45 protein-coding genes, 2 tRNA genes and 3 pseudogenes (2 of these 50 cut by a window edge) are annotated in these 57,671 nt (G+C 57.0%); 24 read left to right on the top strand and 26 right to left on the bottom strand.

Features of this window, described 5'->3' with window-relative positions; all coding sequences use genetic code 11:
* Positions 1–35 carry the final stretch of an ABC transporter ATP-binding protein gene (locus ACZ5K9_RS15170; protein WP_464272159.1) on the top strand. 670 nt of this gene lie to the left of the window's left edge, so only the last 35 of its 705 coding nucleotides appear in the window; its start codon lies beyond the left edge, outside the window; it ends in the stop codon at positions 33–35.
* A 323-nt stretch (positions 36–358) separates the two neighbouring features.
* Here ACZ5K9_RS15170 and ACZ5K9_RS15165 read toward each other — a convergent pair whose 3' ends face one another.
* The 4 genes and pseudogenes from ACZ5K9_RS15165 to ACZ5K9_RS15150 all read right to left on the bottom strand — a co-directional run bounded on the left by ACZ5K9_RS15165 (position 359) and on the right by ACZ5K9_RS15150 (position 3,056).
* Entirely contained in the window at positions 359–1,045 is a 687-nt protein-coding gene (locus ACZ5K9_RS15165; RefSeq protein WP_464272158.1) for a phosphoribosylanthranilate isomerase, read from the bottom strand.
* Between the two features lie 25 nt (positions 1,046–1,070).
* Positions 1,071–2,183, bottom strand: a complete 1,113-nt coding sequence (locus ACZ5K9_RS15160; protein ID WP_464272157.1) for a DegT/DnrJ/EryC1/StrS family aminotransferase — start codon at positions 2,181–2,183, stop codon at positions 1,071–1,073.
* Between the two features lie 23 nt (positions 2,184–2,206).
* A pseudogene (locus tag ACZ5K9_RS15155) lies at positions 2,207–2,619 on the bottom strand (sugar 3,4-ketoisomerase).
* Positions 2,616–3,056, bottom strand: coding sequence for a sugar 3,4-ketoisomerase (locus ACZ5K9_RS15150; RefSeq protein WP_464272156.1), 441 nt, complete (start codon positions 3,054–3,056; stop codon positions 2,616–2,618). Before ACZ5K9_RS15150 ends, ACZ5K9_RS15155 begins: the two are co-directional and overlap by 4 nt.
* A 176-nt stretch (positions 3,057–3,232) precedes the next feature.
* Between ACZ5K9_RS15150 and ACZ5K9_RS15145 the strand changes: the two genes are divergently transcribed.
* The 4 genes from ACZ5K9_RS15145 (at position 3,233) to ACZ5K9_RS15130 (ending at position 9,486) form a co-directional block, all read left to right on the top strand.
* Positions 3,233–4,573: a replication-associated recombination protein A gene (locus ACZ5K9_RS15145; RefSeq protein WP_464272155.1), complete on the top strand. Its 1,341-nt coding sequence runs from the start codon at positions 3,233–3,235 to the stop codon at positions 4,571–4,573.
* 105 nt (positions 4,574–4,678) lie between these two features.
* Entirely contained in the window at positions 4,679–6,184 is a 1,506-nt protein-coding gene (locus ACZ5K9_RS15140) for a two-component system sensor histidine kinase NtrB (protein ID WP_464272154.1), read from the top strand.
* Between the two features lie 91 nt (positions 6,185–6,275).
* Positions 6,276–7,757, top strand: coding sequence for a sigma-54-dependent transcriptional regulator (locus ACZ5K9_RS15135; RefSeq protein ID WP_464272153.1), 1,482 nt, complete (start codon positions 6,276–6,278; stop codon positions 7,755–7,757).
* 175 nt (positions 7,758–7,932) lie between these two features.
* The gene (locus tag ACZ5K9_RS15130; RefSeq protein WP_464272152.1) at positions 7,933–9,486 is read left to right on the top strand and encodes an acyl-CoA carboxylase subunit beta; all 1,554 of its coding nucleotides are present in this window, start codon (positions 7,933–7,935) and stop codon (positions 9,484–9,486) included.
* Between the two features lie 114 nt (positions 9,487–9,600).
* Here ACZ5K9_RS15130 and ACZ5K9_RS15125 read toward each other — a convergent pair whose 3' ends face one another.
* The 3 genes from ACZ5K9_RS15125 to selB form a co-directional block, all read right to left on the bottom strand.
* Positions 9,601–10,068 carry a hypothetical protein gene (locus ACZ5K9_RS15125; protein WP_464272151.1) on the bottom strand — a complete coding sequence of 156 codons (468 nt, stop codon included), beginning with the start codon at positions 10,066–10,068 and terminating at the stop codon, positions 9,601–9,603.
* A 32-nt stretch (positions 10,069–10,100) separates the two neighbouring features.
* On the bottom strand, positions 10,101–10,391 hold the full coding sequence (locus tag ACZ5K9_RS15120) for a Dabb family protein (RefSeq protein ID WP_464272150.1): 291 nt from the start codon (positions 10,389–10,391) through the stop codon (positions 10,101–10,103).
* A gap of 122 nt (positions 10,392–10,513) precedes the next feature.
* A complete protein-coding gene (gene selB, locus ACZ5K9_RS15115) occupies positions 10,514–12,442 on the bottom strand; it encodes a selenocysteine-specific translation elongation factor (RefSeq protein ID WP_464272149.1) in 1,929 nt (642 codons plus the stop codon).
* A gap of 184 nt (positions 12,443–12,626) precedes the next feature.
* On the opposite strand from selB, the gene mltG reads away from it, so the two are divergent.
* The 3 genes from mltG to ACZ5K9_RS15100 all read left to right on the top strand — a co-directional run bounded on the left by mltG (position 12,627) and on the right by ACZ5K9_RS15100 (position 16,303).
* Entirely contained in the window at positions 12,627–13,715 is a 1,089-nt protein-coding gene (mltG, locus tag ACZ5K9_RS15110) for an endolytic transglycosylase MltG (RefSeq protein WP_464272148.1), read from the top strand.
* The gene (locus ACZ5K9_RS15105) at positions 13,712–14,533 is read left to right on the top strand and encodes an NTP transferase domain-containing protein (protein WP_464272147.1); all 822 of its coding nucleotides are present in this window, start codon (positions 13,712–13,714) and stop codon (positions 14,531–14,533) included. The genes mltG and ACZ5K9_RS15105 overlap by 4 nt, the downstream gene beginning before the upstream one ends.
* A 123-nt stretch (positions 14,534–14,656) precedes the next feature.
* Entirely contained in the window at positions 14,657–16,303 is a 1,647-nt protein-coding gene (locus ACZ5K9_RS15100; RefSeq protein WP_464272146.1) for a fatty acid--CoA ligase, read from the top strand.
* 117 nt (positions 16,304–16,420) lie between these two features.
* Here ACZ5K9_RS15100 and ACZ5K9_RS15095 read toward each other — a convergent pair whose 3' ends face one another.
* On the bottom strand, positions 16,421–17,872 hold the full coding sequence (locus ACZ5K9_RS15095; protein WP_464272145.1) for a TrkH family potassium uptake protein: 1,452 nt from the start codon (positions 17,870–17,872) through the stop codon (positions 16,421–16,423).
* Positions 17,869–19,236 (bottom strand): Trk system potassium transporter TrkA, encoded by a 1,368-nt coding sequence (gene trkA, locus ACZ5K9_RS15090; protein WP_464272144.1) that lies wholly within the window; start codon positions 19,234–19,236, stop codon positions 17,869–17,871. Before trkA ends, ACZ5K9_RS15095 begins: the two co-directional genes overlap by 4 nt.
* A gap of 155 nt (positions 19,237–19,391) precedes the next feature.
* Between trkA and ACZ5K9_RS15085 the strand changes: the two genes are divergently transcribed.
* The 10 genes from ACZ5K9_RS15085 (at position 19,392) to ACZ5K9_RS15040 (ending at position 29,142) form a co-directional block, all read left to right on the top strand.
* Entirely contained in the window at positions 19,392–19,583 is a 192-nt protein-coding gene (locus ACZ5K9_RS15085; protein ID WP_464272143.1) for a hypothetical protein, read from the top strand.
* 22 nt (positions 19,584–19,605) lie between these two features.
* Complete coding sequence (locus ACZ5K9_RS15080; RefSeq protein ID WP_464272142.1) at positions 19,606–19,809, top strand: DUF6485 family protein; 204 nt, start codon at positions 19,606–19,608, stop codon at positions 19,807–19,809.
* 204 nt (positions 19,810–20,013) lie between these two features.
* The gene (locus ACZ5K9_RS15075; RefSeq protein ID WP_464272141.1) at positions 20,014–20,985 is read left to right on the top strand and encodes a hypothetical protein; all 972 of its coding nucleotides are present in this window, start codon (positions 20,014–20,016) and stop codon (positions 20,983–20,985) included.
* A gap of 51 nt (positions 20,986–21,036) precedes the next feature.
* Positions 21,037–22,038, top strand: coding sequence for a UDP-glucuronic acid decarboxylase family protein (locus tag ACZ5K9_RS15070; RefSeq protein WP_464272140.1), 1,002 nt, complete (start codon positions 21,037–21,039; stop codon positions 22,036–22,038).
* Positions 22,039–22,166: 128 nt separating this feature from the next.
* Positions 22,167–23,411 (top strand): lipopolysaccharide biosynthesis protein, encoded by a 1,245-nt coding sequence (locus ACZ5K9_RS15065; protein ID WP_464272139.1) that lies wholly within the window; start codon positions 22,167–22,169, stop codon positions 23,409–23,411.
* Positions 23,404–24,624, top strand: a complete 1,221-nt coding sequence (locus tag ACZ5K9_RS15060) for an O-antigen ligase family protein (protein ID WP_464272138.1) — start codon at positions 23,404–23,406, stop codon at positions 24,622–24,624. The genes ACZ5K9_RS15065 and ACZ5K9_RS15060 overlap by 8 nt, the downstream gene beginning before the upstream one ends.
* The gene (locus tag ACZ5K9_RS15055) at positions 24,621–25,781 is read left to right on the top strand and encodes a glycosyltransferase (protein WP_464272137.1); all 1,161 of its coding nucleotides are present in this window, start codon (positions 24,621–24,623) and stop codon (positions 25,779–25,781) included. Before ACZ5K9_RS15060 ends, ACZ5K9_RS15055 begins: the two co-directional genes overlap by 4 nt.
* Positions 25,778–26,971 carry a glycosyltransferase gene (locus tag ACZ5K9_RS15050; RefSeq protein ID WP_464272136.1) on the top strand — a complete coding sequence of 398 codons (1,194 nt, stop codon included), beginning with the start codon at positions 25,778–25,780 and terminating at the stop codon, positions 26,969–26,971. Before ACZ5K9_RS15055 ends, ACZ5K9_RS15050 begins: the two co-directional genes overlap by 4 nt.
* On the top strand, positions 26,971–27,744 hold the full coding sequence (locus ACZ5K9_RS15045; RefSeq protein WP_464272135.1) for a WecB/TagA/CpsF family glycosyltransferase: 774 nt from the start codon (positions 26,971–26,973) through the stop codon (positions 27,742–27,744). Before ACZ5K9_RS15050 ends, ACZ5K9_RS15045 begins: the two co-directional genes overlap by 1 nt.
* A gap of 6 nt (positions 27,745–27,750) precedes the next feature.
* A complete protein-coding gene (locus ACZ5K9_RS15040) occupies positions 27,751–29,142 on the top strand; it encodes an undecaprenyl-phosphate glucose phosphotransferase (RefSeq protein ID WP_464272134.1) in 1,392 nt (463 codons plus the stop codon).
* On the opposite strand, the gene ACZ5K9_RS15035 is transcribed toward ACZ5K9_RS15040, so the two are convergent.
* Positions 29,139–29,870 (bottom strand): hypothetical protein, encoded by a 732-nt coding sequence (locus ACZ5K9_RS15035; RefSeq protein ID WP_464272133.1) that lies wholly within the window; start codon positions 29,868–29,870, stop codon positions 29,139–29,141. The two genes, ACZ5K9_RS15040 and ACZ5K9_RS15035, sit on opposite strands and share 4 nt — an antisense overlap.
* Positions 29,871–29,921: 51 nt before the next feature.
* Here ACZ5K9_RS15035 and cutA point away from each other — a divergent pair, with 51 nt between their 5' ends.
* Positions 29,922–30,254, top strand: a complete 333-nt coding sequence (cutA, locus tag ACZ5K9_RS15030) for a divalent-cation tolerance protein CutA (RefSeq protein WP_464272132.1) — start codon at positions 29,922–29,924, stop codon at positions 30,252–30,254.
* A gap of 224 nt (positions 30,255–30,478) precedes the next feature.
* Here the strand turns inward: cutA and ACZ5K9_RS15025 are convergent, their stop codons facing one another.
* Complete coding sequence (locus tag ACZ5K9_RS15025) at positions 30,479–31,111, bottom strand: Ntn hydrolase family protein (RefSeq protein WP_464272131.1); 633 nt, start codon at positions 31,109–31,111, stop codon at positions 30,479–30,481.
* A 114-nt stretch (positions 31,112–31,225) separates the two neighbouring features.
* On the opposite strand from ACZ5K9_RS15025, the gene ACZ5K9_RS15020 reads away from it, so the two are divergent.
* Both ACZ5K9_RS15020 and ACZ5K9_RS15015 read left to right on the top strand, forming a co-directional pair.
* Positions 31,226–32,122 carry a transporter substrate-binding domain-containing protein gene (locus tag ACZ5K9_RS15020; RefSeq protein WP_464272130.1) on the top strand — a complete coding sequence of 299 codons (897 nt, stop codon included), beginning with the start codon at positions 31,226–31,228 and terminating at the stop codon, positions 32,120–32,122.
* Positions 32,094–34,130 carry a hybrid sensor histidine kinase/response regulator gene (locus ACZ5K9_RS15015; RefSeq protein WP_464272129.1) on the top strand — a complete coding sequence of 679 codons (2,037 nt, stop codon included), beginning with the start codon at positions 32,094–32,096 and terminating at the stop codon, positions 34,128–34,130. Before ACZ5K9_RS15020 ends, ACZ5K9_RS15015 begins: the two co-directional genes overlap by 29 nt.
* Positions 34,131–34,185: 55 nt before the next feature.
* On the opposite strand, the gene ACZ5K9_RS15010 is transcribed toward ACZ5K9_RS15015, so the two are convergent.
* Positions 34,186–34,262, bottom strand: a tRNA-Pro gene (locus tag ACZ5K9_RS15010).
* 414 nt (positions 34,263–34,676) lie between these two features.
* Here ACZ5K9_RS15010 and uvrC point away from each other — a divergent pair.
* On the top strand, positions 34,677–36,569 hold the full coding sequence (uvrC, locus tag ACZ5K9_RS15005; protein WP_464272128.1) for an excinuclease ABC subunit UvrC: 1,893 nt from the start codon (positions 34,677–34,679) through the stop codon (positions 36,567–36,569).
* Positions 36,570–36,639: 70 nt separating this feature from the next.
* Here the strand turns inward: uvrC and ACZ5K9_RS15000 are convergent, their stop codons facing one another.
* On the bottom strand, positions 36,640–37,161 hold the full coding sequence (locus tag ACZ5K9_RS15000) for a DciA family protein (RefSeq protein WP_464272127.1): 522 nt from the start codon (positions 37,159–37,161) through the stop codon (positions 36,640–36,642).
* Positions 37,162–37,211: 50 nt separating this feature from the next.
* On the opposite strand from ACZ5K9_RS15000, the gene ACZ5K9_RS14995 reads away from it, so the two are divergent.
* Positions 37,212–37,288: transfer RNA gene (locus ACZ5K9_RS14995), tRNA-Arg, on the top strand.
* A gap of 679 nt (positions 37,289–37,967) precedes the next feature.
* Here the strand turns inward: ACZ5K9_RS14995 and ACZ5K9_RS14990 are convergent.
* From ACZ5K9_RS14990 to ACZ5K9_RS14955, 8 genes and pseudogenes are all read right to left on the bottom strand, one after another.
* Entirely contained in the window at positions 37,968–38,861 is an 894-nt protein-coding gene (locus ACZ5K9_RS14990) for a chemotaxis protein CheW (protein WP_464272126.1), read from the bottom strand.
* A gap of 643 nt (positions 38,862–39,504) precedes the next feature.
* A pseudogene (locus ACZ5K9_RS14985) lies at positions 39,505–39,605 on the bottom strand (transposase); the annotation flags it as partial.
* 144 nt (positions 39,606–39,749) lie between these two features.
* Positions 39,750–39,902, bottom strand: a pseudogene (locus tag ACZ5K9_RS14980) (transposase); the annotation flags it as partial.
* Entirely contained in the window at positions 39,848–40,540 is a 693-nt protein-coding gene (locus ACZ5K9_RS14975; RefSeq protein ID WP_464272125.1) for a transposase zinc-binding domain-containing protein, read from the bottom strand. The gene ACZ5K9_RS14975 and the pseudogene ACZ5K9_RS14980, both read right to left, overlap by 55 nt.
* 614 nt (positions 40,541–41,154) lie before the next feature.
* Positions 41,155–41,445 carry an ATP-binding cassette domain-containing protein gene (locus ACZ5K9_RS14970; RefSeq protein ID WP_464272124.1) on the bottom strand — a complete coding sequence of 97 codons (291 nt, stop codon included), beginning with the start codon at positions 41,443–41,445 and terminating at the stop codon, positions 41,155–41,157.
* A 409-nt stretch (positions 41,446–41,854) separates the two neighbouring features.
* Positions 41,855–43,039 (bottom strand): ABC transporter ATP-binding protein, encoded by a 1,185-nt coding sequence (locus ACZ5K9_RS14965; RefSeq protein WP_464272123.1) that lies wholly within the window; start codon positions 43,037–43,039, stop codon positions 41,855–41,857.
* A gap of 124 nt (positions 43,040–43,163) precedes the next feature.
* The gene (locus ACZ5K9_RS14960) at positions 43,164–43,862 is read right to left on the bottom strand and encodes an ABC transporter permease (protein WP_464272122.1); all 699 of its coding nucleotides are present in this window, start codon (positions 43,860–43,862) and stop codon (positions 43,164–43,166) included.
* 58 nt (positions 43,863–43,920) lie between these two features.
* Entirely contained in the window at positions 43,921–44,781 is an 861-nt protein-coding gene (locus ACZ5K9_RS14955) for an ABC transporter substrate-binding protein (protein ID WP_464272121.1), read from the bottom strand.
* Positions 44,782–45,895: 1,114 nt separating this feature from the next.
* On the opposite strand from ACZ5K9_RS14955, the gene ltrA reads away from it, so the two are divergent.
* Positions 45,896–47,122, top strand: a complete 1,227-nt coding sequence (gene ltrA, locus ACZ5K9_RS14950) for a group II intron reverse transcriptase/maturase (protein ID WP_464272120.1) — start codon at positions 45,896–45,898, stop codon at positions 47,120–47,122.
* Between the two features lie 252 nt (positions 47,123–47,374).
* Here the strand turns inward: ltrA and ACZ5K9_RS14945 are convergent, their stop codons facing one another.
* The 5 genes from ACZ5K9_RS14945 to ACZ5K9_RS14925 form a co-directional block, all read right to left on the bottom strand.
* The gene (locus ACZ5K9_RS14945; RefSeq protein WP_464272119.1) at positions 47,375–49,432 is read right to left on the bottom strand and encodes a methyl-accepting chemotaxis protein; all 2,058 of its coding nucleotides are present in this window, start codon (positions 49,430–49,432) and stop codon (positions 47,375–47,377) included.
* Positions 49,433–50,245: 813 nt separating this feature from the next.
* Positions 50,246–53,419: a PAS domain S-box protein gene (locus ACZ5K9_RS14940; protein WP_464272118.1), complete on the bottom strand. Its 3,174-nt coding sequence runs from the start codon at positions 53,417–53,419 to the stop codon at positions 50,246–50,248.
* Positions 53,420–53,979: 560 nt separating this feature from the next.
* Entirely contained in the window at positions 53,980–56,034 is a 2,055-nt protein-coding gene (locus ACZ5K9_RS14935; RefSeq protein WP_464272117.1) for a methyl-accepting chemotaxis protein, read from the bottom strand.
* Between the two features lie 104 nt (positions 56,035–56,138).
* Positions 56,139–56,528: a hypothetical protein gene (locus ACZ5K9_RS14930; RefSeq protein ID WP_464272116.1), complete on the bottom strand. Its 390-nt coding sequence runs from the start codon at positions 56,526–56,528 to the stop codon at positions 56,139–56,141.
* A gap of 397 nt (positions 56,529–56,925) precedes the next feature.
* Positions 56,926–57,671: the 3' end of a sigma-54-dependent transcriptional regulator gene (locus ACZ5K9_RS14925; RefSeq protein ID WP_464272115.1), read on the bottom strand. It continues 790 nt past the right edge of the window; 746 of the gene's 1,536 nt are visible here — the last part of the coding sequence; the start codon falls outside the window, past its right edge; it ends in the stop codon at positions 56,926–56,928.

Genomic DNA, 57,671 nt, shown 5'->3' with positions numbered 1-57,671 from the left:
AACGGGTCCGAAAGGCCTATCTCGGAGAAGAGTAATCGACGTTTCCACGTCGTCTCGCGGGATGCACCGCGCCATCGCCTGGAAAGATTCCAAGGCCCCCATCCTCACGGGAAGGGACGCCTGAACGCTTGCCTCGGGGTCCGGATCTCTAATCTCCCGCTAAAGCTGGTATTGAAACGAAGGTCCACGGGATCAGCCGGCACGCATCCCCATGCGCTCCATCGCCGACAAGGGGGTTTTGCACGGCAGGGGCATGGCGGTCATGACGACCTGACGGCGAGTGCCTGGGAAGGGACGGCACATCAGGTCATCTTTCGCCAAAAGGCCGGCTTCGATCTTTTCGGGCACGCATCCCGGTTTATGTGCGGAGAGCAGCGAAGGCGGCGAACGCTTCTTTTAAGAAAGCGGCGACCTTGTGGAAATCTTTCCGTCCGGAAGAGTCTTCCAGGCCCGTATGGGCGTCCACTCCTTTCGGGCGGACTTTTCGGATCGCCTCAGCCACGTTATCCGGGTGAAGTCCCCCGGCTAGAATCACCGGTCTCGAAGATCTTTCGACCACCCATCGGCTCACCGTCCAATCGTGCGTTTTTCCCGTAGCCCCGCTGGCTCCCGTTTCCGGATCGAACGTATCCATGATCACGGCATCCACAAAAGGGGACACGATTCGGATCTCCTCAAGAAGACCTTCCGGGGGGATTCCGGGACGCACAATGACGCTTTTGATGACGAGCACATGAGGCTCTGCGGTTTTGAAACGGCGAATCTGGTCCACACCTACAGCCCCGTGCAGCTGTACGCCCCGAACCCCTAAGAACCGGCACAGATCGCGCACTTCTTTCCAGTGGGATGCGTACGTGATGAGCACGGATGTCACGTCGGATGGCAGCGACTGAATGATGCGGGCAGCCTCTTGTTCGCTCAAGTCTTCCCGATGGACGGCCAGACGCAATGGAAAGCCCAGCCAGCGGACGCCAAGATCCACCAACATCCTCGCCTCTTGGGCATCCCGCACTCCGGCGACCTGAACCACAGGCTTCTCGAACATGAAGGACATTCCACGCCTTTGCGCCTCAGGGCCGCGGTTCGGTCCCATCCCCCTTGCCGCACCGCACGGTGTCGAGGGAGCTCCGGAGGGCTGCAATCACCTGATCCACGTCGGACTCGTTCATGGCAGGCCCCATGGGAAGGCTCAACACCTCTGCGTGGAGTCGCTCGCTCAAGGGATACGACCGCCCCTGCATCTCCGCATAGGCTTTTTGCTGATGGAGCGGCACCGGGTAATGAATCAATGTCTCGATCCCTTGGTGCGACAACAGCTGCTGCACGCGATCTCTGTGTATCGTTCGGATCACGAAAAGGTGCCACACGGGCTCGGCCCAATCGGGCACAAAGGGTGTCACAATCCCCGGCACATCCCGCAACCCTGCAAGGTATCGCGCGGCAAGCAGCCGCCGGCGTTCGTTCCAGGCGTCCAGCTTCTGCAGCTTCACCCGGAGGAAAGCCGCTTGGAGTTCATCCAACCGCGAATTGAGTCCTTTGAGCTCATGGATGTATTTGATATGTGAACCGTAATTGCGCAACATTCGAAGGCGGTCCGCAAGGGCGTCGTCATTGGTCGTCACCGCCCCGCCGTCTCCAAAAGCGCCCAAATTCTTTCCGGGATAAAAACTAAACCCTGCAGCATCCCCAAGCCCGCCTGTTCTTTTTCCTTTATATCTGGCACCATGGGCTTGAGCGGCGTCTTCGATCACCCACATACCATGTCTTCGGGCGACATGGACGATAGGGTCCATATCGGCCGGTTGGCCGTAAAGGTGCACGGCGATCACGGCTCGAGTGCGCGGCGTCGCCACGGCGTCAATGCCGGCGGGGTTCATGTTATAGGTGGTTTCCAGGGGTTCGACGGGAACGGGAACGGCGCCCGCACAGGTAACGGCAAGCCATGTGGCAATGAAAGTATTGGTGGGCACAATGACTTCGTCGCCGGGTCCGATGCCCAGGGCACGAAGAATGAGATGGAGGGCGTCCAGCCCACTGCCTGTGCCGATGCAGTGCTTCACGCCGCAGTACGCGGCAAATTCTGCTTCAAATGCCTGGAGTTCCTCGCCCAGGATATACCGCCCGGAAGCCATCACTCGGTGATAGGCCGCGTCCAAGGCATCCTTCAGCTCGAGATATGTCATTTTGACGTCGACGAAAGGCAGCCTCACACCCTCTTTTCCCGGCAAAACTCCTCATAGTCTCGAATGTAATCCGCCTCATCATAAGGCAGCGAAGCCAGCACGAGACAGATGCCTCCCGAAGAAAAATTTTCCAGCCTCCTCCAGATCATCCTCGGCACATACAGCCCGTAATAAGCTCTGTCCAGATGGATCCGACGAGATTCGCACCCATCGTCCAGGATCACATCAAACGCGCCCATGACGGAAACGATCAGTTGCTGCAACTGCCGGTGAGCATGCCCCCCCGGCTTTCACCCCCGGGAACGTCGTAAAGATAATAGATCCTTTCGATGCTGAACGGCAAATGAACACCACCATAGATCGGCGTGATCGCTCCCTGTCGGTCACTGATCTTGGGAAGGTCGATGAGTCTGCAGTCATGAACCGTCGTTTTCACTTCTTCGCGTTCAACCTCTGGAATTCCTCATAGTCTCTCAAGTAGTCCTCCAGGTCATACGCTTTAGAGGCGAGAACCAATGCCACGGCATTGGTGGAAAAATACTGCATCCGGCGCCAAATGAGGTTGGGCACATAGAGCCCGTAGTAAGCGCGGTTGAGGGTGACGGTTTTCTGGGCCAGGCCGTCGTCTAGAAAAACCTCAAAACTGCCGGACAAGGCAATGATCACTTCGTGGAGCGTTCGATAAGCGTGGCTCCCTCTCGATTCCCCTCCGGGTACGTCGTAAATCCAGTACACTCGGGCAATCTCAAACGGGACGTGTCGGCGCGCTTCGATGAAGGTGAGGTTGCCTCGATCGTCTAAAATCTTGGGAAATTGGATGATGGCCGTATCGTACACGGACCGTGAAGCCAGTTGGGCCGCTTGGGAGACCACCCTCGCCTCCTTCGGATGGAATTTCCTATGTCTTTTTCGTGGCTTCCGGCGTCAGAAGCGCAGCCCATATTCCATGGCACGAAGCGTTTGTCAAGTGACAAACATGTGCTGTTGGAAACCCTCGGGAATTGCCGTATAAGTTATCTGCACGTCTTCCGACAGGAAAGGAAGGGACTTTGTCGAAAAACATTCAGAAGTTTTCCAATTCAGAGCCGGCGTCCCTCACGGCGCCTTTGGCGGAAAGACTTCGACCTCGGAAGCTCAACGAGTTCGTGGGGCAAAGGCATCTTTTGGGCGAAGGCAAAATCCTGCATCGGCTGCTCAGTCGTGGGCTTTTTCAGTCATTGATCTTGTGGGGTCCGCCGGGCTGTGGCAAAACCACACTCGCCCATCTCATTGCAACGCACACCGATGGGCACCTTATGGCTCTTTCGGCCGTCACGGCCGGCACCAAAGACATCCGCGACGCTGCGGAAGAAGCCCGCCGAGTGTTTGCGTCTGCGCGGAAGCGCTCGTGGCTTTTCATGGACGAAATCCACCGGCTGAACAAGGCGCAGCAGGATGTGCTTCTGCCTCACGTGGAAAAAGGGACTCTTTATCTCTTGGGCGCCACCACGGAGAACCCGTCTTTTGAGATCATCCGTCCCTTGTTGAGCCGCTGCCACGTCCTAGTGCTGGAACCCCTGTCACGGGAGGATCTTTCAGAGGTCATTCAAAGGGCATTGACCGATGCCGAGCGCGGCCTTGGGCTGCTCCGGCCCGTTGTGGGTGAAGATGCTTTAAGACTTCTTGTGGAGGCGGCCGGAGGCGACGCTCGGGTCGCTCTCAATGTTTTGGAGGCCGCCGTCCTCAGCACGCCTCCGGATGCAGACGGCCTCCGCCGTGTGGATGCGTCCGCAGTTGTGGATGTTTTGGAGCGACCTCCCCATTACGACAAAAGCGGGGAAGAACACTACAACCTCATTTCGGCTTTCCACAAAAGCCTCCGGGGCGGGGATCCCGACGCAGCACTCTATTGGTACACGAGGATGCTCCAGGCAGGCGAAGACCCTCTCTACATCGGCCGCAGGTTGGTTGTCGCCGCCTCAGAAGATGTGGGTCTTGCCGATCCGTTTGCTCTGGTGCTGGCCATGAACGCGGTTCGGGCATACGAGCTCCTGGGCAGCCCCGAGGGCGAACTGCACCTAGCGCAAGCCATCGTCTATGTGAGCCTTGCGCCGAAAAGCAACAGTGTCTACAAGGCCTTGCAGTCGGCCCGGGAAACAGCCCGAAAGACGCCATTCGAACCTGTTCCTTTCCATTTGAGGAACGCCCCGACGGCGCTTCTGAAAGAGCTGAAATACGGGAAAGCCTACCGATATCCCCATGATGATCCGGAAGGTTGGGTTCCTGAGGTGTATTTTCCTGAGAGGCTCACGGCGGCCGTTTTTTACGAACCCAGCGTGCGCGGCTGGGAAGGCAAATGGCGCGACACCCTTGCCCGACGTCGGGATTTGGTTAAAAAGTTAAAATCCTAGGAAGGCCCTTCGAGAACATGCCATGCGGACACGCTCGGCGGTGTCGAATCGACAGCGCCCCAAAAACTCCATAAGTGCGCAGAGGTCATCGAGGTCGTGTATCCGATGAAATCCTGGCGGCTGAAAACCGCCGCCCTCCCATTGAACACCCAGACCGAAGCCGCATCCTTGCCCCTGCCCGTTCCGAAAGGGAAACCCTTTCGACTGGTAAAGTATGTGGCGGCATCGAGCCTTGTGGTTATTTTGGTGAGCACCGTGTTTCTTTCAGGGTTCCTGTCCCACAAGGCAAAGGAGATTCTTGTCCAGAAGAGCGAAGAATACGCTTTTCTCACGGCGGAAAACTTGAACCACCAGGTTTTCTATGACTTTACGGCACCCACGTACAGGAGGGATGGGGAAATCCGGCTGAGCCGAAAGGAACAGTCCGAGCGGCTGGACAAAGTGGTGAAGAGCGCTATTCACGGCCTGGCCATCGAACGGGTGGACATTTACACGACGGATGGCATTTTGGCATACAGCACCGAGGATGTCCCCCTAGGCGAGCAGAGGGACCTCGGGGAGCCGTTTCAAAAGGCCTTGTCGGGGGATTTTTTTTCGGTCATGGATGGACATCGCTTCACACTTCTCGGGATCTCGTGGCCGATCGGACCGCAGAAGATGCGCACCTATCTGCCCATGTGGGTGGAACTGCCGCTCAGCTGGAAACGGGGGCATGTCATCGGGGTCTTCGAGATCACCCAAGACATCACGGCGGATCAGACGAACATCGCCAAATTCCAAACCATCATCTTCGCGAGCGTGGCGGCTTTTGTCGGAGTGCTCTTCGCCGCTCTGGTGGCAATCTTGCGCCGAGCCGAAAGCATTCTGGAAGCGCGTGCCCGCGAGCGTCAGAAACTGGAGGAGGAACTGAATCGGGCCGAGAGGCTGGCGGTGCTCGGAGAGATGATTGCAGGGGTGTCCCATGAGATCAAGAACCCTTTGGGGATTATCCGGAGCACGGCCGAGTTGTTGGAAAAACGTCTGGAAGAGCCGAAACAGAAAAAACTGGCGTCCATTTTGATTGAAGAAGCCACTCGGCTGAACAACATCGTCACCGAGTTTTTGGACTTTGCGCGGCCCAAGGAGCTGCGCCTGGCGCTCTGCCGGGTGGAAGACATCCTCGAGCGCAACCTGCGGGTCATCGAGGCGGAATGCCAAAAGCGGAACATACAGATCGAAAGAGACTATCAGACCGGGGATTACATCCTCGAAGCCGACGCCAATCTGCTCTATCGTGCCTTCATGAACCTTGTGGTCAATGCGGTCCAAGCGATGGACGGTGGAGGCACGCTTGCCGTGGAAACCTCTTTGCGCTGTTTGGACACGCGGAAAGACCCCACGGTGGAAGTGCGGATCAACGACACCGGAGTCGGGATTCCTGCAGAGGTCATGGGCAAGATCTTTAATCCTTTTTTTACGACCCGGGAGAAGGGAACAGGACTGGGATTGTCCATCGTGCAGACGATCGTTCAGAGTCACCGTGGCTCGGTGGAATTGGTCCCCCGGGAAGGAGGAGGCACAAGCGCTGTGGTGCGCTTGCCCCTGCGTCAGGTGCCCCCTCCCGAAAAGTAAGTCCATCCGAACGCAGAGGGCGCACGGTGCGGGCGCAACGGCCGAAGCTTTTTGACGGGTCCCTGGGAAGCCAAAAGCAGGACTGGGTGTTATGGGCAACATTCTCATCATCGACGACGAGAAAAACTATCTCATCGTCCTCGAAGATCTTCTTTCCGAGGAAGGCCATCACGTGCTGACGGCGGAAAGCGGCGCGGAAGGCCTGGATCTGGTCAAGAACAACGACCTGGACGTGGTGATTACCGACATGAAAATGCCGGGCATGGACGGGATGGAGGTTTTGGAGCAGGTGCGGGCCTGGGATCCGGACCTTCCGGTGATCATGATGACGGCTTTCGGCACAGTGGGAAAGGCCGTGGAGGCCATGAAAAAAGGGGCTTTTCACTACATCCTCAAACCTTTCGAAAATGAAGAACTCAAGGTCTTGGTGCAGAAGGCCGTGGAGCACCACCAGATCGTGCGCCAGAACCGACAAATGAAAGGCATCTTGGAGGAACGCCACCATTTTCATAACATTATCGGGAAAAGCGCACCGATGCGCCGGGTCTACGATCTGATCCGCAAAGTCGCCCCCACCAAAGCCACGGTCCTCATCACAGGTGAATCGGGCACCGGAAAGGAACTCGTTGCCCGGGCAATTCACTTCAACAGCCCCCGAAAGTCCGGACCTTTCATTTCTGTCAACTGCGGGGCACTCCCTGAAAATCTCTTGGAAAGCGAGCTGTTCGGCCATGAGCGGGGGGCTTTTACCGGAGCCGTGGGGTTACGCAAGGGCCGATTCGAATTAGCCCACGGAGGAACCCTCTTTCTGGACGAAATCAGCGAAATGTCTCCGCCGCTTCAGGTCAAACTCCTACGGGCTCTACAGGAAATGAGCTTTGAGCGAGTGGGCGGCACGGAGACCCTCCATGTGGATGTCCGCGTGGTGGCTGCATCGAACAGGAACCTCAAGGAGGAGGTGGCGGCCGGTCGATTCCGATCCGATCTTTTCTTCCGCCTGAACGTCGTTCATATTCAGCTGCCGCCCCTGAGGGAACGCACCGGCGATATCCCTCTGCTTGCGGCCCATTTTTTGAGAAAATACGAAAAACAGACGGGCCGCGAGGGAATGCGCATCGGTCCGGACGCCCTTCGGGCGCTGCTGGATTACCCATGGCCGGGAAACGTCAGGGAACTGGAAAATGTCGTGGAACGGGCCGTGATTCTTTGCGCTGATCAGGAGATCACGCCTGAGGACCTGCCCCCTGAAGTCCTTCGTCCCACCCCCGCGCCTTTTTCGCCACAGGACACGAGCTCTTCAGTGGAACCGGTGCCGAAAGATTCAACCGGCCTTGCCTACCGATCCGAAGCGGAAAGACTTCTTCCACCGGGGCCGCAGCGCGTGCGCCAACTGCGCGCTTTGAGTTTTATCCAATCTCAGGGCTACATCACCAACCGAGACTATGCTCGGCTCAACGAACTTTCCGAACGTCAAGCCCTCAGGGAACTGACGGAAATGGTGGACCGCGGCCTTCTGATCCGCATGGGCAAAGGCCGCGCGTGCCAATACGTCTTTCCGCGCGAACGCTCATGACAGGGGTCTCGGCTGGCTTTCGGGGCAAGATACACGCTGCGAGAGGTTCCGCGACTCCTTCTTCGCCGGTAAAGCGCTTGACATCGTGGGGCAAGCCAATAGAATTGCGCCGAGCCCCATGACGGCTACGGCCCATAACCCCTCCATGTGACCAGAATCAATAGGAGAATCACTTATGCAGACGGTGGCGGAAAAAATCAAAGAACTGCGGGAGCGCGAAGCGAAGATCAAGGAGATGGGCGGCGAAAAGGCCGTCGCCGCGCAGCACGAACGGGGAAAAATGACGGCGCGGGAGCGGTTGGAATACTTCTTTGATCCCGGCACATTCCGCGAATTGGACATCTTCGTCAAGCACCGCGGCACTCTTTTTGGCTTGGACAAAATGGACATCCCCGCGGACGGCGTCATCACCGGCTACGGGCTGGTCAACGGCCGACAAGTCTTCGCTTTTTCCCAGGATTTCACCGCACGGGCTGGCACATTGGGGGAAATGCATTCCCGCAAAATCTGCAAGGTCATGGATCTGGCGCTCAAGGCCGGCAAACCCTTTGTGGGCTTTAACGATTCCGGGGGCGCCCGCATTCAGGAAGGCGTGGACGCGCTGTCCGGCTATGGCCAGATCTTTTACCGCAATGCCATCAGTTCCGGGGTCATTCCCCAAATTTCCGCGATCATGGGCCCGTGTGCCGGAGGAGCGGTATATTCTCCCGCCATGACGGATTTTGTCTTTATGGTGAAAAACACCAGCTACATGTTCATTACCGGCCCGGACGTCATTAAATCCGTTCTCGGAGAAGAGATTACCCAAGAAGAACTGGGGGGTGCCATTGCGCACAGCACCAAAAGCGGGGTGGCGCATTTCGCCTGCGAAAACGACCGGCACGCCATTGATGAAATCAAGCGGCTTTTGAGCTATCTGCCTGACAACAACATGGAAGATCCTCCCATTGTGGACATGGGAGACGATCCCTGCCGGTTGGCTCCCGAGCTGGACACGATCATTCCGGACAACCCCATGGGCGCTTATGACATGAAGGATGTCATTCGAGCGATCGTGGACCGTGGCGACTTTTTTGAAGTTCACGAAGGATATGCCCAAAACATCGTGGTGGGCTTTGGGCGGCTCAACGGGCGCACCATCGGCATCATTGCGAACCAGCCCAAGGTGTTGGCCGGTTGTTTGGATGTGGATTCTTCCGATAAAGCCACCCGGTTCATCCGATGCTGCGACGCCTTCAACATCCCCCTGCTCACCTTGGCTGACGTCCCTGGGTATTTGCCTGGCAAGCAGCAGGAATGGGGCGGGATCATCCGCCACGGAGCCAAGCTATTGTGGTGTTACTCGGAGGCCACGGTGCCCAAAGTCACGCTGATCATCCGCAAAGATTACGGCGGCTCCTATCTCGCCATGTGTTCGAGAGATTTGGGGGCGGATATGGTTTTGGCATGGCCGACGGCCGAAATCGCGGTGATGGGGGCGGAAGGTGCCGCGAACATCATCTTCCGGAAGGACATTCAATCGGCACCGGACCCTGTGGCGAAAAGGAAGGAAAAGATCGAGGAATACCGAAATCTGCTCTATAATCCTTACATTGCCGCATCGCGTGGATATATCGACGGCGTCATCGTCCCGAGCGAGACGCGGATCCGTCTCGTGGAAGCTTATGAGCTGCTGGCAACGAAACGCCAGGCTTTGCCTCCCAAGAAGCATGGGAACATCCCCATGTAAGTCCGCCGCCATTTCCGGGGGGCGCATCTGCCGCTCCCCCCGGACATTCCTCCTTTTTGCCCGCCGTAGGGCTCCCGAAAATCCGCAAACGACCGCCCCGCTCTTCCACAGGAATCAGGGCCGGCACGGCAGCCGATAAGGACGGCCCGATATGGTGAGAATGTAGTCGTGGTTTGCAGGGTCAAACATGAGTCGGGAAGCCAGTTCATAATAAGCGGATTTACCGAACCGGGCCGGAAGGTTTTTGCGGGTCGCCAGACAATAGATGGCATTTTCCCCTCGAATCGAAAGGGTTTCCGGCCTTAAACGCTCACGTCGGCCGTCTTCCAATTGGATGTCCACAGCACCGATGCTCCCGTCAGGATCCACATGAAGAAAAACGTAGCGCACCCAAAGCGGTGCGTCAGCTATCCGCACGGGATGGACCTCGCCTTCACAACGCACAAAATAGCGCCCGTCCTTTTCAAAGAGCGAGCGGCTGAGCATCCGGAAGAGGTCGGGATCCGTCACCGGATTGCCTTCGCAAAACCAGTTCCCGTGCGCGTCGATATAGTAATCATAGATATGCCTCTGGTCCGCCACGACCCTTGATGCTCCCTTAGGATCCCACCGTTTCAAAAGGTGAAATCCACGGCGATGATCTGTTCACACATGGAACGGACCAATTCCAGCACTTTCAGGTGTTCGGGGTGTCCCTGATAGCGCTTCAAGGCATCCATGTCCCGGAAACTGGAAACCAAGGCGAAGTCAAAAGAACGTTCAGAATGAACAATATCCCGCCCAAAGTCGTAGGACAAAATCTCCGGAATGGTGCCGGGAAGGCGATCCAGCCCCTGCTCCAACTGTGCGATGTCTGTTTCATGGATACCCGGCTTGAACTTCATGACCACCACATGCTTGATCATCTGAACCTCCATTGACTTGTGGTTTTCCCCCTGGAACTCCTCGTCCCGTTCCGCCCAAAAACCCCAAGGGCACCGAAACTTCTGACGATAACAACGGGGACTCCGGATTGAGACTTCAGGCCTTATCCTGCCGTCTTACTTTCCCGCAAACGCCTCACATCCCCGATCCGGATGGTGAGTTTTTGTCCGTCGAAATATTCCAAAAGAGGGATCGTGTACTTGCGGCTTGCCTGAGTCATTTCTTTAAACTGTGCCGCCGACATCTCTCCGTGCTCCTGAAGGAACGCCACCATCCGTTCCTGAAGACCGGCGATGGCTTCCACATGAAAGAACAACTCTTCCTTAACCTTGACGAGCCGTCCTCGGTTTAGCATCCATTCCAAGACGTCCTTATGCTGTCGGGCGGTTCCGGGCAGTTGCGCGGAAACATCCTTGAAAAACGGGGGCTGTAGTCCCGCCTTTCGATAGATTTCCTCCAGCCGTTCTTGGATCTCTTTTTCCTCGTGGCTCAAATCTCCCGTGTGGCCGGCAAGCCGGACCCACTCCTTCTCCAAAACCACCGCCCCCTCATCCGCCAAACGCCGGAGCACATAATGGAGCAGCTTCGGCTCGACAGGGCGGTCCGTTTGGGCCGGGATTTCTTCTTTAGGCATACCGGGCTTTAACGGATTCTTGCCGTGGTATGTTTCCAGAATGGTCGTGATGTCCGCTTGTAATGCGCTCAACGCCTCGGGATCGATGAAGCGGCGGTTTTCCCGGTCGTAGAGCACGGCTTTCTTACGGGAAAGCAACATCTCCAAGGCGTCCGAAAACGCTTTGCCTGAAATGTTGGTTCGGATCTGAAGTTCTTTTTCGGACACGCCCAGCCAGCCCGCGTCCCGAAGGTGCCACTGAAGCACAGAGGCGGGTTCACCGTCCTCAAGCAGCTTCAACGCATGAGCTGCCAAGGGTTTGTCTTTGCCCTTGTGCTTTTTCGGCACAGGATGCAGCACCGCTCCACCGCCCAGCGTCCGAATGGGTGAATAAGACCGGAGCACGTATCGGTCCCCCCGCAGTACGGCCAACGGCCGATCCAGGCGAATCTGAGCGTATGTTTTTTCTCCGGGAGGGAGCTGTTGGCGGTCCAGCAGGACAACTGTGGCCACCGTTTCCGTGGTGCCCGTATGGAACCGGATTTTCTCCCGGTCTTTCAGAGGGTGCGGCGCGTCGGTCAGAAGTTCCAGAGACACATCGAGCATGTAGCTGGGCAGCAGCGAATCCGGCGTGGCGACCACTTCCCCACGCTGGATCGCGTCCCGGTCCACCCCTTGTAAGTTGATGGCCGTGCGCTGGCCCGGAAAGACTTCCTGGACCTCCTGATTGTGCACCTGAAGGCCCCGGACCTTGGTGGCAATGCCTGAAGGATAAACGGTTACCGGATCCCCGACTCGGATCGTCCCCGAAAGGCTTGTGCCGGTCACCACCGTGCCAAAGCCTCGCATGGTAAAAACCCGGTCAATAGACATCCGGAAAGGGCCGGATGTGTTTCGCGGCGGCACCCGCGGCACCATCTGGAAAAGGACCTGTTTGAGCGTCTCGAGCCCTTCGCCCGTCATCGCCGAAACACGGACAATGGGCGCCTTTTCTAAGAAGGTGCCTTTGAGGAAGTCCCGAATGTCCTCTTCCACCATGTCCACCCATTCGGGATCGTCCACCAGATCGATCTTGGTGAGGACCACCAGACCCTCTTTGACACGCAGCAACTGACAGATTTCCAGGTGTTCGCGCGTCTGGGGCATGACGCCCTCGTCGGCGGCGATGACGAGAGCCACCAAATCAATCCCCGTCGCCCCGGCGACCATGTGCTTCACGAAACGTTCATGGCCTGGCACATCGACGATCCCCAGCCGATTGCCGTCCGGCAGGTCCAGGTAGGCAAAGCCCAACTCGATGGTAATGCCTCGCTGCTTTTCTTCTTTCAGTCTGTCCGTGTCGATTCCCGTCAAGGCTCGAATGAGGGACGTCTTTCCATGGTCGATGTGGCCCGCGGTGCCGAGCACTACCTGGTGCATGATGCCTCACCTCGTCAAGACAAGGAAAATAAAAGATTTTGGTGTGTTCGCCGTCATAGTGCCATATCCTGCGCTGCAATTCAACGTCGGCTCAGTGCGGGGTGGTGCTTGAGAAAGCCGTGGCGCTATGATAGGAGGCAATGACGAGTCGAACGGAGCCCGTTCTGTGTTGAGGTGGAGGTGGATGATTCGGCCGAAGAAGTTCAGGATCGGGATGGCCGCGGTCCTGTTATGGATGATCCTGTCGGCAAGCGTGACGAGCGCGGTGTTTGCCATTCGGTTGGCCCTTTTCGGAATCACACCGACAGCGGCATCACAACCCTCATCAACCGTCCTCATCCGCGCCGGAACAGGGGCCCGATCGGTGGCTTCCATGCTGGCGAAACAAGGTATTGTCCGTGACGCCGAGCTCTTCTACTGGTACGCTCGGGCACGGCGCCTCGCCGACAAAATGCAAGCCGGGGAATACCAATTCCCGCGCATCATCTCTCCCAACCTCGTGCTGGAAACACTGGTCCAAGGCAAGGTGGTCGTCCACAAAGTGACCTTTCCCGAAGGGGTGACACTCAAGGATGTGGCCCGCATTGTCGCGGGCGCAGGTCTGGCCGACCCCAACGATATCCTGGAACTCGCCCAAGACCGGCATCTTATGGCGTCCTTGGACGTCCACAACGCCACATCGCTGGAAGGCTATCTGTTCCCGGCCACTTACGTCTTCCGGCGCACCGATCGACCTCGTGATGTGTTGCGCCGCATGGTGATGGAGTTTTGGCGACGGTTTTCGCCGGAACGGCAAACCAAGGCCCGGCAGATGGGCTTCACGATCCATGAGGCGGTCACTTTGGCTTCTTTGGTGGAAAAAGAGGCTGTGATCGATGCGGAACGGCCGGTTATCGCCGGGGTTTTCTTGAACCGGCTCCGGCGGGACATGCCCCTTCAGAGCGATCCGACGGCGGTTTACGATCTGAGTGATTTTGAAGGTCCCATCCTCCGCCGGCATCTGGAAAGGAAAAGCCCTTACAATACGTACATCCATAAAGGACTTCCCCCGGGGCCCATCTGCAATCCCGGCGAAAAATCGCTTCGTGCGGTGGTGGAGCCCAAGAAGATCCCCTATCTCTATTTTGTCAGTAACAACGACGGCTCCCACACGTTTTCCACCACCTACGAAGAACACCTCCAGGCCGTGGCACGCTATCGGTCCGTGAAACAGGAAAACCAAAACGGTCGAAACCCCCTACCTGAGGACTCCGGAGCCGAGGTGATTCCATGAACATGCCTCACAAGATGACTTCCACCGCCGTCAGCCTCGTGCTTGCCGCCGGAAAAGGCACCCGCATGACGGGCTATGACGGCAACAAGACCCTTTTACCTCTCGTCCCCTCGGGAAACGATCCTTATATCGGTTCTCGACCTCTTCTTGCGCACGTGCTGGAAAACCTCCCCCCGGGTCCCAAAGGGATTGTGGTCCATCATCGGGCCGAAGACGTGCACCGGGAAACGTCCCCTTATGGCTGCACCTACATTTACCAGCCGGTCACGGACGGCACGGGGGGGGCGGTGTTGGCTGCCCGCGCCTTCCTCGAATCCCAGCGGGAAGATGCCGTCATCATCACCATGGGCGACGTGCCCCTGATCCGGCGTCAGACCTACGAGCTCATGCTTCAGGCGCTCTATGACGCCCACATGGTGGTTCTCGCCTTCCAGCCCGAGGACCCGGCCCAGTATGGCAAACTCGAGGTGCAGGGACAGCGCGTGCGGCGCATTGTGGAATGGAAGTACTGGAACCAGATGGCCGGGGCAATGCGTGGCGCGCCTTGCAACGCCGGGGTCTATGCGATTCGGCGGGAAAATGTGCTGTCCGGATTGGACGCCCTGGAGAAGCGCCCTCATGAGGTGCGCAAGCTGCGGGATGGTCAATGGGTGATCATTCGCGAATATTTCCTCACCGACCTTGTGGAAATCTTTGGAGATCAAGGGTTGGAAGTCACCTTCCTTGTGGCGGAGCCGTGGGAAGTCATGGGGGTGGACACTCCCCAAGCCCTGCGGCGGGTCCAAGAGATTTACCGGGAAATATGCCGTTCACGTTAACGCAACAATTGACCGCCCGAGCCGAAGTATTATATTGTGCGATTTGTTACAAACCCAACGGGGAGGCCCAGTTTTTCGGAGGGGTTCAGAGCTCGTGCCTTATAAACATCGAAGGAGGAATCCATGCCAGTGAAGCTTGTCGAACGCACACCGTCCGCCTACCACTATCCGTTGCTCATCAAACATCTCCTGCACAAGCCTTTGCGATGCACCCCCAATCAAGAAATCGTCTACCGGGATCTTTACCGCTTCACCTACGCGGAATTATTCCAAAGGGTGCACAAGGCTGCGAACATGCTCCGCGCTCTGGGCATTGAGGAAGGATCCACGGTAGGTGTGATGGATTGGGACAGCCATCGGTATCTGGAGTTGTTCTACGCCGTCCCCATGATGGGCGCCATTCTCCACACGGTCAACATCCGGCTCTCTCCCGAACAGATCCTCTACACCATCAATCATGCCGAAGACGACATCCTGCTGGTGCACACGGACTTCCTGCCCGTCGTCGAAGCCATCCACGGGCAATTCCAAACCGTCAAAAAGATTGTTGTCTTAAAAGATGGCGGAGACGTTCCGGCCACCTCCGTTCCCATGGATGGGGAATATGAAGATTTACTGGCCCGGGCGTCCGAGGATTACGAATTTCCCGATTTCGACGAGAACGCCAAGGCGACGACCTTTTACACCACGGGCACGACGGGCCTTCCCAAGGGCGTGTACTTCAGCCACAGACAATTGGTGCTCCATACCTTATCGGTTTTGGCGGCTGCCGGAGCGTACCACACGGCGGCCACGTTCCGATCCAATGACGTGTACATGCCCCTGACCCCCATGTTCCATGTCCACGCGTGGGGCATCCCTTTTGTGGCCGGTCAATTGGGCGTCAAGCAAGTCTATCCGGGACGCTATGATCCAGCCGTGATTCTTAAACTCCTGATGACCGAAAAGGTGACCTTTTCCCATTGCGTCCCGACCATCCTGCACATGATTCTGACCAGTCCGGCAGCCAAAAACGTCGATTTGTCCGGCTGGAAAGTCCTCATCGGCGGATCCGCTTTGACGAAAGGGCTGTGCAAGGCGGCCATGGACCGGGGAATCGACCTGATTACCGGATACGGCATGTCTGAAACCTGCCCCGTGCTCACTTTGGCGCAGCCGCAGCCCGACATGATGGCATGGTCCCCGGACGACCAGATTCCCGTCCGATGTCGTACGGGCCAGCCCATCCCTTTGGTGGATCTCAGGATTGTCACCCCCGACGGCCAGCCGTTACCTCACGACGGCAAGAGCACCGGTGAGGTGGTGGTCCGCTCGCCGTGGCTGACCCAGGGGTACTTCAAGGATCCCGAAAGAGCGGAAGAGCTGTGGGAAGGGGGCTGGCTTCATACGGGCGATGTGGGTTTCATCGACGAACGCGGATACTTGCAAATCACCGACCGCATCAAGGACGTCATCAAGACCGGCGGAGAATGGATTTCCACGCTGATCCTCGAAGACATTCTCATGCAGCACCCGGCGGTCAGTGAGGCGGCGGCCATTGGAGTCCCGGACGAAAAATGGGGAGAACGCCCCATGGCTCTCGTGGTCCTGAAAGAGGACCAGCGAGGCAAAGTCAGTGAAGAAGACATCCGCAGCCATTTCATGCGTTTTGTGGAGGAGGGGACCATCACCAAATGGGCTGTCCCTGACAAGATCGGCTTTGTGGAAGCGCTCCCCAAGACCAGTGTGGGCAAACTCGACAAAAAGGTCATGCGCCAGCAATATCGTTAGGCTCCGAGATCCCATCCCGAAGAAGCGCTCGGAGACAGCAGCAAGCGGGCCCGACCCGAAACGGTGTATAACGGCCTTTCGGGCGGGCGCCCATCCATAAGGGTGGGGAAGACCCTTTCACGGCCGCCAGAACTCCGGGATCAGAAGCACCAATACCGTGTAGATTTCCAAACGCCCCAAAAGCATGCTCATTGACAACAGCCATTTGCCCATAGAGGGGATCGCCGCGTAGTTGTCCGTGGGGCCGACGCCGCCGAAGCCCGGGCCAATGTTGCCCAGGGTGGCCGCCACCGATGAGAAGGCGGTGATCATGTCCAGTCCCATGGCGGCCATAAGCAGCGAAAAGAAGATGAACAGCCCGAGATAAAGGATAAAGAACCCCCACACGCTGTGCAAGACATCCGCTGGCACCGCCCTGCCTCCCAACTTTACCGGCGAAACGGCATGGGGGTGGACAAGGCGCAACATTTCTCGATAACCGTGTTTGACCAATAGTATGATCCTCAAAGATTTGATGCCCCCTCCGGTGGATCCCGCAGACCCTCCAAGGAACATGCACAGAAAGAGAACCACCTGGCTCAAAGGTGGCCATGTTTCGTAATCCGCCGTGGCAAAGCCCGTGGTGGTCATAATGGAGGCAACCTGAAAGGCCGAGAATCGAAAAGCCTCGCCGATATCGTGATACACCGTCCCATAAAGAGACCCGGTGGTCACGGCAATGAACACGCTCGTCAACCCGAGAAAAAAGCGGCATTCTGGATCCCGCCAAAACGCCAAGGGCTTTCCGGTGAGCGCCAGATAGTGGAGCGAGAAGTTGATTCCTGCGATCAGCATAAAGACGACAATGACCCCATCCACATACGCGCTCTGATAATGGCCGATGGAAGCGTTTTTGGTGGAAAATCCTCCCGTGGCCAGCGTGGCGAAAGTATGGCATAGCGCTTCGAACAGACTCATTCCACCGGCCATCAAAAGTCCTGTTTCGAGCACGGTAAAGAGAATGTAGACCTTCCAAAGGGCCGAGGCGGTGTCCTTGATGCGGGGGCGCAGCTTGTCTGGAACAGGGGACGGCACTTCGGCTTTATAGAGCTGCAACCCACCGACACCGAGAAATGGAAGAATGGCCAGGGATAAAACGATGATCCCCATGCCGCCCAGCCAATGCGTCAAGGCACGCCAGAGGAGGAGACCTTTCGGGACCCCCTCGACGTTGGTGAGCACAGAAGCGCCGGTCGTGGTAAAACCTGACATGGATTCGAAGAAGGCGTCCGTAAAGCTGGCAAAGGTCTCGCCGAAATAAAAGGGCAAAGCACCCAGAGCCGCCGCGCCAACCCATCCAAAGGCCACAATGGCGATCCCTTCCCGGTGACCGATGATCTTTGGGGCCGCTTTCCTTGAAATGAGAAACAGCAAGCCACCCGAGGCCGCCGCCACGGCCATGGTCATGAGAATGGGCATGTGCGCGCCATCTCTGTAGGCAATGGAAAACGCGAGGGGCAAAATCAGGGTTCCCCCGATGCACCACAAGAGCGCTCCGATCACCCGGCACACAAAAACCCAAGGCATCATCGTGAATGTCTGACTCGCACCGAAAGACGCTGTTCAACCTGGGGGATGGCCGTTCGTGCGCACAGTATCGCGATCCGGTCACCCGGTCGGATAACCGTACTGCCTGAAGCAATGGCGGTCTCATTGGAGCGCACCACCGCCAGAACCAACGCACCTTTGGGAAACTTGACGTCTTTCAGCGGGCGGTTCACAATCGGTGAGTCCGCAATGGCTTCGGCCTCCAACACCTCAGCTTCTTCCCCTCTGAGAGAAACGGCGGAAAGAATCTTCCCCCGTCGCACATACCGCAAAATGCTGTTGATCGCTGACAGGCGCGGATTCACAACGCGCCCTAGGCCGACCGCTTGAGCGATGGACATGTAAGCAAACTTGCTGATGCGCGTGATGACCCTTTGAGCCCCCAGTCTTTGGGTCAACAGAGAGCACAAGATATTCGTTTCCTCGTCGCCTGTAAGTGAAAGGACCAATTCCACCTGACCGATATTTTCTTCCATCAGGATGTTCTGATCGGTCCCGTCTCCATGCAGAACGATGGTTTTGTCCAAAGACTGCGAGAGAACATCGCACCGGAGGCGATCTTTTTCGAGAACGCGGACTCGTAAGGCTCGACTTTCCAAATACCGTGCAACCCGCAGTCCAATGTCTCCACCCCCGACGATCAAAATGTTTTCCGGGGGTTTTCCTCGACACCCAAAAAAACCCAGCACCTTGTGCATTCTGTCATTGTCGGCGACTACGTAGATCAGGTCCCCGGCGCAAAGGACGTCTTTGCCTGTGGGGACGATGAGGGTCTCATTCCGGAAAATCGCCCCGATGATGTAAGGGAGGTCTTCCGCGAGAGAACCAAGTTCCGCCAGCGTTTTGCCCGTGAGACGGGAATGGGGGGGCACGCGGATCCCGATGAGCAGAATCCGCCCCTCGGCCAGATCCCACACGTCTTCCGCATCAGGCACGGCGATCAGCCTTCCGATGGTCCGGACCAATTCTTGGTCCGGATTTATGATTTTGTCCAGATTCAGGTACTTTTCCAAAAGCCCCGGCTGGAAATGGGTGTAGGCTTCGTTGCGGATGCGGACCAGTTTTTTGATGTGCGGCGCCAGGATATTGGCATAAAGGGAGGCGATGATATTGGTTTCGTCAGAGTCTGTCACCGCAAGAAACATCTGGGCTTCTTCAATACCGGCTTCCCGGAGCATCTTCGGGGCGCTACCGGAACCCTCCAGGACCTGAACATCGGCAAATTCCGTGACACGCTTCAAGGCTTCAGGGTTCTTGTCGATGACGACAACTTCTTTATTCTCCTGAGAAAGCCTATGGGCAATATGAAACCCGACCTCCCCTGCTCCCACGATGATCAGTTTCAAGAGGCCGCCTCCTCCGTTGCGATGTTCGTCTCTGCCGATCCTCATTTGTGTATCAGAACCTGAGGGGCGAGGGAAGCCGAGAGAAGGGCTTGCATGAGGCCGTGGAATCTGTTAAAGGCTTATGTTGTGAAATAAAGCTCACATGGGAGGAACATATGGCACAGTGGGCATGGCGGATCGGCATGTTGGTCGTCGGGGTCGTCCCCGCCATTATCGGCGGTGGATTGTTTTGGCATCTTTTTGAAAAGTGGACCGCGGTGATCGTGTGGGAAATCGTCCTCCTCTTCCTCTTAAGCCTCATCATCGCTAAAGGGGACAAGAAAGCGGGCCAGGAAGCCCATCACTGACAGAACACGCCGAGGGACCCCCATGGAGTGCCGAAAAGAAAAGAATCTGGAAATGTGCCTGTGCTCCTATGAGCCTTGTGCCAAAAAGGGGCTGTGTTGTGAATGCCTTCAGTATCATTTGAAGAGCCGTCAGCTCCCGGGCTGCTGCTTCCCTAAGGATGCCGAGCGCACCTACGATCGGTCCTTTGAGCACTTTGCCCGTCTGGTGCAACAGAAAAAAGTTTGACATCCCCCGCACGGTAGACCAGCCCTGACCTTCCTTTGCTCTTCACTTCCATGGATTCCCATTGACCCGCCTTGCGGGCTCGTGTAGATATGGCGCCCGATCGCCCCGACCCTCTCCGGAAGGGAGGGGTTTTTTTCCATGGCGTCCCGGGGCGGATGCGGCTCAACACGCCGCCCCATCATGAATCGACGGAGAAGCCGTGCTATGCAGACGGATCAACACCGCCATTTCCTCCAAGACATCGTGGATCTTTTGGTTTTTTCCTGGAAGTTCGTCGTGGTGTGCATCGCGATCACTGTGGCGGCCGCAGCCGTTTACCTCTGGCAGGCGACGCCGCTCTATGCCGTCAAAATGCAGGTCCGTCCCGGAATCACGGCATTTGACGAGACGGGAAAAGAGATCCGGAGTTGGAACGTCGGGGACGTCATGGATTTTTTCCGCCAGGATGCCTATCGTGCTTTTCTTCCCGACGGCAACGCCCCAGGCCGAACCGTGACGTTGTACCCGGCTCAGGGCCGCAGTGCCACCACCGTGACCTTGACCCTCTATCATCCCAATCCGGCCGAAGGTGTCCGGCTCCTCCAGCAGTTTTACGATAATCTGTTACATCATTACCAAACCTCGGGTAAGGAACCGCTCATCGCCGTTTCCACGAAAAAAATCCAGGAAAAGATCCAGTCGGTGGAAAGCCTGCTCCAGCACGTGGATGCCGTAGAGGGGCCGTCCTTGGATGGGGAAATGGAAGGGCGTCGGGCGGCGCTCCTTTCCAAGCGCCGGCTTTTGGAAACCTTGGAGAAACGCATCCAGGAAATGGCCTCCTTAAAGCCGGATCCCCACGTGTATCATGTGCTCTTGGAGCACGAGAAAACGGCGCAGACGCTCCGGGGTGAAATCGCCGAAGACGCGCAAACGTTGGCTTCTTTGAAGCTCGCCCGCGATTCGTTGGACCTGAAAAAACGCCGACTGGAAGCGGAAAAGAGCTTGGAGCAGCAAAAGCTCGCCGCCTTGGTCCCTCTCGAACAGGTCGTGCCCCCGGTAGCCAGTGCTCATCCGGTGCGCCCGCAAAAGAAATGGCACTTCATTGGGGCTGTTCTGGCCGGGGGAACCTTGGGACTGTTTCTCGGTCTGGTCATGCAGCAGCGACGAATGGGCATATCGATGGCGCGCTCAGCCTAAACCGCGCCCCCGTTGGCGGCGCTCAACGGAGCGAATAAAGGAGGGATCTCCATGCATCTGCAGAAACGGGTCCTTGTCACAGGCGGCGCCGGATTTCTCGGGTCGCATCTCTGTGAACGGCTGCTTGCCCAGGGTCATGACGTCCTGTGCGTGGACAATTTCTATACGGGCACCAAAGGAAACATCGTCCACCTTTTGAATAATCCGTTTTTTGAGCTCCACCGTCACGACATCACGTTTCCACTGTTCGTCGAGGTGGACCAGATCTACAACTTGGCCTGCCCCGCCTCACCCGTGCATTACCAAAATGATCCGGTGCAAACCACGAAAGTGTGTGTCCATGGAACCATCAATATGCTGGGGTTGGCGAAGAGACTCAAGGCCCGCATTCTCCAGGCCTCCACATCGGAAGTTTATGGCGACCCCACGGTACACCCTCAGACGGAAGACTACCGAGGCAACGTGAATCCCATCGGCCCCCGCTCATGCTATGATGAAGGCAAAAGATGTGCGGAAACCTTGTTTTTCGATTATCGTCGCCAACACAAACTGTCCATCAAGGTGGCTCGGATTTTCAATACGTACGGGCCGCGGATGCATCCCAACGACGGGCGGGTCGTCAGCAACTTCATCGTCCAGGCCTTGCTCAACAAGCCCTTGACGGTTTTCGGTGACGGGTCCCAGACACGGTCCTTCTGCTATGTGGACGACATGGTCGATGGGCTTATTCGGTTGATGGAGTCGCCCGAAGAGGTCACAGGTCCGATCAATTTGGGTAACCCCGACGAGTTCACCATCATGGAGCTGGCCGAGTTAGTCTTGGAACTGACGGGCTCCAAATCAGAGATTCAATTCGAGCCCTTGCCCAAAGATGATCCTGTGCGGCGCCGTCCGGACATCACTCGAGCGAAAAACCTCCTTGGATGGGCACCCAAGGTCCCGCTCCGCGAAGGACTGCGAAAGACCATCGACTATTTTGACAATTTCCTCCGCGAGCGCAACCTGAGCCTTGAAGGTGCAGGGACATCCGGCACGAATTCCGCGGGATTCTAGGCCGGATCGGCACTGCAGGCTTTTTCTTTGGGAGCACCGCGGGCGGATTTCCAAGGTCTCCCAAAAATGAAGCCTTGAGGATCAGGTGTGCGGAACCAGGCGTTGATGGGGACTTCACGAGGCGCTCGTTGAAACTGCCGGCGTCGGGATTGTTGATTCGGAACACGTTGTGGATGTTGGGCGGATTCGGCTTTCGCCTGGGTGTCCAGTTTGCCACTTTCGTCCTCGTAGCCCGGGTGCTTAAACCGGAAGCGTTCGGCGTCTTCTCCGGCTGCCTCGCCGTGGTGTCCGTTTTGGTGCCCTTTGCCACGTGGGGCACGGGCAACATACTTATCAAGCACACGGCCCGAACCCCCGAGCTGTTTTCGGCCTACTGGGGCGCCGCCTTGCTTACGGCGCTGCTTTCAGGTCTTGTTCTCATTGCCGGTGCCGTCGGCATCGGTGCCCTGCTCTTCAGCCCGCAGTTGGCATGGACGGTCATGGCGCCCATTGCCGTGGCCGATCTTCTGGGGACCCGGTGCGCTGACCTTGCCAGTCAGGCTTTCCAAGCTCAGCAGAAACTGTCCGGAACATCGGTCATCTGGAGCGCCGTGAGTCTATTGCGCCTTGTCGGTGCCGTGGCTTTGTGGCTTCTTCCCTGGGAGAAAACGGCGGGCTTGTGGTCTTTTTTTTACATGGTGAGCGGACTCGGCTCCGGTCTTTTCGGTGTCTTCTGGGTCCGCGCGCTATGGGGAAGCTCTCGCTGGTCCCTCCAACCCCTTCGAGGTCAATGGCGGGAGGGATTCTACTTTGCCATCAGCCTTTCTGCACAAGGGGCGTATAACGACATCGACAAGACACTCCTTCTGCGATTAGGCACTGGAGACATGGCCGGAGCCTACGCGGCGTGCTATCGCTTGGTGGACGCCGGGTTCACCCCGATCAAGGCCTTGCTCGCATCCACTTATCCTCGGTTCTTCCAGGAGGGAGCCAAAGGACTCGGCGCCGCGCTGCAATTTTCCCGAAAGCTCCTGCCGTGGTCTTGCGGCTACGGCGTTCTCGCATGGTTGGGGCTCGCAGCCTGCGCTCCGATCTTTCCGTGGATTCTCGGGCGTGATTATGCCTTGACCCCGCTCATCATCCCATGGCTTGCGCCTCTGCTGCTTATCCGCACGGTGCATTTTCTCGCCGCAGACGCTCTTACAGGCTCGGGCTACCAAGGTCATCGCAGCGCCGCTCAAGTCGCTGTCGCTCTGGTCAACCTGGCTCTCAACCTCTGGTGGATCCCGCACTACGGTTGGCGGGGTGCCGCGTGGAGTAGTCTGGTTTCGGACGGGGCCTTAGCCGTAGGGTTGTGGGTTCTGGCGTGGGTGTTGAGGAAGCGCTATGGGTAAGTCCCTGTGTTTCGCCGTAGAAAAAGTTCTGCATGCCACCGTGCTCATGCTGCTCATGGATTTCTTTCTCCCTCTGTGGGAGGAGCTGCATGGCCTTCCGGAAGCCTCCGGCGTTGATACCGAACAAGTGCTCATGGCGGCCTTTGCCGTGTGTTTTGTGGGGATCGTGATCGTCACGGCGCCGCAAAAGTGCCTTCGCACGGCAATGCGAACACCTCTTTTATGGATGTTGTTGATGTGGGCCGGGTTATCCTTCTTGTGGTCTGAAGCGCCGGACCTGACACTCCGAAGAACGGCGGGAGTGGCACTCACCGCCGTTTACGCCATGGCCTTACGCATCCGGTTTTCAGACCACGATTTCTTGAAACTCGTGGGCTGGACAGTGCTGATCACCTTGCTCACAAGTTTCGTTCTGGTGCTGTGTGCGCCGCATTGGTCGGTGATGGAGTATCCCCACGAAGGGGCTTGGAACGGCGCATTTCTCCACAAGAACGTGCTCGGTCGTATCTCGGCTGTGGGGATTCTTTTTTTTGCCTTTCTCCGTTGGGTTGACGAAAGAACCACTCTTTGGAACGTGGCTTTGGTTTTGGGCGGTTTGACCCTCTGGCGCTCCCAGTCCGCTTCGTCTTTGGTGCTCATCTGTGTTTTGACGGTTTTGGGACTCGGTCTGCGGGAACTCCCCCGGAGGCAGGTGTGGAAAGGATCCACGGCCCTCGTCCTCGCCCTGGGCCTGGTCACGTTGGGGTTCTACGCCGTTCTCAATTTCGACCTCATCCTGCAGCTCCTTCGCCGGGATATCACCTTGACGGGACGCACCCCGTTGTGGGCGGCACTGATCCCTCTCCTACGGGAAAGACTTTGGACGGGATACGGTTTTCGTGCTTTTTGGCTGGGGTGGGAGGGCCCCTCCGCTGAAGTGTACAGAGCGATGACATGGTTTCCGGAACACGCTCACAACGGCTTTTTAGACATCTGGTTGGAGCTTGGCCTTGTGGGGGTGATCCTGGCCGCCGGGTTCCTCCTCAGCCCCCTCTACTACCATGGTCGCGCCGCGGTACAGGGACGTCCGCTGGCGATCTTTTGGGTCTTCCTCGGGTTGTTTGTTTTGCTCTACAACCTCCCGGAGTCGTACCTCATGAGACCGAACAGCATCCTCTGGCTTCTGGCCGTATCTGCGGCCACAGCTCCGGAGACGCAGGAGGCGCACTTGTGACACAACGGCCGCGTGTGTTGATCTACAGGGATCATCTCCTTCCATTGAGCGAGACCTTTGTGGTGAATCAAAGTCTGGGTTTGGAGCGCTTCGAAGCCTTCCTCGTCGGCTCAAAACCCGGCCACCCCCCGCGGATCGAATTGCCCCGAGATCGGTTCCGCCTCTTGAATCACGGCGGGCCTCGGGGGTTCGTGCGTGAGGTCCTTTTCAAGTTTTTCGGAATAATTCCCCGGGACGTCTTGGCGTGGTGCCGATCCTTGCGTCCTGTTTTGGTCCATGCCCATTTCGGGCCGGACGGAACCCTCGCCATGCCTTTGGCCGAGCGCCTCAAGGTACCGCTCGTTGTGAGTTATCATGGAAGCGACGCCACCATCAAAGACGAATACGTGTGGGGTTCTCCCATTGGTCATCGGCTGTATCGCCTACGTCGGAAAAAATTGGCTGTCACGGCGAGGGCCTTTATAACTCCCAGCCGTTTCGTCAAAAGGATGGCTGTCTCCCGGCAAGGAATACCCGAGCACAAGATCGTCGTGATCCCCCACGGCATTGATCTCGAACGGTTCACGCCGGGGAACCAACCCCGATACGGTCGGATCCTTTTCGTCGGGCGCCTGGTGGAACTCAAGGGACTCCACCATCTCATCGAGGCCGTCTCGCGGATCCAGGAACAGTTTCCGGAGCTCCATCTGGTGGTCGTCGGAGATGGACCGGACCGGAGTCTTTACGAGAATCTGGCGACGCGGAAGCTCGGGGCACGATGCAGATTCCTCGGCGCGCAGCCTCACGACGCTGTCCGTGATGAAATGCAAAAAGCCTACGTCTTTTCCATGCCCAGCATCAGTATGCCCAACGGGGAGGCGGAAAGTTTCGGGATGGTTTTTCTGGAAGCTCAAGCCTGCGGCTTGCCCGTGGTGGCCTACGCCGTCGGCGGGATTCCGGAAGTGGTGGCCCACGGGACCACCGGATTTCTCGCCGAGGAAGGGGATGTGACGGCCCTGGCACAATATCTCAAGGCTTTTTTGGAAGATCCCGATCTCAGGGATGAGATGGGTCGAGCGGGCCCTTTGTGGGTGAAAGCCCATTTTGATCGGCGTCGTCAGAACGAAGCGCTGGAAAATCTTTACCGACAGGTATGCTACGAAGGTGGATGGACATGAAGAGGAGAACCTTAGGGTATTTATCCGGAGCTCCCCGCGTCTCCACAAGGCCGGAAGCGGAAGCGGCTGGACCCAAGTCCCATATCCTTGGTTTTATCGGTGCCTTTCGACAACTGGGCTGGGAGGTGAGGCCGTTCATCGTGGGCGACCGCATGCCCACCGGCTGGGTGGCACCGGGGTCGGAGCAAAAATTGCGCCGAGGTCTGTTCACTCGGGCTGCTGCAGATCTTGTCCGACTTGTCCTCGCCCACCGCAATCAGCGGGTGGCATGGGAAGAGATCGGCCCGGTGGACTGGGTCTACGAGCGCTTTGGGGTGTTTCAGTCCCTCGGACGGGACTTTCAGCGCCGTGGCATCCCTTGGATACTGGAAACCAACGGACCTTTTTTTTACGAAGCCAAGATGGAACGACGCAGCATCGCTTTGAGCCCGGTCGCTCGACGGCTGGAAATCCAGGCCTATCGTGACTGTGACGTGCTGGTCTGCATTACGAAACCGCTCCGGGACATCCTCGTCCGGGAAGCCGGAGTGCGTGAAGACAAAATCGTGCTCGTCCCCAACGGGGTGGACACCCAAAGGTTTGATCCTGCGAAGGCCGATGGTTCGCGATATTTCGACCTGCCCACCATAGGTTTCGTCGGAAGCCTTATTGCCTGGCAGGGCTTGGACCGGCTGATCACGGCCATGGCCGAGCTGAAACAACAGGGGACGGATTGGGCTTTGGTCGTGGCCGGCGACGGCCCGGAACGGGCGGCGTGGGAAAAACTGGTTCGAGACAAAGGCCTGGGCGATCGGGTGGTTTTCCTCGGGAACGTGCCGTGGGATCAGGTCCCCCTGGTGCTTGGTCGGATCGACGTGGGCTATTCTGGCCAGGTGCCGCTGAAAATCGGCAGCATGTATCATTCCCCGTTGAAGCTTTACGAATATTTGGCCATGGGCAAGCCCGTGGTGGCCGCCGCCTATGAAGACGCCGTGCGTGTCGTGGAACCCGGGGAAACAGGGTATCTTTTCTCTCCGGAGTCCATGGGCGAGCTCAAAGAAGCGCTCCGGGAGGCTTACCGCCAACGGAATCGCTGGGGAGACATGGGAATCAAGGCGCGCCGGAACATATTGAGCTATCATGGATGGGAAGTGCGCGTCACTCATCTCATCAAAGAAGTGGAACGCATCCTGTCGCGGAGAGGGGCGTGATGGAAGCCGTTCGTTTTTTGGGCATCACGGTCCATCGGCTGACAACGGCCGAGCTCACCCGATGTGTCGTCCAAGCGGTTGAAGACCGCCAAAAGATTGTGATCGCCAATCACAACCTCCACAGCGTGTATCTCTACCATCATCACCCCCAATTCCGCGCCTTCTGCGACGCTGCCCATCTCCTCCATGTGGACGGCATGTCGCTGATCTTGCTGGCCAAACTTTTGGGGGTTCCGCTTAACGCCACGCACCGGACGACATATGTGGACTGGATCGTTCCCCTGATGCAGGAGGCTGCCCGGAAAAACTACCGGGTGTTCCATCTGGGGGGACGCCCGGGAGTCGGTGAGAAAGCCGCTGCCATCCTCACATCGGCGGCCCCCGGCCTGAACCTCCGAACCCACCACGGCTATTTCGACGTCCACGGAGCGGAAAATCAGGCCGTGCTCCAAGAAATAGCCCGGTTCCAGCCCCACATCCTCATGGTGGGCATGGGCATGCCGCGGCAGGAATCATGGATTCTGGAGAATTTCCATGCCTTGCCCACCCACGTGATTCTCAATTCGGGAGCGTGTTTTGATTTTGTTGCCGGTGTTGTCCCGATGCCGCCTCGATGGCTGGGCCGCCTCGGATTGGAGTGGCTGTATCGGCTCCTGAGCGAACCAAAGCGTTTGTGGAAGCGCTATCTTATCGAACCTTTTTACTTAACCGGACTTGTGGCGAAGGAATTCGCAACCCGCCGCATCCTGCACCAACCCCATGGTCGAGGATAACCCCCTATGAGTGAAGGACGTCTTCGCTCTTACGAACCGTTACTCATTTCCACCCACCGGCTTTTGGACTCGATGCTCGCCGCTTTGTTATTTCTTGCCGTTAGTGTCTATTACCGCACCTATCATGAACCGTTGTACCCGGCGGCGGCCAGTGTCATTTTTCTTCAAGGATTCGTGATCTTCCATCTCGCCGGGATCTACCGTTCTTGGCGGGGAACGCCTCTCCATCAGGAGCTTTACCGGGTGCTCCTCGGCTGTCTGATCCTCTTCAGCAGCTCTCTCGTTCTCGCATACGCGCTGAAGCTGAACGCCATCTACACCAGAGAGGTGGTCCTGTCGTGGATGCTCATCCTGCCGCTCGTCCTGTGTTCGGAAAGATGGGTGCTGCGTACCATCGTCCGACGCCTGCGTGCCAAGGGCTGGAACATGCGCCACGGCGTCGTGGCCGGTCGCGGCCACTTGGCCGAACATCTCGTTGCCTGGTTCAGAGAAAACCCTTGGATTGGTGTGAAAATCAACGGGTTTTTCGACGACAAAAGCGATACGCCGCTGGATACCCTGCCCTACCTCGGGCCGCTCGTGGATCTTCCCCAATACGTTAAGGAAAACAATATCCACCACGTGTACTTGGCCTTACCCACCAAGGCCTACGAGAAGACCGAGTGGCTCGTGCGGGAACTCGCCGACACGACGGCCTCCGTCTTTGTCGTCCCCGATGTTTTTCTTTTGGACGTTTTTGTCGGCGGACACATCATTCGACTGGACAATATGGCTTTCGTGGGTCTGTGGGATTCCCCACACATGGGGGTCAATAACCTGCTGAAACGCGCAGAAGACCTGATCCTGGGAAGCTTGGCTCTTCTCTGCGCCGCCCCGGTCATGGCCGTCATCGCCGTGCTCGTGAAAGCCACCTCCCCCGGCCCGGTCCTCTTCAAGCAGTGGCGCTATGGCCTCGATGGCCGGCCCATTAAGGTTTACAAGTTCCGAACCATGAGCGTCTGTGAAGACGGCTATACTTTCAAGCAAGCCACCAAGGGAGACCCCCGCGTGACACCTCTTGGGCGGTTCCTCCGCAGAACCTCCCTCGACGAACTCCCGCAGCTCATCAACGTGATTCAAGGCCGTTTGTCTTTGGTGGGACCGCGTCCCCATCCGGTGGCCCTGAACGAAGAATTTCGAAAGAAAGTCTTTGGGTATATGTTGCGCCACAAGGTGCGGCCCGGCATCACCGGATTGGCTCAAATCAAGGGTTGGCGAGGCGAAACCGATACACTGGAAAAAATGCAAAAACGCGTCGAATTCGATTTGGAATATCTGCGCTCGTGGTCTCTGTGGCTCGACATCAAGATCCTGTTTCTCACCGTTTTCCAAGTCTGGAAAAGCGAAAACGCCTACTAGGAAGGTGACTTCGGGGGATTTGCGGCCATCAGCCGTCGATCTGCACAGCCCTCTTTGGCGTCCAGGTCGAGATAGGCATCGGCCGTTTCTGAATCCCAGAGCCCGGATTTCCTCTTGATGCGGAGGAGACCCGGGCTTGTGTGAAAGTACATATGAGGGGAACTCACCCCTAGAGCGAGAAAAACACTTTCGATGGCATCGAAAAGGACGGGACGGTCCGGATAGGTGAACATCCTTTCGGTCTCCCGAAGCCTTTGCCAAAGACCGGAGATGTTCGGCCGCCCCTGTAAGACACGCTCTTTGATCTCATCGCAATAGAACATGGCGCAAGAAATCGGAGGCAGCGTCCAGACACAGCCCTTCGGTCCGAGGTAGACGCAACGGTCCGGACGATAAGGCCGGACTAAGGCCTCAAAAATCCTTTCCCTTCCGTCGGCATCCGAAACAAGATAGGTGATCACCTGATCCGCAAAGAAGGTGAAGATGCTCTCAAATCCACAGCAGGCGCTCCGCGCGGAAGTGAAACACGTTGTCGCACAATGGGGAGCGAAAAACCTTTCGTGAAACCGTCGGAGGTCGCTGCGGAAGGCGAGGTAGGGCTCGACCGCGTTTCGCAATGCCGTCCGCTTCCGCTCCCCCATGGTTTCCATCGCCGATTTGATGGCCATGAAACTCACCCATTGGTCTCGATTGTATTCGCTCAGAGGATTCGCTATGTTCTTCTGCATGAGGATTCTGACCCTTAGGAAAACACCTGCTCAGGAGATAGGAGGACGAGCATGTCATCCGACGTCTTGATCACCTTCATTACGGTGGGCAATCCGGAACAAGCTTCCAAAATCGCCCAAGCCCTGGTTGATGAAAGTTTAGCCGCGTGTGTGAACATCATCCCTTCCGTACGTTCCATCTACCGGTGGAAGGGGGAAATCTGTGATGATGCGGAATGCCTCCTTCTGGTCAAAACCACACGTCATGTCTTCTCCCTCTTGGAGGCACGTGTCAAGGCCTTGCACAGTTATGAGGTTCCGGAGATTGTCGCGGTGCCCGTAGAACGGGGCTTCCCGGCGTACTTGAACTGGGTGGTGGAAAATACACAGAATCCATCACCGTGAGTTTCATCGTTGCGGGGCGCGATTCAGAAGGTGTCCCTCGGGAGACATCGACTCCTCAAACGCGCTGACGCACCTTCCCCCCAACTTTTTTTGGGGTCGGCTGCCGACTTTCCCACGTGTCGCCACCCGGGTGGCTGCACTGCTTTTTGACAGGGATGCCGTCGGTGCGGTCGAGAAGGCCGCCTCGACGACATCCCCCGTTCCAGGAAATCCTGGCGAACTTCTCAGGACGACGGAACCTCGCGAAACCCTTCCTTCCCCAGGACGGCGAACCGATACGGCGGGCCGACTTCTTCTTTATACCAGGTGAGCGATTCCATAGCGGCACGGAGTTCCTGAAGCATCTCGTCCACCGTCGCCCCTCTTTGGGCCATCTGGCTCAGGCGGTACTCCAGCGCCATCCGTCGGGGCACCGTGAAAGCATACCGAATCTCCTCACCGTCCAGCTGTGGTTGCTTTTTCTTGGTCCACACAAGATACAGTTTATACGGGTTCTCTTGATCCTGGAGGGAAACGCCCGCAAGGATAAAATGGATTTGGTGCACAGGATCCACCGGAACCACACGGCAGATCTTGCGCGCGAAGTCGTTAAATTGGGAAGACAGGAAAGAAAGTGCCGCCGGGTAGATGTCCTCGATTTCTTCCAGCTTCTCTTCAGCGATAAACCGGCTCAGGAGGCGTGCCATCTCCGCCCCTTCCGGAGCCCCTCCGGCGGCGACAGCCGCTCGAGGACCTAAGGGGTAGAGGCGATCCACCGTGGTATGCACGATGTTGCCTTGCATGTCCACGTCCACGGCTTTGGCGTCCACAGCCAACACAATCCCTTCTTTGGTCTGACCGGCGATGATTTGCGACATGGCTTATTCCTTCCTTCGTTGGTTGAACATGTTGCGGAAACCTCCGCAATCCGTTACAAAACGAAAAAACAACGACATTTTTCCGTTTTGCTTATTTTAAGGAGGAGCTATCCCATGGGCAAGAAACGGTATCCTTGGCCCATCATTTTGTGCCTCCTCGTTTTCCTGCGTGCGGAAACATCACAAGGTCAAATCTTTCGGGTCTGTTATTACGACGGTTTCCCGCTGACCTTTCGCAACGCCGATGGCAATCCGTCCGGCTTGTTCGTGGAAATCCTGAACGGCATCGCTCGGGAGGAAAGGTGGTCTTTACAATATCGCCACGAATCCTGGGAAAACTGCTTAAACGCGTTGAGAAATGACGACGTGGATTTAGTTTTGGCCATAGCCGAAAATGAGGATCGGGTGCGCTTCTCCCGGTTCAGCCGGGAAACCGTCCTCACCAACTGGGGCGTTCTCTTTTCCGCCAAAGGCCGCTCCGTTCAAAGCATCATGGAGCTTCAAGGAAAGCACATCGCGGTGCTGCGATCGGATGTCTACGGCCCGCCTTTAATGGACCTTCTAAACCGCTTCCATATTGAGGTCCGTTACACCGAGGTGCCGTCTTATGACACGGTCATGGCGATGGTGGAAAGCGGCCGGGCGGATCTCGGTCTCACCAATAGGATCTTCGGCACGTTTGCACAAAAGCGGTATGCCGTTCAGCCCACGCCCATCGTGGTGCATCCCGTGGAATTGAAATTCGCGGCCTCACTGAATGCTCCGGCCACAATCCTTTCGGCTATCGATCACCATGTCCAGCAATGGAAGACGGACGAGCACTCGCCCTTGTACCAAGCCATGTCACGATGGCTCCACATGCCGGCGGAAACCGCTCATGCCCGTATCCTGGAGAGCTATCTCTACCTCACGCTGGGGACTGTTCTGGTTCTCGGGACTGTCGCGTTTTTTGCGCCGGCAGCTTCGCCTCAAGGGCCGTCACGTGCAGGATGTCCACGGCCGCCTGGATGATGCGATTGCAAAACATCGCGCCACTCAAGCCGCGTTGGCCGAAGCGGAAAACTGGTACCGAGCCGTTTTTGAAAAAGCCAATGACGCTTTGTTGATTCTCAACGAGCAGGGGAGAATCTTGGAATGTAATCCGGCGGCCTGCCGTTTCTTCAAGGCCGGTGTCAGCGACATCGTCGGTCAAACCCCCATGCAGCTCTCCCCTGAGGTGCAGCCCGACGGCGAATCGTCTGACCGCAAGGGCAAGGTTTTCTTGGATGCCACTCTATCGGGATGTCCACAGCGGTTCGATTGGGTCCATAAGACCAAAAATGGCCAAAGCATCAGCACGGAAGTTCAGCTCAGCCTCCTTTTTGAGTCCGGTGAAGCGCGTGTTTTGGCGTGCATTCGAGACGTATCCCAACATAAAGCCTTGGAAAACGAGCAGGAAAAGCAAAGACAGTACCTGCAGACAGTTTTGGACGGCGTGCCCGTCGCGCTGTTCGTCATCGACCTTGAAGGGAATGTCGTCTTTTGGAATAGGATGTGTGAGACCATCACCGGGATGTCCCAAAAAGAGGTCATCGGGCGTCCCCTCACCCTTAAGCCTGTTTTGGAAGGGAAGGATTTACCCATCCCCGCCCTTTTGCTTCTAGATATGACCGTCGATGAACTTCTTGAACAACACCCCGACTGGCAGGCGCAGCCCCTTCCGTTCCATTCCGAGGGACTGCAGTTGACCGGAAAGATTACCGTTCGGGGAGAAAAACGGCACATGAGCATCGTGGCGGCACGGTTGCGCGACCGTGCGGGAGAGATGCTCGGTGTGATTCAATGCGCACGAGACATCACGCAAGAAGTGCACATGCAAAAACAGCTGCTGCACTCACAGAAAATGGAAGCCGTCGGCCGATTGTCGGCCGGCATCGCTCATGATTTCAACAATATCTTGACCATCATCCTGGGCTACTGCGATCTTATCCGGCACAAGAACGATCTGGATCCCTCAATAAAAAAGCGGGTTGACGAGATTGAAAAGACGGCCGAACGAGCAGCCAACCTGACACGGCAGCTTCTGGTTTTCAGCCGGAAGCAAGTCATGCAACCCGTGCCTCTCAATATGAACCAGCTCATCCAGGACCTTTCCCCAATGCTCCAGCGTGCCGTGGGCGAGGACATTGACCTCCATCGAGACCTCGCTGAAGATCTGTGGCCTGTCTATGGGGACCCTGTCTTTTTGGAACAAATTCTGTTGAATCTTGTGATCAACGCGAGAGACGCCATGCCGAAGGGCGGCCGGATCGCCATCGAGACCTGGAATCAGCCCTTGACCGGCGGTCGGGACCTTGGGCACTTTACGGTGAAACCCGGAAACTACGTGTGCCTGCGTGTGAGTGACAATGGGCACGGAATGACCCCGGAAGTTCAGCAGCGGATTTTCGAACCCTTCTTTACCACAAAAGCTGAAGGACGAGGAACCGGTCTTGGTCTCGCCACGGTGTATGGGATCGTCAAGCGGCTTGGAGGCTATATCCTCGTCGAGAGCGCCGTCGGCCAAGGCACCGCATTCGAGATTCTTTTTCCAAAAAGCTTGAAGGAGCCGGAACAGACCCACAAGCGGTCTTCGAAGGCTGTTAAGGGGTCGCACAGTGGAGAAACCATTCTCGTGGTGGAAGACGAGGACTCCCTGCGTGCCATGGTTTACGACGTCTTGCGGGGAGTCGGCTATCACGTGATAACGGCCGCCTCCGGTGCGGAAGCGCTGCAGACGCTGGGCCGCGCACCGAAAATCCACCTTGTGATCACCGATGTGGTTATGCCCGAAATGGACGGTGTGACGTTGAGCCGTCAACTGGCCCAGGTCTTGCCCGAGGTGCCGGTGCTTTTCATCTCAGGGTATACCGATGATCAGCTCGCACATCGAGGCATTCTGCTGCCCGAGGTTCATTTTCTGGCCAAACCCTTCAACGCCGATCAACTGCTTTGGGCGGTCCGCAACCTTCTGGATCGAAAATCCCAGGCAACCGCGTGAGCCGCACGCAAAAAAAGCCGAAGAATGATTCTTCGGCTTCGGATACCCCTCACAATGGTCGGGACGACTGGATTTGAACCAGCGACCTCTGCGTCCCGAACGCAGCGCTCTCCCAAACTGAGCCACGTCCCGCCGACGGTTCTTCTATCAGAACACGTCTTGCCTGTCCAGACTTTTCCTGCCGTGGCGTCTGTCCTTGGCATCCCTGGTGCGCGAAAAGCCTACAGGGCTGTCATGGATGATGAAAAACGTCCCCACGTCCCCTTTTTTGGTTCCATCGCATGCCCTGTCGGGGCGAGGCCGCGCGCCGAGTCGTGCGACCGAGTCGTCGTTTCAACACCGTCAGGGCCCATCCCACACCCACGCCAAAGCCCCCGTTTCTCCTGCCGGCGCCCAGGGGTTCATTTTGTCCGCGCCCGTCTGGATCAGATCGGCGGTGAAGCCTTGGCCCAATCCACGACGACATCCTCGCCCCCGAGGCGCGGCGATGATATAGAAGACAAGAAGAGGCATGACAGACCGAGAGAAATTCGAGAGGTGGCATTTGTGGAAAAGGAGAGCTGTTCCCCGCCCGGCGTCATCGAGGAAACCAACGGCGGATTGCACGTGGATGTCCCCCGCCTGCCCCATGAACCCGGTGTGTATCTTTTCAAGGATGGGACCGGACATGTCTTGTACGTGGGCAAGGCCCGTGATCTCCAAAAACGGGTGGCCGCCTACTTTCGCGGCGTCCATACGCTTCCCTTGAAGACACAGGCCCTGGTCAAGAACGCGAAACGTCTGGAATTCGTCGTCACGGGCAACGAAAAGGAAGCCTTGCTGCTGGAATCCAGCCTGATCAAACGCTATCAGCCTCGATACAACGTGGTGTTGCGGGACGACAAGAATTACCCTGCCTTGAGGCTGGACCCCCGGGAACCCTATCCTCGGCTGTCAGTGGTCCGGCGCTTTGAAAAAGACGGCGCGCTCTATTTCGGGCCGTATCACGCCGCCCATGCCCTCCGGGAAATCCTGAAGGTGCTCCACAAGGTGTTTCCTTTGCGTCTGTGCAAGTCTACCAAGCTCGTTCCTCGGGAACGCCCATGCCTGAACTATTCCCTGGGGCGGTGCCTCGGTGCCTGTGCCGGGAAAGTCTCCCAGGAAGAATATCGTCGCATGGTCGATGAGGTGATCCTCTTCCTCCAGGGCAAGACCCAAAAGCTCCAAAGTCTGCTTCGGGAAAGAATGCAGCAGGCCTCGGAAGCCCTGGATTTCGAAAAGGCGGCGTTCTATCGCGACCGGTTGCAGTACATCGAGGAACTTCAGGAGACTCAAAATATCGTCTCCACCCGGTCTACGGATCAGGATGTGTTGGGTGTGGTCCACGAAGACGACCGATGGACCCTGGTGGTGCTCTTTATTCGGCAAGGCGCTTTGGTGGGACAGAAGACGTACCACCTGGAAGGCATTTCCGGCGGTCCGCCGGATATCCTTGCCTCTTTCGTTCAACAGTTTTACGGTGAGGGGCGCTGGATTCCCGATGAAGTGATCGTTCCGGCGGAGGTGGAAGGCCGGGAAACGTTGGAAGAATGGCTCACAGAGATTCGAGGACGTCCCGTGCGCTTGTGGGCGGCGCAGCGGGGGGCGCGCCGCGCCTTGCTGGACCTGGCCCACAAAAACGCCTGGGAGCAGCATCGGAGTCACCTCCACCGCACGGATTCATCCCATGAGATCCTACAAAGCATCATGGAAATCTTTCACCTGCCCCGCCGACCCCGCCTCATTGTGTGTGTGGACATTTCCAACATGGGTGGGCGTCACGCCGTAGGGGCGGCAGTCACTTTCGTGGATGGAAAGCCTCGTCCTTCCCTTTACCGCCGTTTTCCCATCCGCTCCGTGTCCGAGCCCGACGATCCGGCCATGATGGCGGAAACCGTGGAGCGGCTTTTGGCCTCACGCCGTCGGTCCTTCCAAAACATCGACCTTTTGGTTTTGGACGGCGGTAAAAGCCAATTGAACCGCATTCGGCAGCTCCTGGAAACAAAGGGGCTTCATGCACAGGTACCGGTGCTGGCCCTGGCCAAGGAAAAAGAAGACGACGTGGGGCCGGAAGGTCGAGGGTTTTATGAAAAGGTCTATGTTCCGGGACGGAAAAATCCCGTGTTCCTGGCCCGCCATCCCCATGTGCTCCACTTTTTTCAGCGCCTTCGGGATGAAGCCCACCGATGTGCCATCAGCGGATACAAGTATCGGCACCGAAAAGAACTTCTCCGATCAGCCTTGGATGCCGTCCGGGGCCTGGGCCGAAAACGCAAACAGGCTCTTTTGAACCATTTTGACGATATGGAAAGCCTGCGCCAGGCCTCGCTGGAAGACCTCATGCAGCTTCCAGGCATTCCTGAAAGCGTGGCCCGAAACATCCTGGATTATTTTCAGAAAGAGCGCCCGACGTCCTCATGACCCGGACGTCTTGCGAGGAGGGCCCGAGGTCCCCGGGAAGGAGCCCATGACGGCGTGTTCTTGCAGGGCGTTACGTGGAGTCTTCGGAGGACGCGGGCGTGAAGCGTAAAAGTTTTTCGGCCATTTTTCGAAGATCTTTGTCGGGTAGGGACGCGATGAAATCCTTTTCGGCCTCGGTCAGTTTCCGTGAAACTGGCTTTTTCTTTCTTTTTGGGGTTTTTCGGGGGGCTAGGTTTTGAAGTTTCCGGTAATTGGCGTCCAGCGTCTCCGAAACCTCATGGACTTCGCCCACACGAATAACGATTTCTTGGACGACCAGACGGCCCCAGCGCTCGTTGATCCGTTGCCGAAGGGCTTCCTTGTGGAGTTCCAAATGGTGCTTCCAGACGCTGTCTTGGGCGATGATGACCAGCCGTCCGTTCTTGAGGGACCGAGGGGTGCAATGCTGCGCGACGCTCTCGCCCACCAGCTCTTTCCACTCCCCGAGAGGCCGGCAGGCGAAGGACGGCTGCTGCGCCAAGACTTCTTTGATGAACTGCCCCACAGGTACCGCTTCGGCGTTGGAATCCCTTCCCCGGACATTCTCCTGCATGCTTGCAATGCTCCCTTGCCTATGCTATGAGCGAGCAACCTTTCCCGAGAGCCCCCGTAGCTCAGGAGGATAGAGCACAGGATTCCTAATCCTGGTGCCGCAGGTTCGAATCCTGCCGGGGGCACCAAATTTCTAAACCACATTCCAAATCAAATCAACACATTGTAAAAGCATTTTGTTACCATCAAACCTCGTTTAGTGCCTTGGGGGAACCCGGGGGGAACCCGGGGGGAACCTTGGTATTTAAGTTGTTGTTATAACGCAGAGAATGCCACATATTCCGGCGGGACTTCATCATCCAATGGGTGAAGAAAAGTGAGTCAGAAGTGATCTTGCGTGCTTCCTCGCCGCCTCGCCGAATCCCAGGTCTTGAACAAGTACGGCGTTGGCGCGGGACAGACCGATGGCGGCGACGATGGATGTGAAAGCGCTCGCGCCCATGTATCGGGACGGGCCTATGAGACGCCTGAGGGCCATGGACCGGCATTCGGGAGCGGGGCAACCCATGAGGCGAAATCTTCGGGCATGCGAGCCCCGACGAATCCCGAAATGAGAAATCCCAGGAAAAGCCATGCGACCGGAACGCGTCGAAAATCCCTTACGGGATCCCCCATGGCCCGCCCCACACCTTGAGGCCACCCATGGTCGAACCCGCCTGTGCCGCGGACCCACCTCGGGCATCGGAAAACGCAGAGAATCTCTACCGGGGCGTGGGCAAGGCCCGAAGCCGTGCATGTTTTCCGCCGCGCGCGGCGGTTGCGGGAGGTGGTTGAACCACTGGGCACGTCGCAGGCGTCGTCGCCCATTTAAAGCGACGGCGACGGTTCTGGTTTGGATGTCATTTGTTGCAAAGCTTGAAGCTCTTCGGCATGAAACACACGGTCAATATCCAGCAGGGTGATCACCGTCCGGTCCTTTTTCGCCATGCCGAGGATAAAACGAGGCTCCACCTTCATGCCGAAGCGGGGCGCATCTTCAATGTCGTCGGCCCGAAGAGGCTGCACTTCTCTGACCTCGTCCACCACGGCTCCGAAGAGCAGCGGGATGCCGCTTCCCTGCACTTCCAAGACGATGATGCAGGTTCTTTGTCCGAACGGAGAAGCTTCCAGACCAAAGAGGCGGCGAAGGTCAACCACGGGAATGATTTTCCCTCGAAGATTGATCACCCCGTTGACAAAATCGGGGGTTTTGGGGACGCGGGTGATGGGCTGTATCCCAATAATCTCCTTGATTTTTACGATTTGGATGCCGTAGGCGACCTGGTTCAAGAGGAAGATGAGATACTTGCCTGCCCTTCTTTCGGCCCGCAGCCGTTCCATTTCGGCGCGCTTGTGTTCGGTGATGTCAATGAGGATGCCCATAACGCTGTCGATTTTTCCATCCTCATTGCAGATGATCTGCCCCCATTCCTGCAGCCATCGAACGCGTCCCGATTGGGTGCGAATCCGGTATTGGCGCACGTAGGTTTTGTCACCCTTGAGGGCATCCACAAAGGCCTGGCGGGCTGCCGGACGATCCTCCGCCTCGATGAGATCGATCCATTTGATTTTCTTTGTATTGAAGTCGTGGCGTCGATAGCCGGTCAATGTTTCAATGTGGTCCCCGAAAAATTCCACCGAGCCGTCTGCGTAGCCCTTGTAGGCAACATTTTGGGTGGCTGCCTGAACGACACTATGGACCTCTTGGATGGCCAGGGCCATGTCTACCCCCGCGTTTTTGGAATTTGACGACCTTGTCTGCAACTGCCATGGGGCACAAGGGACCTCGACAAGATGTGGCCAGACGAGCAGCCCTCATCTGTCTCCGAGGATGCAGCCCACGCAGCCCGGATCCTGCCAAAGGAGGATGCCTCATTCTGCATATCGGCACAATTCATGATGAACTTGAATGCAATTCAGCGGGCGATCCTCGGCGGAGGGTATCTCGCGGGGCTGAAGTGATAAGAACTCGCTTTTTTCGGGGAAGATGCGTAGTGAAAACGGGCTTGCGTGTCAAGGACAACCTGACCGCAGGATATTGTGGTCAGGGCAAGGCCAGACAATAGGGGCGCCTGAGCTCTGGGCGGACCTGCATGGGCTGAGTGTCGTTTGCACTCCTGTGGCACTGGGAAAGGCGGAAATGCTGGAAATTTGGGTAAAGTAACCCCTCGAACCCATCTTTCTTTCAAACATCAGGAAGAGGAAACCTCCGGATAAACCGGGTCCGCATAAAGCCGGTTATCGGCCCCTGGGAGTGGAGATACAGAGTAGTCTATGCTGTATTCGGGGGGCACGGTTAACTTTGGCGGCGGCCTTTGCTTGATTTCCCATAATCCCAGGTGCTTGAGGATTTTCTTGATGACTTCCTCGTCCTCTATGAAAGCAATGATATGCATCTTTCCCTGATATTTGGGACAGGTCAAGGGGGTCCACTTCATAGATTTTTTGGATAAGCCGGGCCCAGTTTCGTCTGTATTCCTTAGATGAGCCATCCGGTTCCAGGATCGAGGGAATGAGTTCGTCGCAGTCCTCTTTTTTCCGCTTGCCCCGGGAGACGTTACTGTAGTGACCATAATACCTGAGCATCTGTTCCCCTTTGTCGGGCACATGGGAACCCATGGCCGCCAACCATTCCAGAGCATCGAAGACCTTTCGCTCCTTTCCATCCTTCGACTGATAAATGACCTTTGACTCCTGTGGAATGTATGTCATTCTTTCGTGGGAAAAAGAGGCACGGATGATGTACCGGGCGAGATACTCCATGGCTTTTTCATCTCCGGGCTGGATCCTAGGCCCACAAAAAACATTGACCCCGGGTGGCGCCGGCTCAGGAGCATATCGACCAGGTCTTCGGTGATTTTCCCTTTTGAGAGAAGCATCTTGAAAACCTTATGAAGGAATATCTCCTCCAGGTGTTTCAACTCAAAAAAAGGGGCCACATGAAACATGCCTGGTCCATAAAAACAGCCATCCGTACATAGAATATGTAGGTGGGGATTGAATCCTAAGAAATCACCGAAGGTCTGTATGGCGATAAGAACCCCCGGTACAGCGTCACCTTCGGGAACCGTTTCCTTAAGAAACGATTTCAACGAGTCCCATCCACAACGGCTCAAATCGGTGAGCAATTTTCGATCATAAACGAAATACCGCCGCAGGATCTTGGGTATGCTCAAAACGAAATGACGGTGCGGAACAGCCTTAAGCACTTCTTCACAGAGCCATTCCCCGAACTCCACTACCCGTTTCTGGTGGGAGGACGGACAAAAATGGCGGCGCTTACGAGAAAATCCCAACAAATATTCGTGACCGCAGTCTTCACATTTCACCCTGGCGAAGCCGTTATGGAGGATCCCGCCGTTCGTCATAGACCCGCTCCAGCGCCTCAAAGTTAACCTCAACGCATGATAGTATTGCGACTCTTGCGGCTTTCGGGGCCGCTAGACAGGGGATGTGTCGGGCAATTTCCATCACCAGGCAAGAGGTTGAAAACCAACCCGACAAGAAACACTGTAAGTTTACCTGAAAGTCAATGGCCGCCAGATGAGCAATACCCTGTCTCAAGCTGCCAAATGATAGATAAAGGACAGTAAAACGGCATGGATCCTGTAGAAGGCGGAGAGATAAAGGTTTTAGGTGTTAAGGTTTGTTTTTTTCTGAAACCTGACACCCGAACACTGACACCTCACTTTGGTTGCGGCCAGTAGTCTGTCTTGGGTTGGCAAACATGAATGCCCCGGAAGCGGCTTATGGCCCAGGCCCGGATCTTTCACCAGGCGGTGGTCAGCGGGGTGGAGGAAACCGACATGGGCGGGGACCCCGCCGCCCAGGCGTGCGCGCTCGCAGAAAAAAAGGCCAGGAAGGTCTTTTCATTCATAGGCGCTCCTGGGTTCTGGGCACCGACACCATGGTGGTGGTGGAAAACCTGATCTTGGGCAAACCCGGGGATGCCGCTGACACGGGCGCCATGCTCATCCGGCTGGGAGGCAGGACCCATCAGGTCATCAATCCCCAATTACCGCAACTGCCCATAGAGATTGATCTCGTTTTCCATATCCAGGGCGCTGGTGGCCTCGTCCAGGACGGCGAACCGACGGCGGTTGATCAGCAGGCGGGCAAAGGCCAGCCGTTGTTGCTCGCCTAAGGAAAGCACATCGGCCCAGTCCAGTTCGATATCGAATCCGTCCACGCGCTCGGGCAGATCCTGCAGGTTGACGGTGGTCAGAATCGGTCTTAAATCCGCTTCCGGTTTTTTGTTTTCGAGCCGCGGATAGATCAGCTGCTCCCCCAGCGAACCGAGGAGCATATAAGGGCACTGGGGCAGGAAGAAAATGTCTTCCAGCGGCGGTCGTTTGACGATTCCCTTGCCCTGGTTCCACAGCCCGGCGATGGCTCTTAAAACTGACCCCCTACATCGTCCGCTCGTTCTTTTCCCAAGAGAGGATGGCTTACATCCCAGATCAGTCACAGGTCATTTATTGGTCAAAGGATGGAAAGGACGAGAAGGTTTTCCTTGCTCTGCCAGGGGTCCAAACAACACTCAGCCCATCCAGCATTACTAGGACCCCAGATCGACAAGAAGAGGCTGAACCCGGAGATAGCGCATAGAGACATACAGGATTACCTGCGCAAGCGCGAGGCTGACATAAGGGACGGGCTTGAGGAGGTGGACAAGAAATCCGCAGAGGATGACTATCGCCGCTATCGGAATGACCTCAGTTGCATCTACCTGGAGGAGGTGATGTGAAATTTTTGTTTCGAGCCTGCCTGCAGGTTAATGGTGATGTTGTACGAAAGGAGGAGCTTCTCATGACCGTGACCGCGCTTGCCTTAAAGGACACAGTTACCTCCTTTCCCACCCCCAACTCCAACTCCTCAATGGAATGGTTAGTCACATAGGCAACGAGAGGAAATCCGCACCAGAGATAGATCTTTTGGTAGTGTCCCATAGATAGGATTTTTACAATCTTGGCTCCAAGTATATTCCAGGAGCTCGTTCCATCATGAGATTCGTGAGTTGATATGGTAATATTTTCAGGCCAGATACACATAACCACCTTTTCTCCAATGTGGACCTCCCCCACTGCCTCGATCTCCTTGCCCTCTACCAGGGCGGTAAATGTCCACCCATCCCTTCTGATCACCTCCCCGGTCAGGATTGTCTCCACTCCCATGAACGATGCAGCCAATTCATTCACGGGCTGATTTCGTATCTCTTCAGGGGTTCCGATCTGAATGATTTGCCCCTTATCCATCACCGCAATCCGATCTGAAAGCCTCAACGCCTCCAGACGATCGTGAGTGGCAAGGATAACAGTCGTTCGGGTCTTCCGCAGGATATGCTCCAGGTCCTCTATTAGGGATTCACGGGTAGGAGAATCAAGGGAGGAAAAGGGTTCGTCAAGGAGGAGGATCTCAGGCCGAAGGACAAAGGCTCGTGCAAGGCTCGTCCTCTGTGCTTCCCCACTAGAGAGGGTTCTTGCGGAGCGCTGACTGAGATGGCTTATTCCAAATTGCTCCAGCTGCTCCATGACCCGATCACGAATCTCATCCTTTTTGACCTTCCGCATTTTCAGGCCGGATGCGACATTGTTGAACACTACTGTATCAAATAGGAGAGGCTCCTGGAAGACCATGGCGAGCTTCCTCCGGTACTCCAGGGCGGAATAATCCCACCCCACCAGGTTCCCTCTCAGAAAGATTTGCCCCTTAAAGGGCTTCAATAGATAGGCCAGGGTTTGAAGCAGGGTCGTCTTTCCAGCCCCGTTCGGTCCGATCAGAGAGAGTACCTCCCCTTCCCTGACAAAAAGTGAGGGGATGGAAATAAGGGTCGTTCCACCTCTGTTTACCTCAAGATTCTTTGCCTCAAGAATGGGTCTGGAATCTCCTTGGTCCATCATGATCTGGCCTTTGCCGGCTGCATATTGTCTGCGGACTCGTTCCTTTTCTCTTCCAAAAGTCCAATGCTTACCATTGATTATTTATTGGTTGCTGAACACATGCTGCTTTTGTGCTTGCCTCTGATTACCTCGGCCTTTTCCTCTGCTGGATCTGTGTGAGGACAAGATTAATGAAGAATGCAAGCATCAAAAGGATAATGCTTAATGCAATCGCCATAGCATAATTCCCGCGGCTTGTTTCCATCACGGTAGCTGTAGTCAGGACACGGGAATATCCTTTGATGTTGCCGCCTACCATCATAGAGGCACCCACCTCCGATATCACTCCGCCAAACCCTGCCATAACCGCTGCCAGAAGGGGAAGCCTCGCCTCCTTGATCAAGAGCCAGACCATCCAACGACGAGTCGCCCCGAGGGCCAGAATCTGATGCCGAAGTTTTTTGGGAAGGTGTTGTATGGCAGCCACGGTTATCCCCATGACGATTGGGGTAGCAATGATGGCCTGGGCTATAATCATCGCACAGGGCGTATAGAGTATGCCTAAAAAACCCAGAGGACCGTTCCTCCATAGGGAAATGGTCACAAAAAGGCCGACAACCACCGGGGGGAGAGACATACCGGTGTTGATAAGACTAATGACGATCCTTCTCCCTATAAACCGGGAAAGAGCAACAGCGATCCCAATAGACATCCCGATAACAATGCTGATCAGTGTTGCTAGCCCCGAAACCTTCAGTGATAGTAGAGTGATCCCTACGACCTCAGCGTCGAAGGTGATAAGTAACCAAAGGGCCTTCCTGATTCCCTCAAGAATGAGATCCATTGTTAATCCTGACGTATCAAAACGACAAGAGTCCTTCTGTTTCCGTCAAGGCCATTTGCTATTTCCCTAGTTCTTCCACCTTCTTACCGGCATCCGGGAAGAAAAGTGGGGAACCGAATGTCTCAACACCGAAGGTCCTGATGATCTCCTGGGGCTGCGATGAAACCATGAAATCGGCGAATCTCTTCCCTCCTTCAGCATTCACCTCGGGCCATTTCGCAGGATTGACCTGAATGACATGGTAAATATTTAAGAGGATTCCATCCCCCTCCACCAGGATATCGAGCCCGAGGCTCTTTTTTAACGCCAGATAAGTCCCCCGGTCTGCAAGCGTATAGCCCTTTTTCTCTGCTGCTACATTCAGCGTCTGTCCCATCCCGAGCCCTGTCTGCTGGTACCATCTCTTCTCTTCAGGGTTGATCCCTGCTGAATTCCAGATCTGCTTCTCCTTCGCATGGGTACCTGAATTGTCACCCCTTGAAATGAACAGTGCATTTTGGGAAGCAATCTTCTTAAACGCCTCCGACGCAGATGTCATACCCCTGATCTTAGCTGTGTCTTCCGGAGGGCCTAAAATGACAAAATCGTTATGCATCACTAACCTCCTGTTTATCCCATACCCGTCCTCAACAAACCTTTCCTCTTCCTCAGGGGAATGCACTAGGAGTACGTCCGCCTCCCCCTTCTGACCCATGGCCATAGCCTGACCAGAGCCTACGGCAATTGTCTTCACGAAATAACCAGTCTCCTTTTCAAAGATGGGTATGAGGACGTCGAGAAGTCCCGAATCCTGGATACTGGTGGTGGTGGCAAGGATGATGGTCTTTGGCTGCGCCTGAATAGGTGAAATCCAGCTGATGTAAGAGGATACAAGGATTAGTATCCCACTGATCCAGAACCTCGTCTTGATCTTTTGCATTGTACTGTCCCCCATTTATCAAGACAGGTGATAAGAACTCGCTTTTTTTCGGGGAAGATCGTAGTGAAAACAGGCTTGCGCGTCAAGGACAACCTGACCGCAGGATATTGTGGCGTGTCCCGGAAATCTCCACAGGATGCCCGGGGCGGGTCAGGGTCCCATCTTTTTGTGGCCATGCCACAGTTTGTGAGGTGCCGTCGGGGCGGCCACAGGGGACCGCCCGGGTTTGTCTCCTCCTGGGTGCCTGGGTCTGTTTCCCCCGGACGGCGATACCTTCTTTGTTATGGGGACGGCCGATGACCCCGTGTCTATGGACATGCCCCGGGTTGAGAGACCCTGTAGGGGCGGCCCCCCGTGGCCGCCCGTTTTATCCGGCCATCCGGAAATCCATCCCGCGGGCGGCGGTGCGGCGGGGTTGGCCCATGCGGAGGGGTGTTTTCGGGCACCCACAGGGGGCCGCCGCTAGTGCGCCTGGAAGCAGGTGCAATCAGAGAGGTGGAAGTCCTCTCCCGGGGGATGCCCGTCCCCGGAAGTCGAAGGTCACTGCGTCGCCGTGAGGCGGGGTGGGAAGCAATCGGAGACGAACACTTAGTCCGCAGGATGACGAACGCGATTCGGCCTTACGACCCGATGAGTCTTCTAGGGAAGGACGAAGTCCAGACCGAGGGCACACGGCAAGGTATGGTTGAGATACTGTGGCACTCGCAGACGAAAGGGCGAGAAACAGAGAACACAAACTTCAACCTGGAGCCGGCAGGTGGAGCCGAGGGAGCCTGTTACGCTGGGCGGGCAGCATGAAGCGATGGCAGGGGGCGTGGGGTGGTTGGCGGCGGAATGAGTGGAAGGTGGCATCGTGTGAACCAGGGAGACCTGTTCGGGCGAGAACGGCGCGGAGTGGTCCTAGAGGAGCACGAAGAGCCGGCCGGACAGGAGTCAGAGCTCTCATAGGAGCGATGAAGCAGCGTAACGGCTGTGGAGCGAAGGGGAGCAGGAAGGTGGATGCGAGAGGTCTAAGATGGACGAAAGAAAACCTGCGCACGTGCCAGGGGCTAGACAAGTAGGAGAAGCCGCAAGCCGATGGGGCTGGGTGGAACGGACCATATGGACCGATCGCATGCTGGAGGCCCTTGAGAAAGGGGTCAAAGGAGGCAAGTGGTTCAGTTTGATCGACAAGGTGTGTCGACGCGCGACGCTTGAGGCCGCCTGGAAGCAGGTGAGGGCCAACAAAGGAAGTGCGGGAACAGACCATCAAGGGATCAAGGACTTTGAGGCCCACAAGGATGAAGAACTGAGCAGGCTGGAAGAGGAACTGCGCCAAGGCCGTTATCGGCCGAGGCCGATCCGACGGGTCTCCATTGACAAACCGGGAAGTCGAGAGAAACGACCCCTAGGGATCCCGTGTGTGAGGGACCGGGTGGTGCAAAGTGCCCTAAAGTTAGGCATCGAGCCGATCTTGGAAGCGAGATTTGCAGAGGGCGGTTACGGGTTTCGACCACAGAGGGGATGCAAGGATGCCCTGAGGCAGGTCGACCAAGCCATCAAGGGTGGATACCGCTATGTGGTGGACGCGGACATACGGTCCTACTTCGACAACATCGACCCCCAGAGATTGATGGCCGATGTGAAGGCATCGATTGCAGACGGGCGGGTACTATCACTGATCGAAGCGTTTCTCCACCAAGACGTCCTGGAAGGAATGGAGACCTGGAGGCCGGAAGCAGGGACTCCTCAGGGAGCGGTGATCAGCCCCCTGCGAGCCAACCTCTACCTGAACCCACTGGACCATGCCATGGCCAAGGCAGGGCACCTGATGATCCGCTATGCGGATGACTTTGTGGTGTTGTGTCAAAGCCGTGAGGAAGCCGAACAAGCCTTGGAGCTTGTGCGCCAAGAGGTGGACCAACGAGGGTTGAGGCTTCATCCGGACAAGACCCACGTCGTGGATCTTGAGGAGCCAGGAAGCGGGTTTGACTTTCTGGGCTGTCACTTCACGCGGACAAGACATTGGCCGCGGAAGAAGAGCCTGAAGAAACTCAAAGACGCCATCCGGCTCAGGACACGACGGACGAACGGCAAAAGCCTCCAAAGCATCATCACGGAGGTGAATCGCATTCTTAAGGGATGGATGGGCTATTTCAAACACAGCCCCAAGACCACGTTCAAAAGGATCGATTCATGGGTTCGTCGACGCCTGCGTAGCCTACTGCGCACGCGTAGCGGTCGAAAGGGGATCAGCCGAGGCCGAGATCATAATCGCTGGCCCAATGCCTACTTTGAACGCCAGGGGTTGTATAGTCTCGGTGCAGCCCATCGCGCAATGCTCCAGTCCTCGTTGAGGTAAAACCACCGACCGGAGAGCCGTATGCGGGAGATCCGCACGTACGGTTCGGAGGGGGGAGGGGCTCGGTAACGTGTCCTTCCTACCCCTATAAGGATTTTCTTGGGGTACTGGGAGCGTCCCGGGAATGTCCGCGGAATGGCCGGGGCGGGTCAGGGCCCCATGTTTTTGTGGCCATCCCACGGTTCGGGAGGTGCCGTCGGGGCGGCCGCAGGGGACCGCCCCCACACTTTGGCACTAAATCCACCGCCCGCTCTAAAAATCTTGAAAGTCTTCATCAAAGGGGATGACCTCCTGCGGTGTGGCTTTTCCGGCCGTCTTCCCCGCAGCGCCACGAGCTTTGCCGTTCCCGGCCGTCTTTAGCATGCTGGGATGGCTTTTGTCGAACCCGTTCCTGGCTTTAGACGCTTCCGGCAAAAACTTCCCCTTTTCCTTGGGAGGAGTTCCCGCAGCTTTCTTCCTCCGTCCCAATAGCTTGAGGCTCTCCCCATCCCCGCGTCGCCCCACGAGCGCTTGAAGCTCCGCCACCAAGGCCAGTAACTGGCTCGCCTGGCCGCTGAGCTCTTCCGCCGCCGACGCCGACTCTTCCGCATTGGCCGCCGTCTGCTGGACCACCTTGTCCATCTGGGAAATCGCCGTGTTCACCTGGCCGATGCCTTCGCTCTGTTCGTGGGATGCCGCCGCAATCTCGTTGACCAGCTCCGCCACCTTGAGTACGTTCTCATGGACTTGGGCAAAAGCCTGGTTGGTGTTCTCGGTCAGGTTCGCCCCTTGTTTGACCTGAGCCACCGTGCCCTCGATGAGCTGGGCCGTGTTCTTGGCCGCTTCCGCCGCCCGCATGGCCAGGTTGCGCACTTCGTCGGCCACCACGGCAAACCCCGCACCGGCTTCCCCCGCCCGCGCCGCTTCCACCGCGGCGTTCAAAGCCAGCAAGTTGGTCTGAAAGGCGATCTCATCGATGGTCTTGATGATCTTTTGGGTTTCCTCACTGGATCGGGCCACGTCCTGCATGGACTCCAACAGTTCGGTCATGCTCGCCTTGGCCTTTTCGGCCGCAGCGGCTGCCTGCTGCATGAGGGCGTTGGCCTGCCCGGCGTTGTCGGCGTTTTGGCGCGTCATGGAGGCCATCTCTTCCACGGCGGACGAAGTCTCTTCGATGCCGGCCGCCTGTTGGGAAGAACCTTCCGCGAGCTGCTGGCTTGCCGAAGCCACCTGGCCGGCCGCCGAAGCCACCTGCTCGGCGCTTTCCGACAGTTCTTCCGAAGACTTTCGCAACACGGCGTTGATCCCCCGCGTGACCAGAGTTCCGAGAATCACGGCAAGAATGAGGCCTCCGAGCGCCACACCGGCCATGAAGCCTTTCATGCGCGTTGCGAAGCTCATATTCTCTTCGGCCACATCGTGGCCGACTTTTTTGTTGATTTCCACCACCTTGTCGAGAAGGGCCATGGCCGCGCGCTGCTTCTCGAGCGTCGGGCCAAGCAATTGCTCTTCCAGCGCGTGCATGTTGGAGAGCGCCTGGTCCGCGACCTCGTTGATGACGTCGAAGTCCTTAAAGACTTCTTCTCGAGCGGCCCGCAACTGATTATCCACGAGGAAGCGGGCGTCCTCCATCTTTCCCGCTCGCACCAGGTCCTTGACAACGCGGATCGCTTCGTGAAAACGGCGGTGGGGTTCCACCACGGAGGCGAGAACCTTTTTTAACTCCGGATTGTCGGTGGAATACTGGGAAACCCATCGGCCGAACCGACACGCCGTGTGGTCTTCACCCCCTTCAAAGGGTTTTCCGTTAAAAACCATATCCAAAGTTTTGGCCTCCAGCGCGAAATGATCGGCCCTGAACATGGAGATGTCCGCTTTGAGATCATCCGGATCGACGATCCCCAGGGCGTCGAAGGCTTTGGCCAGATCCAGCGCCTTGTTGTTTTCGGTCCTGAAGGCTTCCAGCGCCACCTTGAACTGTTTCCACACTTCCGCCTCTTCCGGCGTTTTGGGCAAGGGCTCATAGATGTTCATTGCCGCTTGATATATCTCTCGGGATTTGGCGATGTTGTCATATTGGCGCTGACGCACCGCAGGGTCCAGTCCCGAAATCGCCAAAGTGCGCAGGCTGCCCCGGATGTTTTCAAACTCCCTCGCCATGGTCAGGGTGGCTTCCACACTCGGCAACCGGACATGCCCGACCTCGTTCAAGGCCATCACACCGCGGGATGCCGTGAAGTAGCCCACGGCGCCAAGAACCGCCACGGCCGCACACAGCACGGCAAATGTCGTTGCCAACCTTTTCCCGACCGTCCATTGCTTTCCTGTCATCCTTCACCTCCTTTTCATCGCCTGTGCCGAAAAAATCACAGCTCGCTTGCACACTCTCTCTCGCAAGATACGTCGAAGTAACCATTCCGATGCCGATTCCCCTTCCAACGGCCAGAAGTGAGAATGGAGGGCAATGGGTCGCACCGTCGGCTTTCCATACGAGAGTATGGTCTTCTACTCCATACACACCATTCCTTTCATCGGCATCATCCGCTGAAAACTTGAGAAAAAATTTAAATCCAGAGTGCGTAACAATGTCGAGCGATGTGTTACTCACCAGAAGTTTTAATCATCACAGGGAATCGATATGCTGTTTATCTATGGATTTCGTGTACAAGATTCGGCAGAAGTCGGCGGTAAAAGAAATTTGACGTACAGTTATTGGTTATTGCGTGGCAGGTCAACCATGGGCGTCGCCGAAACGTCTAGTTATACCACGACGATCCGTTTTTGATGTGACTACCCGGTCGGGAGCCCGGCTCTGGCCACGGTGCGTGTCATCGACGTCAACGGAGCGTCTGGAATTCTTGAGGAGCATCATTTTTGGTCGGAGGGCACAGCGTTTCGTCCCGCATGAGGCGGGTGTGAGGGGGTATGGCCTTCGCCACCAGCTGGGGGGATTCTGCGCCTTTGTCCAAAACCACCCCCTTGCCCTTCTGCTCTCCCTTGGCGCCTCGGTTTCCGTTTCAGAACGTTCGGCATCCAATCCGAACGCCCCAGGGCCGAGGGTCACGCGCCCGGGCATTACGTCTTGAGCGTTTGATAAATCCGTCAGGACCTCAGCTTTCTGTGGTTTTCTCCCGGCGTCTCGGTTTAACAGGGTAAATCTTCGTTGGACCTCTCCAGAAGACTCCGCAGGCTCCGAAGCAGCGCCGAGCGTCTTATGGGTTTTTCCAGAAAAGCCGTTCGTGCCGTCAAGGTCTGGGGCAGCCCGTTGGTGCGACCCGTGTAGCCGCTGAGGAAAACGGCGGGAACCTTCGGGTTTGCGCGCCGTATGAGACCCACCGCCTCTTCGCCTCCCATGCCCGGCATGATAAGGTCGCACACGACCAAGTCCACGTTTTTTGGCGTGGTCAAAAAGAGTTCCACAGCGTCCAGTCCATTGCCCGCCTCTAAAACCTCATAGCCGGCTCCTCGAAGGACCTCGACCAGGTATTCTCGCACCGCGGCGTCGTCTTCCGCAACAAGGATCGTCTCCTTTCCACGAAGCGAAATTTCTTGACCATCTGCCATGCGTCCCGACGATTCCGATTCTTCACAAGGTCTGAGGTAAATGCGAAATGTGGTCCCTCGTCCAGGCTCGCTGTAAACATTTATGAGGCCGCCATGTTGTTTCACAATGCCGAAGGCCACCGAGAGCCCTAGACCCGTGCCCTTTCCCACCGCCTTCGTGGTGAAAAAGGGATCGAAAATGCGCCCGAGCACGTCCGGTGTCATGCCGCATCCCGTATCTGTGACGGCCACCATCACATAGGGTCCGGGCGTGGCGTACGGATGGCTCTTCACGTAATCCTCATCCAAAACCACATGGGCTGTCTCAAAAGTGATCTCGCCACCTTCCGGCATGGCATCCCGGGCGTTCACCACAAGGTTCCAAAAGACCTGTTCCATTAGATGCCGGTCGATCTTCACGCGCGCCTCGCTGGCCGCCGGAACGTGGCGGACCTGGATGCTTTCCCCGACCAGCTTCTGGGCCAGCTTCAGAAAAGCCCCCAGGAACTCGTCGAGGTTCACAGGTTCGGGCTGGAGGACCTGCTTTCGGCTGAAGGCCAGCAGCTGTTGGACGAGCCGGGCTCCCTTGAGACCGTTTTCCATGACCTTATGCAGGCGTTCGCGGTTAGGGCTCTCTTCCGGCGTGTCGGCGAGGGCCATCTCGGTAAACCCGTTGATCACCTGGAGGATGTTGTTGAATTCATGAGCCACGCCGCTGGACAGCTGCCCTATGGTCTCCATCTTTTGCGCCTGACGGAGCTGTTCCTGGAGTTTTTCTCGCTCCGTAACGTCATGAACAAAACACAGCAGGTAGGGAACTCCATTTAAAGTCACGGGGCCGATGGAGATTTCCACGGTTCTGATCTCCCCGGAAGCCGTTCGATGCCGTTCCAAAAAAATCTTTCCAGGCCCCGGCACGGACGGAGTCCATTTTTCTCTTTCAAGGCCTCCTGGATTCTGGCTTAAATCTCCATAGGATTTCTCCTTCATCTCGGTTCGGCTCCACCCGTAAAACCGTTCCGCCCTTTCGTTCACGTCCAGGATCTTGCCCGTGGATGGATCCACAAGAAGTTGAGGCTCTGCGGATTTTTCGAAAAGTTCCCGGAAAAAGGTTTCGCTGCGTCGGAGGGCTTCTTCGGCCTTTTTGCGCTCTGTGACATCGAAAAACAGGGTGACAAACTTTCCCGGCTCACTCTGGTAAGCGCGCACAGAAAAGTATCGGCCCAAAGAGGGCTCAAAGGCTTCGAACTCTTGGGGCTCTCCCTGAAGTGCCGTCTGACCGTACCGCTGCACCCAATCCTGCAGGGCGTCGGGAAGGACCTCGCGCAAGGTCCTTCCCAGGATTTCGTCGGCTTTCAACCCCGTGAGGGCTTCAAAGGCGCGGTTGACCTTGAGGAATCGATAATCCACCGGAATCCCGCGTTCGTCCGTCAAAATCTCGTGGAGGGCGAAACCGCCGAACATGTGATCAAAAAGAAGAGCCATCTCTCGATGACGCTCCGCCAGCTCCCTGCGGGCGTCCACCTCGTCGGTGATATCCCGAAAAGATTGAATAACGCCGGGCCCGTTTCCGCTTTCTTCGTCGAGGGGGCTGGACAGAACGTGAAAAACGCGGCTGGACCCGTCATGAAGCCGGATTTCCATGAGCCTGAAGCATGACCGATTGGTTTTCAACGTCTCGACGGCACAGCACCTTTCCGGTTCACACATTCCGGAATGCACATGCCAATGGGAAAAGACCTCGTGGCATGGCCGTCCCACGGCGTCTTCGGGCGCCACATCCGCCAAGGCGGCGGCTGCCGGGTTCAAGAGCTGCACGTGGAGATTTTGGTCCAAGAGGATGAGAGGATCTTGCAGAGCATTCAGAACGCTTCTCCAAAACTTTTCCGATGTGGAAATGCGAGCCAAAAGATTTTCGCGTTCGTGAAGACGTCGGTGGACGAAAAGGCATGCGAGGCCAATACCCATCATTCCGAAAAGCCACATCATTCCATGGCCTGTGACGATATGGTAGAAATGATGCGAAAGGCCGGACCTAGAGATGGGAACGGTCACGCGAATCCCACCGCGAATGGCCCCGACGACGTCTTGGGGATCGGTATGGCAGCGAAGGCATGGCTTTTCCAGCCGCAGAGGCACCATGACCTGAACGGCGTGTCCTTCGGGAATAGGGGTTTTCTCGGCGTAATAGGCATGGTGAGTATTTTCTTCCAGCCACAGCAGGGCTTTTTTTTCCCAAAGGTCCGCGCTGTTGGCGGGGTGGATCGGTCGCAGGCTTGCCAAATGGGACGGGGCCTTTCCCATTTCGACACCCAAGGCGTGAACCAACCGCGTCATGTATGCAGGGTTCACGAGGGTGAGTCTTTTGCCTGATGGTGTTTCTAAATCGCGCTCGGGCACAGACAGGTACGGGTTGGGTGAAAGCATGTCGCTGACAGGAGCATAGACGCCCCCGTGAAGGGCGACCCACTTGCGGTAGAGCAGGTCCTTTTCCACAAGGGAAAGCGCATGGTTTAGAGCGTTTTCCTCCTCGTGTTTGACATCACTTCGGTAAAACCAGAAACAGGAGGCGGCCGCCGCAACGGTCCAAGCGACAAAGGCGGCGCCGGCAAGAAGCCAAAACCAAAAGCGCATCCCACGAGGAGTCGCATGGGTCGCCTTGGGGGTGTGACCAGAAGTCAAGGGGAACGTCGTCATGATGGTTTTCCCGGGAGCCGAAGTTTTGAAATGGATCATTGTCGGGGCCGTTATGGGGCCCCGGGTTTTCGTCGCCATGGCAAGATTCATCCTGCCGTGTCGGGGCGGCCGCAGGTGCCGCCGGGGCATGTCCCCCGGACAGCCACACCGTCTTTTTCGTTGGGACGGCCGATGGCGCCATGTTCATGATCATACCCCGGGTCGAAAGACCCTGTAGGGGCGGCCCCCCGTGGCCGCCCGTTTTTTCCGGCCATCCGGAAATCCATCCCGCGGGCGACGGTGGGGCGTGGTTGCTTTGCGGGGGGATTGTCCCCACCCGGTTTTTATAGGGCATCCACGGGATGGTGGTGAGAGATTTTTCCCCGCATCGGCCGGCCCATGCGGGGAAATGTTTTGGGGCACCCACAGGGGGGTGCCCCTACAATTTTCACACATGGCACGTGGCCCATGTGGGGGGTGGGGCACCTCCGGGACGGTGGCTAAAGATTTTCCCCCGCATCGGCCGGCCCATGCGGGGAATCTTTTGGGGCACCCACAGGGGGGTGCCCCTACAGAATGATCTTGGGGGTTCGGGAGGTGCCGTCGGGGCGGCCGCAGGGGACCGCCCCCACACTTTGGCACTAAATCCACCGCCCGCTCTAAAAATCTTGAAAGTCTTCATCAAAGGGGATGACCTCCTGCGGTGTGGCTTTTCCGGCCGTCTTCCCCGCAGCGCCACGAGCTTTGCCGTTCCCGGCCGTCTTTAGCATGCTGGGATGGCTTTTGTCGAACCCGTTCCTGGCTTTAGACGCTTCCGGCAAAAACTTCCCCTTTTCCTTGGGAGGAGTTCCCGCAGCTTTCTTCCTCCGTCCCAATAGCTTGAGGCTCTCCCCATCCCCGCGTCGCCCCACGAGCGCTTGAAGCTCCGCCACCAAGGCCAGTAACTGGCTCGCCTGGCCGCTGAGCTCTTCCGCCGCCGACGCCGACTCTTCCGCATTGGCCGCCGTCTGCTGGACCACCTTGTCCATCTGGGAAATCGCCGTGTTCACCTGGCCGATGCCTTCGCTCTGTTCGTGGGATGCCGCCGCAATCTCGTTGACCAGCTCCGCCACCTTGAGTACGTTCTCATGGACTTGGGCAAAAGCCTGGTTGGTGTTCTCGGTCAGGTTCGCCCCTTGTTTGACCTGAGCCACCGTGCCCTCGATGAGCTGGGCCGTGTTCTTGGCCGCTTCCGCCGCCCGCATGGCCAGGTTGCGCACTTCGTCGGCCACCACGGCAAACCCCGCACCGGCTTCCCCCGCCCGCGCCGCTTCCACCGCGGCGTTCAAAGCCAGCAAGTTGGTCTGAAAGGCGATCTCATCGATGGTCTTGATGATCTTTTGGGTTTCCTCACTGGATCGGGCCACGTCCTGCATGGACTCCAACAGTTCGGTCATGCTCGCCTTGGCCTTTTCGGCCGCAGCGGCTGCCTGCTGCATGAGGGCGTTGGCCTGCCCGGCGTTGTCGGCGTTTTGGCGCGTCATGGAGGCCATCTCTTCCACGGCGGACGAAGTCTCTTCGATGCCGGCCGCCTGTTGGGAAGAACCTTCCGCGAGCTGCTGGCTTGCCGAAGCCACCTGGCCGGCCGCCGAAGCCACCTGCTCGGCGCTTTCCGACAGTTCTTCCGAAGACTTTCGCAACACGGCGTTGATCCCCCGCGTGACCAGAGTTCCGAGAATCACGGCAAGAATGAGGCCTCCGAGCGCCACACCGGCCATGAAGCCTTTCATGCGCGTTGCGAAGCTCATATTCTCTTCGGCCACATCGTGGCCGACTTTTTTGTTGATTTCCACCACCTTGTCGAGAAGGGCCATGGCCGCGCGCTGCTTCTCGAGCGTCGGGCCAAGCAATTGCTCTTCCAGCGCGTGCATGTTGGAGAGCGCCTGGTCCGCGACCTCGTTGATGACGTCGAAGTCCTTAAAGACTTCTTCTCGAGCGGCCCGCAACTGATTATCCACGAGGAAGCGGGCGTCCTCCATCTTTCCCGCTCGCACCAGGTCCTTGACAACGCGGATCGCTTCGTGAAAACGGCGGTGGGGTTCCACCACCGAGGCGAGAACCTTTTTCAGCTCTGGATTATCGGTGGAATACTGGGAAACCCATCGGCCGAACCGACACGCCGTGTGGTCTTCACCCCCTTCAAAGGGTTTTCCGTTAAAAACCATATCCAAAGTTTTGGCCTCCAGCGCGAAATGATCGGCCCTGAACATGGAGATGTCCGCTTTGAGATCATCCGGATCGACGATCCCCAGGGCGTCGAAGGCTTTGGCCAAATCCAACGCCTTGGTGTTTTCCACCTTCCACGCTTCCAGGGCTGTCTTGAACTGTTTCCATACTTCCGCCTCTTCCGGCGTTTGAGGCAAGGGCTCATAGATGTTCATGGCGGCTTGATAATTCTCTCGGGATTTGGCGATGTTGTCATATTGGCGCTGACGCACCGCAGGGTCCAGTCCCGAAATCGCCAAAGTGCGCAGGCTGCCCCGGATGTTTTCAACCTCCCTCGCCATGGTCAGGGTCGTATCCACGCTGGGCAACCTGACCTCGCCCACCTCTTTCAAGGCCATCACACCGCGGGATGCCGTGAAGTAGCCCACGGCGCCAAGAATCGCCACGGCCGCACACAGCACGGCAAAGGTCAATGCCAAACGCTTACCTACCGTCCATTGTCCTTTCATACGACTTCCCTCCTTTAGGTTGGTTTTGCCCATCGGTTTTCAGGTTACCGGGCGCATTCCGTGCCAAGGACTGCAGGACGCGGGCGTGACTCCCAGGGTCTCCGCTACCCGCCGCAACCCATCCATGCAGTCCTTCCCAGCGACTCCAAAATTTCCGGAACCGCGGCATCATCGCCCTCGTTTAACGCCACGAAGCACGGTGAAAACTTGTGCAAAGCCACCAAGAGATTGGGATCGTAAACCATTCCCACGGCCACCAACTGCCCGTGGGGAAACCGATCGCGAAACGTCGCCGCATCCTCGAGATCTTCCGCACTTCGAATGACCACAAGTCCCACCACCTTATCCGACGCTCGGACTTGAACATCCTTCGCATTCGCCAAATCCACCCAGGGACATCCTCTTCGGCATAGCCATTCCGAGAGGAGCACCCAAAGCCGACGTTCCCGGCGGCTTATCTTGGAAAAATTCGGCATGGGCGTGACCACCACCATTCCTGTGCCTCCCGTTTTAAGATCGCTCCAGAGCTGCCCTGAGCAAAAGGCAATGACTGTGCCAAGGCGGTGTTATCGGTGAAGTTTTGGACGGAAAATGATAATTTATTGAAATGACAACAATTCGTGCGCTTCCTCGAGAGACGCGAAGTGCCCCCTTCTTTGCTAGGATTTCACTGTGGTGGAAGAAAAGGGAATTTTTTCAGGACAGGTGTCTTCTGTTCCAGGAAAACAGGATCGCGCGGTCTTCTATGAAAGGGCGATCTTGGGGTGCACCTTCTCGCAAGGAGACTCCGTGGCGTCCTCCCCCGGAAAGTCCCTTTTTCTCACCGTGGGGGTGAGCCGAAACGTCCTCACGACAGGATTGACCCTTTCAGCAGATGATCCGACTTCGCTATCATCCCAGACGTTCAGCCCCGGCTTCCTGGATCGATGAGAAGGCATCTTCTTTTTGCGCGCCGGCTTCCTTCATCAGAGCGTACAAGCGGGATCGGGAAAGGCCGCTCATGCGGCAGGCTTGTCGGAGGTCCTGGCCGCATCTTTTGCGCAGCTCCTCAAGATAGCGTCGAGCAGCCCAGGCCAGGATCTTTTCTCGGTAGTCTTTGTAGACGGGCATTGGTCCTTCCCAAATGCAGGGCGGCATGGTTTTTTCCAGACCGCTCGGAGCGCCCTCTTGGAGAGGAGAAGAGTCTTTCGGGGGTATACGTGATGTGACGACATGGAGGCGAATGGGTTCCGGCAAATGGGCGGCGAAAAGCGTCGGGGCGTTCCCACAGAACGCCAGGGCGTGAAGGACCGCATGGATCAGCTCCCGCACATTTCCCGGCCAGGAGTATTGAAGCACGGTTTCGACAAAGTCGGGCGACAGCCCCTTGAGCTCCCCTCCGCTGCGCTGGGCCTCCCGTCGAAGTATGTCTTGGACTAGGGGAAGGATGTCTTCCTTGCGTTCCCGAAGGGGTGGCAGAGCCACCTTGATCCCGCTCATCCGATGGTAGAGATCTTCCCGAAAACGTCCTTCTTTGACAAGGGCTTCAAGGGGACGATGAGTGGCCGCCACGAGGCGGAAATTCGAGAACATTTCGTCTTTCGCGCCCAAGGGGCGGAACGTCTTTTCCTGGAGAAGGCGAAGGAGCTTCGCTTGGG

This window comes from Desulfosoma profundi (genome assembly GCF_055387865.1).
This window is presented reverse-complemented; position numbering and strand designations above follow the sequence as displayed.

Excerpts from the sequence above, each read along its gene's own strand:
- ACZ5K9_RS15165 (WP_464272158.1), bottom strand. The coding sequence starts at position 1,045 with ATGTTCGAGAAGCCTGTGGTTCAGGTCGCCGGAGTGCGGGATGCCCAA.
- ACZ5K9_RS15160 (WP_464272157.1), bottom strand. The coding sequence starts at position 2,183 with ATGACATATCTCGAGCTGAAGGATGCCTTGGACGCGGCCTATCACCGA.
- ACZ5K9_RS15140 (WP_464272154.1), top strand. The coding sequence starts at position 4,679 with ATGAAATCCTGGCGGCTGAAAACCGCCGCCCTCCCATTGAACACCCAG.
- ACZ5K9_RS15135 (WP_464272153.1), top strand. The coding sequence starts at position 6,276 with ATGGGCAACATTCTCATCATCGACGACGAGAAAAACTATCTCATCGTC.
- ACZ5K9_RS15130 (WP_464272152.1), top strand. The coding sequence starts at position 7,933 with ATGCAGACGGTGGCGGAAAAAATCAAAGAACTGCGGGAGCGCGAAGCG.
- ACZ5K9_RS15120 (WP_464272150.1), bottom strand. The coding sequence starts at position 10,391 with ATGATCAAGCATGTGGTGGTCATGAAGTTCAAGCCGGGTATCCATGAA.
- selB (WP_464272149.1), bottom strand. The coding sequence starts at position 12,442 with ATGCACCAGGTAGTGCTCGGCACCGCGGGCCACATCGACCATGGAAAG.
- mltG (WP_464272148.1), top strand. The coding sequence starts at position 12,627 with ATGATTCGGCCGAAGAAGTTCAGGATCGGGATGGCCGCGGTCCTGTTA.
- ACZ5K9_RS15105 (WP_464272147.1), top strand. The coding sequence starts at position 13,712 with ATGAACATGCCTCACAAGATGACTTCCACCGCCGTCAGCCTCGTGCTT.
- ACZ5K9_RS15100 (WP_464272146.1), top strand. The coding sequence starts at position 14,657 with ATGCCAGTGAAGCTTGTCGAACGCACACCGTCCGCCTACCACTATCCG.
- ACZ5K9_RS15095 (WP_464272145.1), bottom strand. The coding sequence starts at position 17,872 with ATGATGCCTTGGGTTTTTGTGTGCCGGGTGATCGGAGCGCTCTTGTGG.
- ACZ5K9_RS15085 (WP_464272143.1), top strand. The coding sequence starts at position 19,392 with ATGGCACAGTGGGCATGGCGGATCGGCATGTTGGTCGTCGGGGTCGTC.
- ACZ5K9_RS15080 (WP_464272142.1), top strand. The coding sequence starts at position 19,606 with ATGGAGTGCCGAAAAGAAAAGAATCTGGAAATGTGCCTGTGCTCCTAT.
- ACZ5K9_RS15075 (WP_464272141.1), top strand. The coding sequence starts at position 20,014 with ATGCAGACGGATCAACACCGCCATTTCCTCCAAGACATCGTGGATCTT.
- ACZ5K9_RS15070 (WP_464272140.1), top strand. The coding sequence starts at position 21,037 with ATGCATCTGCAGAAACGGGTCCTTGTCACAGGCGGCGCCGGATTTCTC.
- ACZ5K9_RS15060 (WP_464272138.1), top strand. The coding sequence starts at position 23,404 with ATGGGTAAGTCCCTGTGTTTCGCCGTAGAAAAAGTTCTGCATGCCACC.
- ACZ5K9_RS15050 (WP_464272136.1), top strand. The coding sequence starts at position 25,778 with ATGAAGAGGAGAACCTTAGGGTATTTATCCGGAGCTCCCCGCGTCTCC.
- ACZ5K9_RS15045 (WP_464272135.1), top strand. The coding sequence starts at position 26,971 with ATGGAAGCCGTTCGTTTTTTGGGCATCACGGTCCATCGGCTGACAACG.
- ACZ5K9_RS15040 (WP_464272134.1), top strand. The coding sequence starts at position 27,751 with ATGAGTGAAGGACGTCTTCGCTCTTACGAACCGTTACTCATTTCCACC.
- ACZ5K9_RS15035 (WP_464272133.1), bottom strand. The coding sequence starts at position 29,870 with ATGCAGAAGAACATAGCGAATCCTCTGAGCGAATACAATCGAGACCAA.
- cutA (WP_464272132.1), top strand. The coding sequence starts at position 29,922 with ATGTCATCCGACGTCTTGATCACCTTCATTACGGTGGGCAATCCGGAA.
- ACZ5K9_RS15025 (WP_464272131.1), bottom strand. The coding sequence starts at position 31,111 with ATGTCGCAAATCATCGCCGGTCAGACCAAAGAAGGGATTGTGTTGGCT.
- ACZ5K9_RS15020 (WP_464272130.1), top strand. The coding sequence starts at position 31,226 with ATGGGCAAGAAACGGTATCCTTGGCCCATCATTTTGTGCCTCCTCGTT.
- ACZ5K9_RS15000 (WP_464272127.1), bottom strand. The coding sequence starts at position 37,161 with ATGCAGGAGAATGTCCGGGGAAGGGATTCCAACGCCGAAGCGGTACCT.
- ACZ5K9_RS14990 (WP_464272126.1), bottom strand. The coding sequence starts at position 38,861 with ATGGCCCTGGCCATCCAAGAGGTCCATAGTGTCGTTCAGGCAGCCACC.
- ACZ5K9_RS14970 (WP_464272124.1), bottom strand. The coding sequence starts at position 41,445 with ATGCTCCTCGGTTCGCTGGGGGAGCAGCTGATCTATCCGCGGCTCGAA.
- ACZ5K9_RS14965 (WP_464272123.1), bottom strand. The coding sequence starts at position 43,039 with ATGATGGACCAAGGAGATTCCAGACCCATTCTTGAGGCAAAGAATCTT.
- ACZ5K9_RS14960 (WP_464272122.1), bottom strand. The coding sequence starts at position 43,862 with ATGGATCTCATTCTTGAGGGAATCAGGAAGGCCCTTTGGTTACTTATC.
- ACZ5K9_RS14955 (WP_464272121.1), bottom strand. The coding sequence starts at position 44,781 with ATGCAAAAGATCAAGACGAGGTTCTGGATCAGTGGGATACTAATCCTT.
- ltrA (WP_464272120.1), top strand. The coding sequence starts at position 45,896 with ATGCTGGAGGCCCTTGAGAAAGGGGTCAAAGGAGGCAAGTGGTTCAGT.
- ACZ5K9_RS14945 (WP_464272119.1), bottom strand. The coding sequence starts at position 49,432 with ATGACAGGAAAGCAATGGACGGTCGGGAAAAGGTTGGCAACGACATTT.
- ACZ5K9_RS14940 (WP_464272118.1), bottom strand. The coding sequence starts at position 53,419 with ATGGCGACGAAAACCCGGGGCCCCATAACGGCCCCGACAATGATCCAT.
- ACZ5K9_RS14935 (WP_464272117.1), bottom strand. The coding sequence starts at position 56,034 with ATGAAAGGACAATGGACGGTAGGTAAGCGTTTGGCATTGACCTTTGCC.
- ACZ5K9_RS14930 (WP_464272116.1), bottom strand. The coding sequence starts at position 56,528 with ATGGTGGTGGTCACGCCCATGCCGAATTTTTCCAAGATAAGCCGCCGG.